This is a genomic window from Lactococcus ileimucosae (assembly GCF_943193185.1).
Lineage (GTDB): Bacteria > Bacillota > Bacilli > Lactobacillales > Streptococcaceae > Lactococcus > Lactococcus ileimucosae.
Window position 1 is genome coordinate 1 of the sequence record NZ_CALPDE010000009.1, and the last position, 57,671, is coordinate 57,671.

General features: G+C 40.4%; 52 protein-coding genes, 1 tRNA gene and 1 pseudogene (1 of these 54 running past the window's edge). 10 read left to right on the forward strand and 44 right to left on the reverse strand.

The window, feature by feature from the left end; genetic code table 11:
• Positions 1–150: 150 nt before the first annotated feature.
• Genes NFR51_RS05225 through NFR51_RS05240 form a run of 4 tightly spaced genes read right to left on the reverse strand, consistent with a single transcriptional unit; the run spans position 151 to position 3,152 of the window.
• Positions 151–921: an ABC transporter permease gene (locus tag NFR51_RS05225; protein ID WP_251712666.1), complete on the reverse strand. Its 771-nt coding sequence runs from the start codon at positions 919–921 to the stop codon at positions 151–153.
• Positions 914–1,840, reverse strand: coding sequence for an ABC transporter ATP-binding protein (locus tag NFR51_RS05230; RefSeq protein WP_251712668.1), 927 nt, complete (start codon positions 1,838–1,840; stop codon positions 914–916). The genes NFR51_RS05225 and NFR51_RS05230 overlap by 8 nt, the downstream gene beginning before the upstream one ends.
• Complete coding sequence (gene rnmV / locus NFR51_RS05235) at positions 1,837–2,388, reverse strand: ribonuclease M5 (RefSeq protein ID WP_202231558.1); 552 nt, start codon at positions 2,386–2,388, stop codon at positions 1,837–1,839. Before rnmV ends, NFR51_RS05230 begins: the two co-directional genes overlap by 4 nt.
• Positions 2,382–3,152, reverse strand: a complete 771-nt coding sequence (locus NFR51_RS05240; RefSeq protein WP_251712670.1) for a TatD family hydrolase — start codon at positions 3,150–3,152, stop codon at positions 2,382–2,384. The genes rnmV and NFR51_RS05240 overlap by 7 nt, the downstream gene beginning before the upstream one ends.
• Positions 3,153–3,474: 322 nt before the next feature.
• Here NFR51_RS05240 and NFR51_RS05245 point away from each other — a divergent pair, with 322 nt between their 5' ends.
• The 5 genes from NFR51_RS05245 (at position 3,475) to NFR51_RS05265 (ending at position 7,850) form a co-directional block, all read left to right on the forward strand.
• A complete protein-coding gene (locus NFR51_RS05245) occupies positions 3,475–4,017 on the forward strand; it encodes a hypothetical protein (protein WP_251712671.1) in 543 nt (180 codons plus the stop codon).
• Between the two features lie 584 nt (positions 4,018–4,601).
• Positions 4,602–5,201: a hypothetical protein gene (locus NFR51_RS05250; protein ID WP_251712673.1), complete on the forward strand. Its 600-nt coding sequence runs from the start codon at positions 4,602–4,604 to the stop codon at positions 5,199–5,201.
• A 640-nt stretch (positions 5,202–5,841) separates the two neighbouring features.
• A complete protein-coding gene (locus NFR51_RS05255) occupies positions 5,842–6,393 on the forward strand; it encodes a hypothetical protein (protein WP_251712675.1) in 552 nt (183 codons plus the stop codon).
• Between the two features lie 105 nt (positions 6,394–6,498).
• Positions 6,499–7,062 carry a hypothetical protein gene (locus tag NFR51_RS05260; RefSeq protein WP_251712676.1) on the forward strand — a complete coding sequence of 188 codons (564 nt, stop codon included), beginning with the start codon at positions 6,499–6,501 and terminating at the stop codon, positions 7,060–7,062.
• 230 nt (positions 7,063–7,292) lie between these two features.
• The gene (locus NFR51_RS05265) at positions 7,293–7,850 is read left to right on the forward strand and encodes a hypothetical protein (RefSeq protein ID WP_251712678.1); all 558 of its coding nucleotides are present in this window, start codon (positions 7,293–7,295) and stop codon (positions 7,848–7,850) included.
• A gap of 111 nt (positions 7,851–7,961) precedes the next feature.
• Here the strand turns inward: NFR51_RS05265 and spx (NFR51_RS05270) are convergent, their stop codons facing one another.
• From spx (NFR51_RS05270) to NFR51_RS05280, 3 genes are all read right to left on the reverse strand, one after another.
• Complete coding sequence (spx, locus tag NFR51_RS05270) at positions 7,962–8,360, reverse strand: transcriptional regulator Spx (RefSeq protein ID WP_003134024.1); 399 nt, start codon at positions 8,358–8,360, stop codon at positions 7,962–7,964.
• 175 nt (positions 8,361–8,535) lie between these two features.
• Positions 8,536–9,066: a hypothetical protein gene (locus NFR51_RS05275; protein WP_202231699.1), complete on the reverse strand. Its 531-nt coding sequence runs from the start codon at positions 9,064–9,066 to the stop codon at positions 8,536–8,538.
• Between the two features lie 60 nt (positions 9,067–9,126).
• Positions 9,127–9,504 (reverse strand): VOC family protein, encoded by a 378-nt coding sequence (locus tag NFR51_RS05280; RefSeq protein ID WP_251712761.1) that lies wholly within the window; start codon positions 9,502–9,504, stop codon positions 9,127–9,129.
• 189 nt (positions 9,505–9,693) lie between these two features.
• Between NFR51_RS05280 and NFR51_RS05285 the strand changes: the two genes are divergently transcribed.
• Positions 9,694–10,293: an ATP-dependent Clp protease proteolytic subunit gene (locus tag NFR51_RS05285; protein WP_251712680.1), complete on the forward strand. Its 600-nt coding sequence runs from the start codon at positions 9,694–9,696 to the stop codon at positions 10,291–10,293.
• Between the two features lie 69 nt (positions 10,294–10,362).
• Here NFR51_RS05285 and NFR51_RS05290 read toward each other — a convergent pair whose 3' ends face one another.
• The 8 genes from NFR51_RS05290 to NFR51_RS05325 all read right to left on the reverse strand — a co-directional run bounded on the left by NFR51_RS05290 (position 10,363) and on the right by NFR51_RS05325 (position 20,831).
• Positions 10,363–11,997, reverse strand: a complete 1,635-nt coding sequence (locus NFR51_RS05290; RefSeq protein WP_251712682.1) for a hypothetical protein — start codon at positions 11,995–11,997, stop codon at positions 10,363–10,365.
• A gap of 257 nt (positions 11,998–12,254) precedes the next feature.
• On the reverse strand, positions 12,255–13,856 hold the full coding sequence (yjeM, locus tag NFR51_RS05295) for a glutamate/gamma-aminobutyrate family transporter YjeM (protein ID WP_251712684.1): 1,602 nt from the start codon (positions 13,854–13,856) through the stop codon (positions 12,255–12,257).
• Between the two features lie 321 nt (positions 13,857–14,177).
• The gene (gene pepT, locus NFR51_RS05300; protein WP_251712686.1) at positions 14,178–15,425 is read right to left on the reverse strand and encodes a peptidase T; all 1,248 of its coding nucleotides are present in this window, start codon (positions 15,423–15,425) and stop codon (positions 14,178–14,180) included.
• A gap of 2 nt (positions 15,426–15,427) precedes the next feature.
• Positions 15,428–16,192: a DUF1803 domain-containing protein gene (locus NFR51_RS05305; RefSeq protein WP_251712687.1), complete on the reverse strand. Its 765-nt coding sequence runs from the start codon at positions 16,190–16,192 to the stop codon at positions 15,428–15,430.
• Entirely contained in the window at positions 16,192–17,136 is a 945-nt protein-coding gene (locus NFR51_RS05310; protein WP_251712689.1) for a manganese-dependent inorganic pyrophosphatase, read from the reverse strand. Before NFR51_RS05310 ends, NFR51_RS05305 begins: the two co-directional genes overlap by 1 nt.
• 141 nt (positions 17,137–17,277) lie before the next feature.
• On the reverse strand, positions 17,278–18,072 hold the full coding sequence (gene pflA, locus NFR51_RS05315; RefSeq protein ID WP_251712691.1) for a pyruvate formate-lyase-activating protein: 795 nt from the start codon (positions 18,070–18,072) through the stop codon (positions 17,278–17,280).
• Between the two features lie 263 nt (positions 18,073–18,335).
• Positions 18,336–19,664, reverse strand: coding sequence for a hemolysin family protein (locus NFR51_RS05320; RefSeq protein ID WP_202231374.1), 1,329 nt, complete (start codon positions 19,662–19,664; stop codon positions 18,336–18,338).
• Positions 19,665–19,712: 48 nt separating this feature from the next.
• On the reverse strand, positions 19,713–20,831 hold the full coding sequence (locus NFR51_RS05325) for an AI-2E family transporter (RefSeq protein WP_251712693.1): 1,119 nt from the start codon (positions 20,829–20,831) through the stop codon (positions 19,713–19,715).
• A 107-nt stretch (positions 20,832–20,938) separates the two neighbouring features.
• On the opposite strand from NFR51_RS05325, the gene NFR51_RS05330 reads away from it, so the two are divergent.
• Positions 20,939–21,391 carry a GNAT family N-acetyltransferase gene (locus NFR51_RS05330; RefSeq protein WP_251712695.1) on the forward strand — a complete coding sequence of 151 codons (453 nt, stop codon included), beginning with the start codon at positions 20,939–20,941 and terminating at the stop codon, positions 21,389–21,391.
• A 73-nt stretch (positions 21,392–21,464) separates the two neighbouring features.
• Here the strand turns inward: NFR51_RS05330 and NFR51_RS05335 are convergent, their stop codons facing one another.
• From NFR51_RS05335 to NFR51_RS05475, 29 genes and pseudogenes are all read right to left on the reverse strand, one after another.
• Complete coding sequence (locus NFR51_RS05335; protein WP_251712697.1) at positions 21,465–22,049, reverse strand: uracil-DNA glycosylase family protein; 585 nt, start codon at positions 22,047–22,049, stop codon at positions 21,465–21,467.
• A gap of 4 nt (positions 22,050–22,053) precedes the next feature.
• Positions 22,054–22,941 carry a 16S rRNA (adenine(1518)-N(6)/adenine(1519)-N(6))-dimethyltransferase RsmA gene (gene rsmA / locus NFR51_RS05340; protein ID WP_251712699.1) on the reverse strand — a complete coding sequence of 296 codons (888 nt, stop codon included), beginning with the start codon at positions 22,939–22,941 and terminating at the stop codon, positions 22,054–22,056.
• A 244-nt stretch (positions 22,942–23,185) separates the two neighbouring features.
• On the reverse strand, positions 23,186–24,862 hold the full coding sequence (locus tag NFR51_RS05345; RefSeq protein ID WP_251712701.1) for a hypothetical protein: 1,677 nt from the start codon (positions 24,860–24,862) through the stop codon (positions 23,186–23,188).
• Positions 24,863–25,139: 277 nt separating this feature from the next.
• Positions 25,140–28,553 carry a pyruvate carboxylase gene (locus NFR51_RS05350; protein WP_251712703.1) on the reverse strand — a complete coding sequence of 1,138 codons (3,414 nt, stop codon included), beginning with the start codon at positions 28,551–28,553 and terminating at the stop codon, positions 25,140–25,142.
• 340 nt (positions 28,554–28,893) lie between these two features.
• The gene (locus NFR51_RS05355) at positions 28,894–30,117 is read right to left on the reverse strand and encodes an FtsW/RodA/SpoVE family cell cycle protein (protein WP_251712704.1); all 1,224 of its coding nucleotides are present in this window, start codon (positions 30,115–30,117) and stop codon (positions 28,894–28,896) included.
• A 120-nt stretch (positions 30,118–30,237) separates the two neighbouring features.
• The gene (gene rpmG / locus NFR51_RS05360) at positions 30,238–30,384 is read right to left on the reverse strand and encodes a 50S ribosomal protein L33 (protein WP_251712706.1); all 147 of its coding nucleotides are present in this window, start codon (positions 30,382–30,384) and stop codon (positions 30,238–30,240) included.
• Positions 30,381–31,565 carry a multidrug efflux MFS transporter gene (locus NFR51_RS05365; RefSeq protein ID WP_277613154.1) on the reverse strand — a complete coding sequence of 395 codons (1,185 nt, stop codon included), beginning with the start codon at positions 31,563–31,565 and terminating at the stop codon, positions 30,381–30,383. The genes rpmG and NFR51_RS05365 overlap by 4 nt, the downstream gene beginning before the upstream one ends.
• Before the next feature lie 52 nt (positions 31,566–31,617).
• Positions 31,618–32,229, reverse strand: coding sequence for a dephospho-CoA kinase (gene coaE / locus NFR51_RS05370; protein WP_251712708.1), 612 nt, complete (start codon positions 32,227–32,229; stop codon positions 31,618–31,620).
• Positions 32,230–32,937: 708 nt separating this feature from the next.
• Positions 32,938–35,271, reverse strand: coding sequence for a formate C-acetyltransferase (gene pflB, locus NFR51_RS05375; protein WP_251712710.1), 2,334 nt, complete (start codon positions 35,269–35,271; stop codon positions 32,938–32,940).
• Positions 35,272–35,514: 243 nt separating this feature from the next.
• Entirely contained in the window at positions 35,515–36,072 is a 558-nt protein-coding gene (gene hpf, locus NFR51_RS05380; RefSeq protein ID WP_251712712.1) for a ribosome hibernation-promoting factor, HPF/YfiA family, read from the reverse strand.
• 123 nt (positions 36,073–36,195) lie between these two features.
• Positions 36,196–38,646: an ATP-dependent Clp protease ATP-binding subunit gene (locus tag NFR51_RS05385; RefSeq protein ID WP_439108855.1), complete on the reverse strand. Its 2,451-nt coding sequence runs from the start codon at positions 38,644–38,646 to the stop codon at positions 36,196–36,198.
• Positions 38,633–39,088 (reverse strand): CtsR family transcriptional regulator, encoded by a 456-nt coding sequence (locus tag NFR51_RS05390; RefSeq protein WP_251712716.1) that lies wholly within the window; start codon positions 39,086–39,088, stop codon positions 38,633–38,635. The genes NFR51_RS05385 and NFR51_RS05390 overlap by 14 nt, the downstream gene beginning before the upstream one ends.
• 245 nt (positions 39,089–39,333) lie before the next feature.
• Positions 39,334–39,807 carry a transcription elongation factor GreA gene (gene greA / locus NFR51_RS05395; protein WP_202230724.1) on the reverse strand — a complete coding sequence of 158 codons (474 nt, stop codon included), beginning with the start codon at positions 39,805–39,807 and terminating at the stop codon, positions 39,334–39,336.
• A 23-nt stretch (positions 39,808–39,830) separates the two neighbouring features.
• On the reverse strand, positions 39,831–41,921 hold the full coding sequence (mltG, locus tag NFR51_RS05400) for an endolytic transglycosylase MltG (protein WP_251712718.1): 2,091 nt from the start codon (positions 41,919–41,921) through the stop codon (positions 39,831–39,833).
• Between the two features lie 105 nt (positions 41,922–42,026).
• On the reverse strand, positions 42,027–42,587 hold the full coding sequence (gene rpoE, locus NFR51_RS05405) for a DNA-directed RNA polymerase subunit delta (protein ID WP_251712720.1): 561 nt from the start codon (positions 42,585–42,587) through the stop codon (positions 42,027–42,029).
• Positions 42,588–42,746: 159 nt separating this feature from the next.
• Positions 42,747–43,259 carry an adenine phosphoribosyltransferase gene (locus NFR51_RS05410; protein WP_202230728.1) on the reverse strand — a complete coding sequence of 171 codons (513 nt, stop codon included), beginning with the start codon at positions 43,257–43,259 and terminating at the stop codon, positions 42,747–42,749.
• Positions 43,249–45,483 (reverse strand): single-stranded-DNA-specific exonuclease RecJ, encoded by a 2,235-nt coding sequence (gene recJ / locus NFR51_RS05415; RefSeq protein WP_251712722.1) that lies wholly within the window; start codon positions 45,481–45,483, stop codon positions 43,249–43,251. The genes NFR51_RS05410 and recJ overlap by 11 nt, the downstream gene beginning before the upstream one ends.
• A 39-nt stretch (positions 45,484–45,522) precedes the next feature.
• Positions 45,523–46,170 carry an SDR family NAD(P)-dependent oxidoreductase gene (locus NFR51_RS05420; protein ID WP_251712724.1) on the reverse strand — a complete coding sequence of 216 codons (648 nt, stop codon included), beginning with the start codon at positions 46,168–46,170 and terminating at the stop codon, positions 45,523–45,525.
• Positions 46,151–47,083: a ribonuclease Z gene (gene rnz / locus NFR51_RS05425; RefSeq protein WP_251712725.1), complete on the reverse strand. Its 933-nt coding sequence runs from the start codon at positions 47,081–47,083 to the stop codon at positions 46,151–46,153. Before rnz ends, NFR51_RS05420 begins: the two co-directional genes overlap by 20 nt.
• A 168-nt stretch (positions 47,084–47,251) precedes the next feature.
• Positions 47,252–47,323 (reverse strand) — tRNA-Arg (locus NFR51_RS05430).
• A gap of 204 nt (positions 47,324–47,527) precedes the next feature.
• A pseudogene (locus NFR51_RS05435) lies at positions 47,528–48,202 on the reverse strand (phosphopentomutase); the annotation flags it as partial.
• Positions 48,203–48,509: 307 nt separating this feature from the next.
• Entirely contained in the window at positions 48,510–49,196 is a 687-nt protein-coding gene (locus NFR51_RS05440; protein ID WP_251712727.1) for an HAD family hydrolase, read from the reverse strand.
• Positions 49,197–49,353: 157 nt separating this feature from the next.
• Positions 49,354–50,637 (reverse strand): trigger factor, encoded by a 1,284-nt coding sequence (gene tig, locus NFR51_RS05445; RefSeq protein ID WP_251712729.1) that lies wholly within the window; start codon positions 50,635–50,637, stop codon positions 49,354–49,356.
• A 149-nt stretch (positions 50,638–50,786) separates the two neighbouring features.
• Positions 50,787–50,972, reverse strand: coding sequence for a DNA-directed RNA polymerase subunit beta (locus NFR51_RS05450; RefSeq protein WP_251712731.1), 186 nt, complete (start codon positions 50,970–50,972; stop codon positions 50,787–50,789).
• Complete coding sequence (murA, locus tag NFR51_RS05455; RefSeq protein WP_251712733.1) at positions 50,965–52,248, reverse strand: UDP-N-acetylglucosamine 1-carboxyvinyltransferase; 1,284 nt, start codon at positions 52,246–52,248, stop codon at positions 50,965–50,967. Before murA ends, NFR51_RS05450 begins: the two co-directional genes overlap by 8 nt.
• Before the next feature lie 72 nt (positions 52,249–52,320).
• Positions 52,321–53,109 carry an inositol monophosphatase family protein gene (locus NFR51_RS05460; RefSeq protein ID WP_251712735.1) on the reverse strand — a complete coding sequence of 263 codons (789 nt, stop codon included), beginning with the start codon at positions 53,107–53,109 and terminating at the stop codon, positions 52,321–52,323.
• Positions 53,075–53,356: a UPF0223 family protein gene (locus tag NFR51_RS05465; protein WP_251712737.1), complete on the reverse strand. Its 282-nt coding sequence runs from the start codon at positions 53,354–53,356 to the stop codon at positions 53,075–53,077. Before NFR51_RS05465 ends, NFR51_RS05460 begins: the two co-directional genes overlap by 35 nt.
• A 25-nt stretch (positions 53,357–53,381) precedes the next feature.
• On the reverse strand, positions 53,382–53,774 hold the full coding sequence (gene spx, locus NFR51_RS05470) for a transcriptional regulator Spx (protein ID WP_251712739.1): 393 nt from the start codon (positions 53,772–53,774) through the stop codon (positions 53,382–53,384).
• Positions 53,775–53,911: 137 nt separating this feature from the next.
• A complete protein-coding gene (locus tag NFR51_RS05475; RefSeq protein WP_251712740.1) occupies positions 53,912–54,439 on the reverse strand; it encodes an SLOG family protein in 528 nt (175 codons plus the stop codon).
• A gap of 80 nt (positions 54,440–54,519) precedes the next feature.
• On the opposite strand from NFR51_RS05475, the gene recU reads away from it, so the two are divergent.
• The 3 genes from recU to NFR51_RS05490 form a co-directional block, all read left to right on the forward strand.
• Positions 54,520–55,170, forward strand: coding sequence for a Holliday junction resolvase RecU (gene recU / locus NFR51_RS05480; protein ID WP_251712742.1), 651 nt, complete (start codon positions 54,520–54,522; stop codon positions 55,168–55,170).
• Between the two features lie 79 nt (positions 55,171–55,249).
• Complete coding sequence (locus NFR51_RS05485) at positions 55,250–57,286, forward strand: transglycosylase domain-containing protein (RefSeq protein WP_251712743.1); 2,037 nt, start codon at positions 55,250–55,252, stop codon at positions 57,284–57,286.
• Positions 57,287–57,289: 3 nt separating this feature from the next.
• Positions 57,290–57,671 carry the 5' portion of an MBL fold metallo-hydrolase gene (locus NFR51_RS05490; protein ID WP_251712744.1) on the forward strand. Its footprint extends 245 nt past the window's final position, so only the first 382 of its 627 coding nucleotides appear in the window; its start codon is at positions 57,290–57,292; its stop codon lies off the right edge, out of view.

Genomic DNA, 57,671 nt, shown 5'->3' on the forward strand with positions numbered 1-57,671 from the left:
TGTTACGTTTACTTTCTGAGTCTATAGTATAAAAAAAAAAAAAAAGGTCAAATGAAATGAGTGTTTGATGAGAAAAGGGGGCTTGGTTTGGCTGTTAGACTTACAAAAAAAAAGAGACCTACCTGTCCCTTCTTTATCTAGTATCCTTTTTTATGTTCTTAAGCCACGTCCACGTTCAATAAAATAGTAACAAACAGCATAGAGAGCAACAACAAAGCCCAGCAGAACAAGAAGACTAATCCAAAGCGCCACATCTTGAAGACCCAAGAAACCATAGCGAAAACCTGAAATCATGTAAACGATGGGATTTATCTTAGAGATGTCCTGCCAAATCGGCGGCAGCATTGAGATAGCGTAGAAAACGCCTCCCAGATAGGTCAAAGGCTGCAGAACAAAGGTCGGAACAATCGAGACATCATCAAAAGAGCGGGCAAAAACTCCATTCAGCAAACCTGCCAGTGAAAAAAGGAAGGCCGTCAAGAGTAAGGTCACAAGGATGACCAGCCATGAGTTTACCACCAAAGGAACAAAAAGCAAGGAAATAATCGTAACAAGCGTTCCTACAAGTAGACCACGTAAACTTCCACCTGCCACAAAGCCTAAGATAATCACGTGGGTAGGTACGGGGGCAACAAGCAGTTCTTCAATATTCTTCTGAAACTTTTGGGAGAAGAAACTTGATGAAACATTTGCATAAGAACTGGTAATGACTGACATCATAATCAAGCCAGGAACGATGAATTGCATGTAGGAAAAGCCATTCATATCTCCGATACGCGACCCAATCATTTTCCCGAAAATGATGAAATAAAGCGTTGTTGTAATCACAGGTGGGACTAAAGTTTGCACCCAGATACGCATAAAACGTGTCACCTCTTTAATCGCAAGAGATTTACCTGCTGTCCAGTAAAGTTTAAGCATCCTTCACCTCCTCTTCGTGGGTAAGTTTAACAAAAAGTTCTTCCAAGCGGTTGGATTTATTACGCATGGAGAGGACTTGAACGCCTTGTTCTGTCAACTGCTCAAAGGCAGCATTTATCCCTTGGTTTCGCTCAATCTTAAGCTCTAATGTTTGCGGGTCAATCATGTTCATCGTATAGTCACTGAGTTTTGGAACGGCACCAGTCGCTTTGATATCTAAGACAAAGGTTTCTGACTGCAATTTTGACAAGAGGTTTTTCATGCTTGTATCTTCAATGACTTGTCCTGACTGAATAATTCCGATATTGCGGCAGAGCATTTCTGCTTCTTCCAGATAGTGCGTTGTCAGGATAATCGTTGTTCCTGATGCATTAAGCTGCGCAAGAAATTCCCACATCGAGCGACGTACATCAATGTCAACACCGGCCGTTGGCTCATCTAAGATTAAAAGTTTCGGTTCGTGCATCAAGGCACGCGCAATCATCAAACGTCGCTTCATGCCACCAGACAGTCGTCCTGCGCGGTCATTACGCTTATCCCAGAGTTCAAGTTGGGTCAGATACTTTTCCGAGCGCTTAAGTGCCTCTTTACGTGGCACACCATAATACCCCGCTTGATTAACTAAAATCTGTTGGACTCTTTCAAACTGATTGAAGTTGAACTCTTGTGGTACAAGTCCGAGCTGTTGCTTGGCCTGAACGAGATTTTTATCGATATCGTAGTCAAAGACCTTGACCGTTCCAGATGTTTTGTTCACAAGTGAGGTAATAATCCCGATAGTTGTGGATTTCCCTGCTCCGTTTGGCCCAAGTAAGGCATAAAAGTCGCCTTCTTCAACGCTTAAGTCAATGCCTTTCAAAGCCTCTGTACCCGAATCATATACTTTTTTTAAATTTTTTATTTCAAGTGCTTTCTTCATTTGTAGCCCTTCATTATTTCTTCTATTTGCTCTACACAGATGCCAAACATATTAAGTCGCTTGAGAACTTGTTTGCCGTTGGCATAGCCTATCCGGAGTTCTTCACAGAGGTATTCACGCCGCTGACGACTGTCGGGGCGAAGAATTAAGCCAAATGTAATGAGGTCTGCCTGAGTTACAGTCGGTGAAACAAGCTTGCCCCCCGTTAAATGTCCTAGAGCTTTTTGTAAATCTTCATATCTTGCATGCTCAACCCCGAGAGAGCCTTTACCTTTAGGCCGTGCTTCTTCACGCTTCAAAAAGGCGTGCTGGGCCTCAGGTATAGCTTGCATGATAATCTTGCGGATACGTTCCCCTTGAAAGTCTGGGTCTGTAAAAACAACGAGTCCGCGTCTTTCTTGAAGCACTTTCAGGCGCTCAATATCTGTAGCATCAATACTGCTGCCCCCAGTTTCGTAAGTGTCTAGCTCATAAAAACGTTTGAGATTAGTGGTGTCGTCACGCCCCTCAACAACAATGACTTTGTCAATTTTTTCTTTTGTCATGATAAGCCAAATACCTTAAGCGCATTGGCATAAGTTTGCTCTGCCACCTCTTCTAGTGTTAGGCCCCGAAGCGCAGCGATTTTTTCAGCTGTATAGCGTGTATAACCTGGCTGATTTTCCTTGCCACGATAAGGCATTGGCGAAAGATAAGGTGCATCTGTTTCGACAAGTATGCGGTCTAGAGGGAGCTTTGAGGCTGCTTCTTGAACGTCCAGCGTTTTCTTAAAGGTAACCACTCCTGAAAATGATAGCATTAACCCAAGTTCTATAAACTTTTTAGCCTCTTCATAGCCCCCAGAAAAGCTGTGCATAATACCGCCACAAGGACCAACTCCCTCTGACTTTATAATCTCATAAGTGTCTTCCAGTGCATCCCGTGTGTGGACGACAAAGGGAACATCAGCTTCCTTGGAAATTTGAATCTGACGGCGAAAAGTCTTCTCTTGAAGTTCTTTTGACTCCACCATCCAGTGATAATCTAGACCAATCTCCCCAACAGCTAACACTTTATCCTTTTTTAGATTTTCCAGCAAGTACTTTTCAGCTTCTTGATCAAAACGGCCACATTCATCAGGGTGCCAACCAATCGTTGCATAGCACTCCATAAACTCTGTAGCAAGCCGCATCGCCCAATCATTTGTTTTTCGGTCAACCCCAACGATATTCATGCGATGAACATCCAGCTCATGTGCCTGAGCGATAATCTCCTTTTCTCTACCTATAAATTCATCCGAATTGAGGTGTGTATGTGTGTCAAAAATATCCATTCTTCTATTATAACGTAAAACAAAGTAAATTTTCTCTTAGAAAATTGCCTTGTTTTTCTATCAAATTTTACTTTGCTTATGTTCTTCTTCAAATAAGGAGAACAAAAAGTTTCTCTTTCAAGTTCATTAAAATTTTTTAACTGTTTCACTCTGTGTATCTTCAAGATTATTTCTTTCTGATTTATAAATTTTTCTAAGTCCTTACAATCCTTTGTCCTCTTTACAAATTTATACTTTGTATTATACAATATAATTACGGATCCGGTTTCAAGAGTCTCTAAAATGAAAATTGCTTCACTAAAAGACATTTAGGAGGAATGTTATGTTAAAACGACTAATGCTGAGTATTGCTGTTTTGCTAGGTGTGTTCTATGCTTCTAACGCACCAAGTCATGCTTTTGCATCCACAGTGGGAGCACCACCGTCTTCCCAATCCAATGAAAATACAGACGATGCCTTACCTCTTGATACCCCGTTAGTATTCAGGGGCTTTGACTACAATAATAACTTTTTAGGCTACCTAGGATTAACCTCTAGTTTTTATTGGAATTACCTTTACATGGATACCTATGAGGAAATGTATCTAGAAGATGCTGGCCACGGTAAATATTTCCTCCGCGCTGGAAAACCGTCATGGGAGGCATATGACTATGTAACAATAAGTAGTCGAGGTTATCTGTACCTAGATACCAAAGAACATGCGGAAGCCTTTACCATCACTTCAGAAAACGATCCTGTTAACCCTGGTCACAAACTCTATGATATCTTTGACAGTAAGTTCAGAGGCGTAGGCGTGTATGGTAGATATGTCACAATTGGAGGGCGTACCGTTCCGATATTTTGGCAAATTATCCCCCAACTTTAATAGCAAGGCTATAAACAAAACACATCAAATAGCAGATAAAGGAGCAACACCTCTCATCCGGAAAGAGGAAACTGTAGCTGTTTAAGAGCAGGCAAATGAAATAGCCAAATATGCTATTTAGCCACTATCATAAAGTCAAAAGTTCATACTTTTAAGACAAGAACGTGCTTTCTATATTACGAAAAGCACGTTCTTTTGGTATTTTTTAGATTTCCAACAGCTGTTCAAACAACTCAAAGAACTACGCCAGCAATCATGTATAGCTTTTTCAAAGGAAAAAATCTATCTGCTGTGTAATTCAGTTATCCAGTATTTCCTAGAGCTCACTTTTAAACTTTAGAGACGTCAGCTCAGTTCTTTTAATTTTTTATCAATAAAAAAGTGTATATTATGTAGATTTTAAAAGCTTTAATAGCCTTTATTTTTAAATATGCAGTGATATTTCTCCCCTTTTCATGAACTTTTTCACTCGTCCAAGACCTTTACATTTTACAGCTTTGTATTTACAATACGGTTATAGGTTCGTTTTCAAGAAATACTGACTGTAAAGTCATCTCTATTAGAAAACATTTAGGAGGAATGTTATGTTAAAACGATTGATGCTGGGCTTCTTTGTACTGTTGGGCGTTGTTTATGTGGCAAACTCGCCGACCCATGTTTCGGCAAGCACATCTGTCTTGTCTGGAAATACTGCTCTAACTCCCCGAGTCAAGTCAACACCACCACAAGATTTACCCCTTAATACTCCCTTAGTATTTATGGGATTCAGTGCTAAAGAATCTTTTTTAGGCTATCTAGGATTAGCTGTCAGTTTGAATTGGGATTATCTCCACATAGAACAGGAGGCAGAAGCAGCCAAGGAGATTTATCTAGAAGATGCTGGAGATGGTAAAGTCTACATGAAATCTGGGAAGGCCGACTGGCCAGGATATGACTATGTGGCAATATCTACTCAAGGTTTCTTGTACTTAGGTCTCAAAGACTACGCAGCAACTTTCACTGTATCTGGGGTAAACGATGCTAAAAACTCCAACTATAGATTCTATGAGTTTTTCGACAAAGATTTTAGAGGTCTCGGCATGTATGGCGAATTTGCTACGATTGGCAAAGGGACCACGTTTACGGCTTGGAAGCTCGTTCCCAAGTCAAATTTAACCCAGAAACTTAATAACGGGCAATCTTGAAAAGGCAATCAGGAGAGAAAGTTAGCTTAAGTCCTGTAAGTAAAATATTACCTAGGTCTCATTTATCATTTTTAGCTTTCCTCAAGCAAGAACGTGCTTTCTTCATAGAAAGCATGTTTTTTTGCTTTCAAGTCGAGCGAAAGTGTGATAGAATCTGAATGAGTCATAGGAATCCTTAACTAAAGTGTTTGTGTCGTAACTCCATTTTAGCGAATTTCTATGGCTTTTTTCCTACAAAAAATGGCAGTAGATTTTCATCTACCACCATACAGTATACAGAACCGTTTTTTATATTTTCGTACATTTCTGCTGCTTCGGCAAACCGGTTGAAAAGTTAAATTGCTCAATATAAAGTGAAGCAATTTCACAAATTTCCTGATGTACCATTAAAAGGTTTATCGCTTTGGCTCTTGTTTGCTTTAATATTTCAGCAACAAAAAGGTTCTAATTTGCACATTTTTGTGTAGGACAGTCGTGATACTTTCTCTATCCTCTCTCTATTCTTTTCCTGTCCTTAAACTTTTTTATCTGTCTGATACCTTTACATTTCGTGTCTTTGTATTTACAATGCTGTTATGGATTCGTTTTCAAGAGTTTTTGGAAGGTTTCTCAAATTTAGAAAACAGTGAGGAGAAGATTTATGTTAAAGGGAGTGCTGTTAAGTATGACACTATTGGCAACTTGTACCTTTGGTTCACCTACACGCGCCGCTACAGCTGAATATCAGCAAAACAAGACGATTTTGCAAAACCTAAGCACAGAAGAATCTCTCCCCCTCGACACACCTTTGCTTTTTCGAGGCTACGATTACAACAACCAATTTCTTGGTTATCTGGGCTTAACTTCCTCAAAAGATTGGGACGGTCATGCTTGGGATTACCTCTACATGGATGCTTATAGGCCTCTATACTTGGAAGATGCTGGGAATAATAAAGTTTATATGAAATCTGGTAAACCAAACTGCAGCAGACATAACTATGTAGTCATTTCTTCTAGAGGCTACCTTTACCTAGGGGGGAAAGAATATGCCGAAGCCTTTATCACTTATGAGCAAAGCGATCCTATATTTCCTCAACAAAAACGCTACAGGTTTTTCGATCGTCATTATAGGCCAATAGGTATATATGGCAAATACATTACAGCAGGCTTAGGGACAACTCCAGCAACTTGGAAAATTATAAAGCAACCTTAATATAGAAGGAATTGTGTCAGCTTGCTTTATTCAAATAAAGTGTCCTGTACAGTCCATTATGCCGCCACAGTTAAAATCATACAAAAATATCTAAGGAGAAATGTTATGTTCAATCGACTAATCCTAGGAGGCGCTGTTTTATTAAGTGCGCTTTGTGTCTTTGTTTTTCCTAGGCCTACAGTTGCAGATGCAGATGTTGCTCATCGTCACACCCTGTCTTCTCAACATCTAAAAGCTGAAGGAGATTTGCCTCTCGACACCCCCTTGTTGTTTAGTGCCTTTGACTATAACCATCATTTTTTAGGCAGTTTAGGCTTAACCACCACCTTAGATTGGGACCTCTTGCCTTGGGAATTTCTCTACCTTTCTAGTTACAAGGAAGTTTATTTAGAAGAGGCGGGACAGGGTAAAGTTTATATACGTTCTGGACAAGCATACTGGAGAGAAGATGACTATGTGGTAATATCTCCTAGCGGCTATCTCTACTTAGGAAATAAAAAAGCCGCAGAAGCTTTTACTGTAATCGCAGACAGTGATCCCTCTAATCCCAATCAAAAAATTTATGAATTTTTTGACAGAAACTACAGAGGGATAGGAACCTATGGCAAATATATCACAGTAGGGACAGGGACCCAACCTACTGTCTGGAAAATCATACGAAAACTTTAAACTGTGACGGTTTCTGAGAAAAGGACTATGTCGCTCTCCAAAGAGCTCCATCTCCTGCTCAAAACAGAAAAATACTGGATTCATAATACCTCTTCCAGAACTGAGGGCAAGTCTCTCACCACGTACACTTAGAAACTGGGCCTCACTCTCATCCATAACAATGCAATATCACTATAGATTTGCTCTCAAAGGGAATCAAGTTCATGTCAAAAAATTTTAGGAGAAGAACCATGTTCAAGAAATTAATTTCAGGAGCTGCTATGTTATTAACAGTGCTCTATATCTTTACTTTATCTGCACCTCTGACTACAGCCACAGCTGATGCTCATAAAAACAGCACCGCTTCTTTAAAAACAGAAAACAGCTTGCCTCTTGATACACCTTTGTATTTTCGTCTCTTTGATTATGACAACCATTTTCTAGGTAACTTAGGCTTGGAAACATATCTAAGTTGGGATCATAACTGGGATTACGTTTCCCTCAGTAATCGTAAGGAGGTTTATTTCAAAGATGCAGGTCACGGGCGAGTTTATATAAGATTTGGACATACTTTCTCCGCCTACCGGAACTATGTCGTTATCTCCTCGAGTGGCTCCCTTTATTTAGGAGAACCAAAAGATGCAACTGCTTTTGCTGTCCTCGTGAAAAGTGACCCCTTCTACCCTAACCAAAACATCTATAAATTTTTCGACAAGAAAGCGAACGAAGTCGGAGTCTATGGTCAATTTGTCACAGTAGGAAACGGGACAAGGCCTTGCATTTGGAGAATTGTCCCATCACTGGAGTAAGATTTGCAAAATGGCTCCACTCTATGAAAATTTCCTTGGCTGCTTGTTTACTTTTTGACGTGCTGGTAAGCAAAAAACGCCTCCATGGGCGTTTATAAATAATTGCATTTTTTAGATGGCGTTGCGTAAGCGAGCGCCTCCATTTTCTAAAATACGTACTGTGCGTGGCAGAAAAGCACGAATCTCTTCTTCATTGTATCCTACATGCAGGCGTTTTTCATCCATGATAATCGGACGACGCATGATTTGTGGATTTTCAGAAATGATTTTGATGGCTGCGGAAAGCGATAGGTCTTCAAAATCAACACCCAGTGTCTTAACAAAACGATTACGACTAGAAATGAGCCCCTCAACACCATCATCACATTTTTCAAGAATGCGGCTAATTTCTTCTGCTGAAAGCGGATCGCCGATGAGATTACGCTCTTGAAATGGAATGTTGTGATAAGTCAACCAAGTCTTAGCTTTTTTACAACTCGTACAAGATGGGGCTGTATAAATAGTAAGCATCCCTCTCTCCTTCATATTACTTCTTTATATTATTATGGAAAAATCCACATCTATATTTATAATACCTAGCGGTATTAGCATTTGCTATTATAGCACAATTGACAGATAAAAAAAAGACCCTTTTCCCTTTTATTCTAAAAAAATCTATCCTATTGGACAGATTTTTAGAAAGTATTTAAATGTTGTAATGCTGGCGTTTCAGCATGGATGGGTAAATGTTTTTTGCGTTCTCTAGTTCCTTTTTCTTGGCCTCAATATCCTCTGTAATTTGAACAGAAAAGTTCTCGAAAATTGGACGAGCTTCCTTGAAAATATAGCCTCCATTTTTCAAATCTTGTTCATCTTCGAAAACAGCCAAGTGCTGAGAAAGATTCTTGAAAAAAGTACTCAAGAAATAAGCTGGAATGTACAAATTATACATAGAAGTGTAATTTTTCAAAAAATTATAGTCATAAAAAGGAACTTTTACATCACTTTGAGGATTTACGATAGCCTCGTCATCTCCAATGATTGGACGGTTTAGAATTTCAATAATCTTTTGGTTTAAAGTATTGCGGACTTCAATCTCACGTAAAAGTTTCTCAATAGCCAAGCGCTTTTTATAGCGATTTTCATCGTAGCGCTTGTAAATATACATCCCTGCAATAAAAAGCCAAGCTCCTGCAATCATAGCAACAAGCATCGAAATAATAAGTTCTGAATTCATACTATTATTATAGCAAAATGACTAATTTTTTAAAACTTATTTCTTTAAAAAATTTTAGGCTTAAGCTGTAATTTCGATTTTATTGCCCTCGGGATCACGAACTACAGCCTCATAATAACCGTCTCCTGTCCTTCTAGGACCTGATAAAATTTCATAACCATTTTCTGAAAAACGCTGAGCGAGTTGGTTAACTCCTTGTTCATTACCAACATGCATTGCAAGATGAGCAAAGCCTAGTCCTTCAGGGAGAAGCTCTTGTATGTCTGCACGGTGCATGAGTTCCACGCGGGCACCTTCTGCAAAACTCATAAAGTAGGAAGTAAATCCTGTTTTAGGATTATGGTATTTTTGTCCCGCCTTTGCTGAAAAATAAATTTCGTAAAACTCTTTCATCGTTTCCAAGTCTTTTACCCAGATACCTACATGTTCAATTTTCATCATTTTTCCTCCTGCTCTTATTATACTCTTTTACAACGGTAAGGTTTGTTATGGAATTAGAAATATTTTTCTGTTTAACATCGGTTTTATTATAGCCAGAGCTTCTTTCATATCAAGCATGCTTATTTTTTGACCTTTTTTGACCTTTACTTTATAATAGAATAAAACATTGAAAAAGGAGACTTATCTATGGGATATTTAGTACCTACTGTTATTGAGCAATCAAGTCGTGGTGAACGTGCCTATGACATTTACAGCCGTTTGCTGAAAGACCGCATCATTATGTTGACTGGACCAGTTGAGGATGGCATGGCAAACTCCATCATTGCTCAACTCCTCTTCTTGGATGCCCAAGACAGTACAAAGGATATTTACCTCTATATTAACACACCTGGTGGTTCTGTTTCTGCTGGACTTGCTATCGTTGATACTATGAACTTCATCAAGTCTGACGTGCAAACTATTGTTATGGGTATTGCTGCATCTATGGGTACAATCATCGCTTCTAGTGGTACAAAAGGCAAACGTTTCATGTTGCCACACGCCGAATATATGATTCACCAACCTATGGGCGGTACTGGTGGTGGTACACAGCAAACAGATATGGCCATCGCTGCTGAGCATTTGCTCAAAACCCGTCACACTTTGGAAAAAATCTTGGCCGAAAACTCTGGTCAATCTGTAGAAAAAGTTCACGCAGATGCAGAACGCGACAACTGGATGACTGCTCAAGAAACACTGGAATACGGCTTCATTGATGAAATCATGGAAGCTAATAGTTTGAAATAAAGGCAACTCAAAAATCCCTACCAAGTCTGGTGGGATTTTTTCTTTCTCATTTTATGGAATATTTTTTCTTTAGATTGAGGGGTTAATGATGAGGGCGGGACGGACTCCTCCGTCATTTAAGCTAGGATGTTGGGTTGACCAAGCGCCTAATCCGCCACTGGAACCTACTATCCAACGACCAGCCCCTGCGCTAGAATGAGTGCGTAGGGACCACCAGCTGGGGCCTATACCTGCACGATTTCCATTACTTGTAAAAGCGCGCCCTGGGCCGGATAGACGTACAATGTCTGCCATCGAAAGTGCGAAAGCACGAGAAGTCCCTGTTGAATCAACTGTACTAATATCTGCTGCAATATCAGGGAAAGCATCCAGATTAAGTATTTGCCATCTTGATGGATCACTCCAATCGAGATTTTCAGGTCTCACATAGGCAGTTGTAAATACATTTGCTACAGGTTGAACCATACTTTGAACTGCTGAGTCAAGACCAGCATACCAGTTTGTAAAAACTGTTTCTTGTTCTACAGGAAAATGTCCTCTCAATGAGTCATTCCGAATAATCAAATGATTCCCCCCACCTTGATTCTCCAAATAACGGTACTGCTCCCCAGCCATAGTAAAGATGGTCCCCGGTGCCATGATACTAAAGTTGATTTGGTCGGGTTGAACATTGTCATCTGGTCCCGGGTTCCCCCAGTTGTTATCGATAGAACCGTTCTGTACGGCTGTCAGGAAGTCTGACAAGTCATCATGATGCGTATAGTCTGGATCTGCAGCCAAGAAATCATTGATACGGTCAGGACTGATCAGTTGCCCGTCCACATGGATACCGTAATAATATTCGCCCGGGATGCTGTCCGCTGCTGCGGTCATCTGAGCCGCATCCAAGAGGTAAGAAGTCGTCTCTCCTGCTTGGAGTTGGTTCGCCCAGTAGGCCCAGCCTGTTTGGTGGTCAATCACCCAGAAGTTCCCGACTTTCAGGTTATTGGGGAGAGCTGCCCACTGGCTGATTGTCATTGGGGCACGCTCTTGTTGCAGGTTTTGAGCGGCATCATGAGTGACTTCTTCGCCTGGCCAAACTGGTCCGCTGTTGTCAAAGCTGTCGCCAGAGGACCAGTAGGCATCTGTACCGTCTCCCGGATGCGTGGCGCCGTCTGTGACACCGTCTGTGGCTGTACTTGTGAGCCAGTCACGGGCATGCCCTGCTGAGGCGGTCATCAGGTCTTGGTTGTCCCGATTGAAGGTGGGTATGAACCATGGGGCATCTTGACCTGAGCGGGTCCAACCAAAGGTCAGGTTGGCATAGGTGTTGAAGGCAGCTGAGTCACTTACACGGGTGTTGAGATTGGTCTCTGAGGGACGCATGACCGTCCAAGTGTTCACTTGGTCACGGATGGTGCCACCTACTATAGGGGTGAAGTCTGTATCGCCTGCTGAGCGTTTCTCCATGAACTCGGAGAGGCGGATACGGGCCATGAGGGGCACATTGCCATAGTTCTCCACGAAGACGTCCTTGTTTTCGGTGTCTCGGTTGTAGTAGTCGTGGACACGGCCACCGACATTGATGTCCACTTCATTCAGCCGGTCATTGATGGCCCGCTGGTTGAAGGCTTGGAAGGCGAAGGTCCCGCCTACCAAGAGCAATAAGAGGGACAGGAGCGCGAGGTTGCGCAGCCGCCGCTGGTTTTTCTTTTCTGGTGTCATAAACTCCTCCTTTGACGTAACCTGTACTTTTAGATTTTCATTACATATATATTTCTAATGTTACGTTTACTTTCTGAGTCTATAGTATAAAAAAAAAAGGTCAAATGAAATGAGTGTTTGATGAGAAAAGGGTGCTTGGTTTGTCTGTTTGCTTGTTCTTGTCTGCGGAGCTAGGCCTTTGCTTACAGGAAACGTGTTGGAAAGATGTTCAGACAGAAAAAAACGCTCAACTGAGCGTTTTCCTATTTTTATAGACTTTATTTTTCTTTATGAAGTTCGTCTTCAGAAAGTTCCGTCAATGCAGTGTATTCTGCAGGATAGCGTTTTTTATAACGATTCATCATGAAGAAGGCAACCAAACCAAAGATAAGAGGACCCGCAATCATCGATACTACGGTTTGAACAGTATCCCCAAGAACAGCTGGACGATCCGCTACTGGCAAAGCAAAGTAATCTGTGATCGGTTGAATAACTGTGAAAGCATTAGCAAAAGCAACGACAAGGAAGGTCACAGTTACAGCTGCCATAGCAATACCTTTAGATTTGTAAAGCGTAAATGGTTTTTCAATATCATCATTAAGTTTGAATTTTGCATAGGCAATAACAATAAAGAGGTACGGCAATGTCATCGCAACGTTGGCCATATTTGTCAAGATGGCAAAGAACTTAGCTGCTGCTTCTGCACCACCACCGAGGTTGATAAGCATGTTAAGCAAGATGATAACAAACACGATAGCAAATTGAACCATCATTGCAAATTTAGGTAAACCTGATTCTTCATCAAGCTGTCCATAACGACCAGGCCACAGTTTGTCTGGTGTACCAGAGATGATTTGTTTTACAGGGCTGTAGATCAAGGTGAAGAAAGCACCCATCAATGAAAGGAGCATTGCTAGACCCATGTAACGCGCAAGAATTGAACCGATAGCGACTGCACCTGAGTGATCTAATCCGAAAGCATCGCCTAAAGCTTCACCTAGGTATTGCATTGTGACGTAACCTGCATTACCAAGATTGATTGTTCCAGCTTTAACACCTTCGTAGAAAGCTCCGCCTGTTTGGTAGTTCATGAAGAAACCAACACAGAGAATCATTACAGAGTAACCGATAGCGATAATAAGTGCTGAGGTTACAACACCGCGAGGAAAGTTTTTCTCAGGTTTGTCTGTTTCATCAACCAAGCCTCCAACGGCTTCAACACCGCCATAGGCAAAAATTGCAAATACCATAAAGGCGATGAAACCAATTGCTGAACTATTATTGAAATTAGGGTTAAGACTTGTAACAAAAGCATCTGCAGTAATCGGTGTTGTTGGCTGTCCATTAAGAATAAGGACCAAAAGCGCACAAACTAAAAGAATGGCGTTCAATGAGAGAACGGCAATACCACCAAGTGTCGCGAATTTTTTGACCGCATCCAAACCACGCAGGGCAAAAAAGGTAATCGCAGCAATCCAAGCCATGGCGATGAGTGAAAGAATCCACGGATCTGGTACATGAAGGGAGTTACCAAAAATCATATTGGTAATAGGCACCATGATACCATTAGAAACATTGACCATCCATACGAGGTAAGAGGCATACCACATAAACGTTCCAATGAAGGCGAAAGTCGGACCAACCGCTTTCTCCATCCAAGAGTAGATACCTCCTTTTTCTTCCTTAAAGGCTGAACCAAGTTCAGTGACCATAAAGGCAAAGGGCAGGAAGAAGAAGAGTCCTCCAACGATGTACCATGGAATAGCAGCATAACCCATCATGTAAAATGCACGAGGGATGTTGTTAAATCCATAAACCGAGGTGAAAATCATCAGGCATAAGCCGACAAGGGAAAGCTTCCCTTTTGCTTTATCAGACATCAAATGTCCTCCTTTTTTATAAATCAGATTTGCTGATTAAAAATTTTTGTAAAGCAAGTAAACATTTTACTTGCATAATTACCATAATCTAGAGATATATGATGCTTTCCACCATAAAATCTAAAGTTTACTCCGTCTATAAAAGATAGAATAAAACATTCATAACTAGAATTAACTACAATTGTGCGACAATTTTAAAAATAACCTAAAACAGGTCGCCCGAAGGCGACTTGTTCTTTAATTTATAAGGAAGGTAAAAGTTCATAAAAAACAAACTTATTGGAAAGGCTTTCCTATAAGCCCTAAGACTATTTTAGCATATTATTCTTTATTTTTCAAGATATTATTAAGTTTCAGCATCTCTAAAAGAACATCTACAGCTTTTTCCATTGTTTGCAGACTTACAAACTCAAAACGCCCGTGCATGTTTTCTCCACCAGCAAAAATGTTTGGTGTTGGCAATCCCATGAAGGAAATTTTAGAACCATCTGTCCCACCACGGACAGGCTCAATTTTTGGTTCAATCCCCAAGTTCTTCATCGCTTCTTCTGCAAGGTCGATGATGGACATGTCTTTTTCAATGACTTTAGCCATATTGTAATATTGGTCTTTGATTGTTGCTTTTACACGCTCTGAACCAAGTTGAGCATTCATCTTGTCCGCAATATCTTGCATCAATGCTTTACGTGCATTAAACTTATCTTCATCATGGTCACGGATGATATACTGTGCACGTGCTTCTTCAACAGTACCGTCCAGTTTCAAAAGATGGAAGAAGCCTTCTCGTCCTTCTGTTTTTTCTGGACGATCAAAGTCCGGTAATTGTGTATGGTAATCTATTGCCAACTGCAAGGCGTTGACCATAGTATTCTTAGCTGTACCGGGATGAACATTTTTACCTTGGAACTCCAAGACAGCACCAGCAGCTGAGAATGTTTCATATTCCAACTCACCGAGTGGACCACCATCCACTGTATAAGCAAAGTCAACATTGAAGTCTTCAACGTCAAAGCGGTCAGCTCCTGTTCCGATTTCTTCATCAGGACCAAAACCGATGCGTATCTCGCCGTGTTCAAACTCAGGGTTGACATTAATCAAATAGTCTGCTAACGTCATAATTTCAGCAATACCCGCTTTGTCATCAGCACCTAACAAGGTTGTACCATCAGTATGAATGAGGGTTTGCCCCTTATAGTTTTTCAAGTTAGGAAATTCAGCTGGATCAAGTTTAAAACCAGACTCTCCTAGTTCAATAACAGACTCCCCATCGTAGTTTTCAAGGATCTGTGGATTGACACCTTCTGCATTGAAATCTGCCGTATCCATGTGGGCAATCAAACCAATTTTACGCACATTTTTATCTGTTGTTGCTGGAATAGTACCCACCACATAGCCGTTTGACTCAAGATAATGAACATCTTGAATACCGATGGCACGCATTTCATCTGCCATCTTGTGTGCAAAATCAACAAGAGCTGGAACTGACGGCACAGTTGTTGAATTTTCATCTGAGCGTGTGTTCACTTTGACATAGTCAAGGAAACGGGGTAACAATTTTTCGTATTTCATTTTTATCCTCCTATGGAAATGAAGTTATTTAATACTTTTGTCTGTTGAATTTGAGCAGCAATGAAGTCTTGAGCTTGGTTGAAACGGACTTCTTCAAGCTGAACTGCCTCATCAAACTTCAGATGAGTTTTATAGGTGTTTTCGCCCAGCGCCTCAATATATCCGTATTTCTCCAAAACTCTGATAAAAATATCTGGACGCGCTTTGACAATAGATTTACGGGTAAATTTGAGCAAAAAACTTGTCATGTACTTTAGGGCGTACTCTGGATTAACATCCCCCATAATCTGATAAACTTCGCCCTCCAGTACCGTCAATGGTAAATCATTTGCCAGTTTATAAAAATAGTTGAATAAATTATCGGTCGTCAAATCATATTGGCTAGAAAAATGTAAGCAAATCGCATTCGTCTGGTTTTTCAAACTTTGCTGGATAATTGACTGATTAAGCCTTCTTTCCAGTTGACTTCCCGCCTCTACAAAGAAAGGTTCTTTATAGGTATAAATAGCTGGTGGCATTGGTTTTAAAGTCAAATCAAAATCATCATCCCTAAAAACTTTAAAATTATTGCCATAACGCTTATCGCTACGCCAGATAAAATTGGCCGCAATAAAACTGTCCAGTTGACGATCTATGTTCTTTATTTCTTCAAAATCTTTATGGATTTGGCGCAAGGTTACATCTTCATGCAGCTCCAAATAGTTAATCAGTTTTAAGAAAAAAGGCTGACGTGTCAGCCTATTTTTATTAAAAACGTGAATAGGCATTATTTGTTGAACTCTTCTGTTAGTTGCGGCACAACTTGCTTTTTACGTGAAACAGCCCCAGCTAAGAAAGCATGGTCGTCTTCAAGTGTAAAGTGGAAAGCTGCCTCAACCTTATCTTTGTGGCTACCGATTTCGACAATTTCTGAGTTAGAATTTACGATATCTGTAATCATGAAGACAAAGTCATCATAATGTTCAACTTCCATCGCTTTCTTGATGGCAACTTTGACATCATGTAAGCGAGAAAGCACATCTTGAATTTCAACTGTATTGACTTGAGCGATACGGATACGACTGCCGTTAAGTTCAAAGGTCTTCGCATCAATATCAATGAGTTCTTCTGCTGATTTGTTATCCAAGTTTGTCCCAGCTTTGAGCATGGCCAACCCATATTCTTGGAGATCAACACCAGCAATTTTTGCCAATTCTTCTGCAACTTTGTGGTCAGTCGCATGTGTTGTTGGTGATTTCAAAAGTAATGTGTCTGAAATCAGGCCTGAAAGCAAGAGTCCAGCCACTTCACGTGGTATTTCCACACCTGCTTCAAGGAACTTGCGGTAAACGATAGATGAAGCTGATCCAACAGGTTCAATCGTCATGAACAAAGGTGAAGCTGTATTAAAGTTAGCCACACGGTGGTGATCCACAACACCAAAGATGTTTAAAGAAGCGATATCTGCGATTGATTGTTGAAATTCATTGTGATCCGTCAAGATAACTGTGTCCACACCTTCATCAGCTGCTGATGTTACCACGCGTGGTGCTTCAACACCAAAATAATCCAAAGCAAATTGTGTTTCTTCATTTGGTGTACCCAAAGCCACACACTCTGTATTCAAAGCACCGACTGGGCGGTGGTTGCTCAAGTATGAAAAACCATAAGAGGATGCAATTGCATCTGTGTCAGGTTTTTGGTGACCAAAGACGAGAATTTTATCCGACATTTCTGTACCTCATTTTTATATTTATGTTTTTCTCATTATACCAAAAAAAGAGAATTTACGCACACTTTCAAAGCATCTCACCTGCTACTTTTCTTATTTTTTGAATAAAAATAAAACTTAAAAGCTGGGCCTTTAAGTTTTTTATTTGATTCTCTGTAAGTAATCTTGATATGTTTCTGTCTTCATGAGTTCTTTGGCATTGGCTACACGCTCTTTTGTTGGTGGTTTTACTCCAGCAAGGGGGTATTTCCAACCTAATTCACGCCATTTGAACTCCCCCATCGTGTGATAAGGCAAGATTTCAAATTTGAGTACATTATCTAGAGTTTTAACAAACTCACCCAGCTTTTCCAGATCCTCATCAATATCTGTTTCTCCAGGAACAAGAACGTGACGAATCCACATGGCTTGTCCTTTATCTGAGAGGTAACGGGCGAATTCTAGAATGTTTTCGTTAGGATGTCCAGTCAAGGCTTTGTGACGTTTGGAATCGATTTCTTTTAAATCAAGCAAAACAAGGTCTGTCACTTCAAGAAGGTCATCTATCCGAGAGGTAATATACTCATCTGTCCTAAATGGACGGGCTGATGTATCTAGAGTTGTGTGAATTCCCAGACTTTTGGCGCATTGGAAAAGAGCGATAACGAAGTCAATCTGCATCATAGCCTCACCACCAGAGACGGTGATGCCTCCTTTCTCTCCCCAGAAGCCTCGGAAACGTAAAGCCTCTTCCATCACATCTTCTACTGTACGTGTGGTGGCTTTTTCGTTTTTCAAGGCCCAAGTATCAGGGTTATGACAATATTTGCAACGCATCTGACATCCTTGCATAAAAACAATAAAACGGACGCCAGGACCATCAACAGAACCAAAAGACTCTGTAGAATGAACCAAGCCTGTTACTTTTTTTGCTTCTTCAATATTTATATCTGTCATGAGTTTTTCCTCTTTTTCGGTATGCTTTTATCATACCTCAAATCTTACTTATTATCAAATGCTTTTCCATAAGACCAGCCACAATAATCAGCGACTGCCATAAATGGCACAAAAAAGCATCCGTCATGTGAGCCAAATGTTCTTTCCCCTTCATACTCTTTACTGTATCTTCTACTTTTACCTCTTGCTCATCGTTTTAAAAAAGTTCGTAAAAGCAAAAAAAGAACGGATTATCGAGTCCCGTTCTTTTTTCGTTTACAGCTTTACTCAGAGGGCTCCATATCAAACTCTACCCGAAGTTTCAATACACGATTTCCATCTACTTCAAGACTAGTCAAGGAGAAATGATCCTCATCATTGTCGATTTCACACATCACTTGCTGCCCTTTCTCAGGAATCTGCCCTGTTTCTGAAAGGAAGAAACCGGCCATCGTATCCACATCATTATTGACTAAATGTGTGCCAAACTCGTCGTTGAAGTCATTGATTGTCATTTTCCCTTGCACAACATACATGTTTTCACCAATCTTGTAAACATCTGTTTCAGCAACGTCTGTTTCATCCTCAATTTCACCAACGATTTCCTCAATCAAATCTTCCAGAGTAACGATACCTTCAACGCCACCGTATTCGTTAAGCAAAATCGCCATTTGGTTTTGCGTATTACGCATCTGCAGCATCAAGTCATCCACAAACACTGTTTCAGGGACAAACAACGGTTCTTGCAGCATTTCACGGAAATTAATGTTATCAAAGCCGTCCGCAAAGCCCCGGGCCAAGAGACGTTTTGTATGAATAATTCCTAAGATGTTGTCTTTATCGTCATCATAAACTGGGACGCGCGAGTAGGACTCGCTGAGCATTTTCTCGATATTTTCCCGTGGCTCATCATTGATATCAATCATAAAGGCATCTGTACGAGGGACCATGATTTCACGCGCCACAAGCTCGTCAAGACTGAAAACACCTGTAATCATTTCACGCTCTGAATCATCCAACGCTGTTTCATCTGTGTGAACGAGATATTCGATTTCATCACGTGTCATATCATCATCACTGCTATCAAATTTGATAGGAAAAACACGCGCCAAGCCATTGATAGTAATCGTCAAGAGCCAGATAAAGGGTTTTAAAACAACACCTATACTCATCAAGGGGCGAACCATTTTTAAAGCTGCCTTTTCCTTAAGCGCTTGCGCAATACGTTTAGGGAAAAGCTCACCAAACACGATTGTAAAGAAAGTCAAAATAACCAAGATAATGATTTTACTCAATGTTTGCGCGAAGCTTGTATCCCCAAACAATGGTGCAAGCTGTGCAGCTAGAGTATCAGCCAAACTTGCACCTGCAAAGATGTTCAAGAAAGTAATCCCAACTTGAATCGTCGACAAGAAATGTGTCGGATTATCAACTACACGCAGTAAATACTGATATTTACTGTCTCCTTCACTCGCTTTTTGTTCCACGCGTGAACGTGATAAAGAAACGAGCGCCATCTCACTTGCTGAGAAAAATGCGTTCAAAGCAGTAAGAAAAACAAGTAACAAAATCTGTAAAATTACCGAGCTACTCTCGGGGTCAGGGTGTGCCATTTTTACTCCTATTTTTTCGTAATATGAAGATTATTATACCATAATTTATTATTTTGAAATAATTTTTTTCTTTTGCTGTTCACGATGATTGTGCCATAGACCAGCAAGGAATTTCACAATCTCTTTGACCAGTGAATAAACAGGGACAGCAATAATCATACCTAGAATACCATATAAACTTCCAGATACCAGCATCAAAACCATGACTGTCACAGGATGGACTTTCACAGCATTCCCTACTATTTTTGGATAAACGAGATTGCCGTCAATCTGTTGAAGGACCAAAACATAAGTTACTGCGAGAACAGCTGTCCAAGGTTGAGTAAAGGCCAAAGTAAAGATAACAGGTATTACACCGATATAAGGTCCAGCATACGGGATGAGGTTTGTAATTGCTGAAAAACTTGCAAACAAGAAAGCATAAGGGATGCCAAAGAGCATGTAACCAACAAAGACAAAGATGAAAACCAGCAGCGAGTCTAAAGCCACGCCAGAGATATAACGAGAAATCGTTGCATTCATCTTCTCTAACAGTTCGATGATGCCGAGCGGATCTTCTCTAAAAATCGTCTCCTTTAGAGTAGGAAGCAGTTTTTCACCGTCTTTAAGCATGTAGTAAAGCAAGATTGGAACTAGGATAGCAACCATAACCACAGATGAAATGATGCTTACAATGCTCCCCAAGCTTCCTGTCAAATTCTGAAGCAGTTTGTTTAAAATATCTGTATAAGACAGATTGATATTGCTAACTATACTGTCAATGTCTAACTGACGATAAAAGGCAGAAAAACGTGGGTCACTTTGCAAGGAAGCAATCCAGTCACGGAGCTCAGGAACAGCTCTTGAGCTGGCGTTAATCAAGCTGGTCAGCTGAGAAACAACATTTGGAATGATTGAAGCAACACTCCAAATCACAATTCCCAGTAAGCTAAGCAGAACAATCAAAATTGCAAAGAAACGCTTGATTTTCCAGCGTTTCTCCATAAAAATAACCACCGGCTTGAAAATATAATAAAGAAAGCCAGCTATAATAAATGGAATGAAAAGCAAAGCTAAAAGAGTTTGGATGGGTTGGAAGAGAAAGTCCAGTTGCATAAGCATAAAAATAAGCAGCGTCACTGCTAATATCTCAACCGTCCAGAAAAATAATTTACTGTTTTTAAACATAATATCTACCTAAAGATGAAAAGAGACCCTTTCTTTCTTTTTAAAGTTATTTATATTATAATTGAAATAAGATTTTTACGCAAATTCAAGATTTTGAGAGGAAATTTATGCAAATCAAGCAAACTCGTGACACCATGTCTGAAATATACTGTGAGGCGTTACGCATCCGTAATACTGTTTTTGTTAAGGAACAGGGTGTCCCTTTTGAACTGGAGGTTGGTAGTCCCGTTGACGAAGCGCATTCGGTTCATTTTGTAGGTTATGAAGCTGGCAAGGCCTTGGCTACCGTTCGTCTTTTGGTCGATCCTAGCGATAAAACACATGCTCTGGTACAGCGCATGGCTGTTTTAAAAGAAGCACGGGGTAAAGGCTACGCGAACGCCCTCTTGCAACAGCTGCTTGAATTTTCAAAAAAATCTGGTATTACTCTTTTGACCCTTCACGCCCAACTCAGTGCAAAAGAACTCTATGAAAAATTTGGCTTTGAAGTTCAGGGTGAAATTTTTAAGGAGGCAGGTATTGACCATATCACAATGACGTATGATAAATTTGCTGAGTAGAAAAAAAGAAACCCTCGTGTGTACTTCTAAAGGGTGTCCCTTTTGCTTTTATTAAAACACTAAACTTCTCGTCCTAGGTGTCGAGGAGTTTTTTTACTCTTGTTTGCAGTTCTGGCACTACTTCTACCTCAAACCAAGGGTTCTTGCGTAACCAGATATTGTTCCGGGGGGAAGGATGGACGATCGGGAAGTAGTGTGGCAAATACTTTCTAAAATCACGAATCGCATCTGTGGCCCGCATCTTTCTTGGTAAATGCAGGTAATAAGTAATGGCATAGGAACCGATCAAAATAATAAGTTCAAGTTCAGGCATTTCGTCAATCAGTAATTTGTGCCACTTTTCAGCAAAGCCTTTGCGTGGCGGCAAATCTCCAAACTTTCCCTTACCCGGAAAATAAAAATCCATGGGTAAGATAGCCAGCTTGTCTGAACTATAAAATGTCTCATAAGAAATCCCCAGCCAGTCACGAAGACGCTCTCCTGAGTGATCGTTCCAGAAAAGATGACTTTCCTGCGCTTGTCTCCCTGGTGCTTGACCAACAATGAGAATTTTTGCCTCTGGATGAACAGAGTAAAGAGGATCAATCCCCTGCTCTGTATAGGCCGCGTTTTGTGGGTCATCTTTTATAGCTTGAAAAATATTCGATAGCTTGTCCATCAGTTTAACCTTCTTTCAGTGGGAGTAGAGCATCCGCTAAACGAGCAAATTCGGGGATTGAAAGTGCTTCTGCACGAATACTTGGAGAAATATCCGCTTGCGCGAGCAGTTCTAGAATTTGCGTTTTTTTGTCTTTGCCAAAGGCAGATTGCAGATTGTTTATTAAAGTCTTACGGCGGTGGACAAAAGCGCTATGCATTGTATTGAAAAAGAAATCCTCATCCTTAACAACAACCAGTGGTTGTGCACGTCGGGTCATTTTTAAAATGGCCGAGTCCACATTAGGAGCAGGTACAAAGACTGTTCGGGGTACTGTGAATGCCACTTTGGCTTCCATGTAATACTGCACTGCTATCGAAAGCGAACCGTAAGCTTTTGTACTTGGTCGAGCTGCAATGCGGTCAGCCACTTCCTTTTGCATCATAACTACATATTCTGTAAAGGGAACCTTCGACTCAATCAAATGCATGAGAATCGGCGTTGTGATGTAGTAAGGAAGATTAGCCACAACTTTTATAGGCAAGTTAGGATTTTTAAAGTGCTTTATGTGTTCCTGAATATCTACTTTTAAAATATCTGCGTTCACCAGTTGAAAATTATCGTAAGATGCCAGAGTTTCTTGCAAAATCGGAATCAAGCTTTTATCAATTTCAAAAGCCATGACTTCCGCCGCTTCTTCAAGCAAATACTGAGTTAGAGAGCCAATACCTGGTCCAATCTCAATCACATTCACTTGTTTAGAGAGCTCTGCCGTTGCTGTAATTTTTTCCAAAATATTATGGTCAGTCAGGAAGTTTTGACCAAATTTTTTCTTAAAATTAAAGTTATGTCGGCGCAAAATATCTTGCGTGCGTATAACATTGGAGATACGGTCTAAGTTTGAAGTTGTCATAACCTTATTATAGCAGAAAAACAGGGAAACTGTTTCTCAATACAGTCCTTCCGAACAGTAATTGCTTTCTTTTTAGCTTCACTCAATCGGAATATTTTGTCAATGAAGTCTTGTTCGGTTTAAGAAAAACGAGAGCTGTCTCGTAAAATGAAATAAACTTAAAAACAGAACAAGCAAAAAGCACTCAGACTGTCGCATGCAAAAATGCTACCTTGAGTGATTTTTTGTTTTGTATATTTATTTCTTAGTTGGAAGAGTTGATGATGAGGGCGGGACGGACACCACCATAGTCATCACTCGTTGTTCCTGGGAAAGTGCCGTGCAAGTTACCTCTAAATCCTCCCCAACGTATAGTCCAAGCAGATTCACCATGACCTGCAGTACGCAATGACCACCATGTATTATGTCCACCTACACGCCCTGCATGATGAGGAAAACCTCGCCCTTCACCTGACAACCGGATAACATCCGCAAGAGAAAGAGAGAAAGCTTGTGGTACACCCTCCGCTTGATTGACAGTAGTCACATCTGCCCGAGCCACATCCACCTCTGGATGAGGCTCATCCCAATTAGTAGGTAACCAACGGACATAAGGACCTCCTTCCGGCCAAGACACAACAGCAAACCTTAACCTAGGTACTTCATCGGCTATTGACACAGGAGCAACCATATCTTTAACAGCTTGAGTAAGAGATTGATTATAAAAGTCTTCTAAAACTGTTGCTTGCTCTACGAAGCTCGTATTGCGTATCGCCTCATTCCGGATAATCATATGATTCCCAGAACCCATGTTTTCAAGGTAGCGGTACTGCTCTCCTGCCATGGTAAAGATACGACCCGGGCGCATGGTCGAAAAGTCAAAGGCTGCTGGTGCACTGTCTTCATTAGGCAGTGGGTTCGGTCCGTCATCGTACATCACTCCGTTCTGGATACCACGGAGAAGGTCTGCCAGTTCTGCATGGTGTTGCTCCCCATCATTGAGGAACTCCTCATGCTGGTCAGGACTGACTAAGCCACTCTCAACATGAATCCCATAGTAGTAAAAGCCGTTAAAAACCTTGTCCTCAATGGCAGCTGTCATCTCCGCTGCATCAAGCAGGTAAGAGCTGGCTTGCCCACTGTTCAGTCTGTTGGCCCAGTAAGCCCAACCCGTGTTGTGGTCAACCACCCAGAAGTTGCCTATCTTGTCTTCGTTAGGTAAGTTGCTCCACTGGTTCATGGTCATTGGGGCACGGTCTTGTGGGAGGTTTTGGGCAGTTTGGTTGGTCACTTCTTCTCCCGGCCAGATTGGACCACTGTTGTCAAAGTTTTCGTTTGCTGACCAGTAAGCATCAATACCGTCTCCCGGGTGTGTCGCGCCGTCTGTGACCGCATCTGTAGCACCGTTCCCTTCAATCCAGTCCCGCGCATGTCCTGCCGCTGCTGTTCTTAAATCCAGGTTGTCATGGTTGAAGGTGGGCATATACCATGGAGCATCTTGACCTGAACGTTCCCAACCAAAGATGAGGCTGGCATACTGGTCAAAGGCGTTTGAGGCATTGCTATTTTCACGGTCATTGATATTGCCTGCACTTGGAATCCATGTGGTCCAGTTTTCTACATCGTCACGGCTGGTCCCTGCGATCAAGGGCGTGAAGTCCGTTTCGTCACGTTGTCGGGTTTCGAGGAACTCGGACAGGCGTATCCGGGCCATGATTGGCCGTTCGCCGTAGTTTTCCACGAAGACGTCCTTGTTTTCGGTGTCTCGGTTGTAGTAGTCGTGGACACGGCCACCGACATTGATGTCCACTTCATTCAGCCGGTCATTGATGGCCCGCTGGTTGAAGGCTTGGAAGGCGAAGGTGCCGCCTACCAAGAGCAATAAGAGGGACAGGAGCGCGAGGTTGCGCAGCCGCCGATGGTTTTTCTTTTCTGGTGTCATAAACTCCTCCTTTGACGTAACCTGTACTTTTATATTTTCATTACATATACATTTCTAATGTTACGTTTACTTTCTGAGTCTATAGTATAAAAAAAAAAAAAAGGTCAAATGAAATGAGTGTTTGATGAGAAAACAGGCGTTCAACTCATCTCGTCGCAATAAACGAATTCACTCATCTTCTGAAATAGTTGAGCATAAAAAAAGACCTCCATGTGATAGATTTTGAAATCTGTCCCATGAAAGTCTGGTATTTAGATGTTGCTCGGTTAAATTTTTATTAGACTAATTCGATAAGGAGGTCCTTGGTTTGTATGGCTTCGCCAGAAACGACATGGATAGCTTTGACCTTAGCATCAAACGGTGCTTCGATCGTTGTCTCCATCTTCATCGCTTCAGTAACCATAAGTGCTTGTCCCTTTTTAACTTGTTCACCTTCCTTAACCAAGATATCTAAAACAGAACCAGGCATCGTTGCACCTATCTGATGAAAGTCTGCACTATCTGCTTTACGTTTCGCTACAACTTGTGTCTTAATGGAATGATCATTGACACTAATCTCTCTTCTTTGACCGTTGAGGTTGAAGAAGAGTACACGGTTTCCAGAGATATCTGGTTCACCAATCTCATCGAGGCGGATAATCAAAGTTTTTCCTTTTTCTATCTGTACCTCAATCTGTTCACCCATACGCATACCATGCAAGAAAGTTTCGGTGTCAAGCAAGGTGACGGAGCCAAAAGCATCCTGCATTTTTTGGTAATCCAAGAAAACTTGCGGATACATGATGTAACTCAAAACCTCATGTTCTTCCGCTGGATAGCCCAACTTTTCTGACAGCTCTTGCTGGACTTGAGCAAAGTCGACCGCTGGAGCATGGAGGCCTGGACGGTCTGTCAATGCCTTTTTATTTTTCAAGATAAGAGATTGTAACTTTTCTGGGAAGCCGCCCACGGGTTGACCAATATCTCCTCGGAAGAAAGATACAACTGACTCAGGGAAACTCAGCTCCTCTCCCCTCGCATAGACATCTTCTTCAGTGAGGTCATTTTGTACCATAAAGAGCGCCATATCTCCAACAACTTTTGAACTTGGTGTAACCTTGATAATATCACCAAACATCATATTCACTGTGCTATACATAGCCTTGACTTCATCAAAACGTGCTTCAAGTCCTACAGCAGCAGCTTGTGCCTTAAGATTGGTGTATTGTCCCCCTGGCATTTCGTGCCTATAAACTTCCGTCTTAGGGCTAGTAATCCCTGCTTCAAAAGGCGCGTAGTACCGGCGTGTGTCTTCCCAATAATGGTCAATCTGTTCTGCATTAGCAATATTGAGCGCCGCATGACGTCCCCCATGTTCCAAGGCATAGTAAAGTGATTGCATGGATGGCTGGGAGGTACCACCAGCAAGTGAAGCCGTAGCCACATCCACAATATCGACACCTGCTTTAATAGCACCTGAATAGGTGATAATTCCGTTTCCTGCTGTATCATGCGTATGCAGATGAATCGGTAAATCTACTGTTTCTTTTAACTCTGATATAAGAGCATAAGCAGCTTGGGGTTTCAACACGCCAGCCATATCCTTGATTGCTAAGATATGTGCACCCGTAGCTTCCAGCTCTTTGGCCAAGTCTTTGTAATATTTTATATCATATTTGGGACGTGTCTTATCTAAGATATCACCTGTATAACAGATGGTCGCTTCCGCTATCTTTCCTGTATCTCGCACAGTTTGAATGGACTTTTCCATCTGCGGTAGCCAGTTGAGACTGTCAAAGATACGGAAAACGTCAATACCTTCTGCTGCTGCTTTGCGGATAAACTCCTGAATGACGTTATCTGGATAATTTTGATAGCCGACAGCGTTTGAACCACGGAATAACATCTGGAAAAGTGTATTGGGCATTTGTTCACGAAGTTTTCGCAGGCGATACCAAGGAGATTCATTCAAGAAACGGTAGGCTACATCAAAGGTCGCGCCGCCCCACATCTCAACAGAGAACAAGTCAGAAAGCCCTTGGTCAACAGCTGTCGCGATGCCTTTCATGTCTTGAAGGCGTAAGCGCGTTGCTAAAAGACTTTGGTGAGCGTCACGAAAAGTTGTATCTGTAAGAAGCACTTCGTCGGAAGCTTTGACAAAGTCAACCACTGCTTCAGCTCCCTCTTGATCAAGAATATGTTTAGTCGTTGGACGGTCAGACTGCTCAATTTTAGGCTGTCTTGCTTGGTCAAAATAACGCTTTTCTGTTTTATCAATTCCCGGAAAACCATTGACTGTAATATTCGAGATATACTTCAAGATTTTTGTTCCACGGTTACGTTTGTGTGAGAAGTTAAAAAGCTGAGGTGTAGTGTCAATGAAGGTTGTTGTCGCTTGACCGCTCGTAAATTGTTCATCTTCAATCACATTTTCCAAGAAAGGTATATTTGTTTTCACACCACGAATTCGGAACTCTCTTAATACACGCTGCATCTTATGTACAGCATCTTCAAAATTAGTCGCATGTGTACATACCTTTACGAGGAGACTGTCAAAATAGGGTGTCACTTCGTAGCCAGCATAAGCATTCCCCACATCTAAGCGCACACCAAAACCACCTGGTGAACGATAGGTATTGATTTTACCCGTATCTGGGAGAAAGTTATTTTCAGGGTCTTCAGTTGTAATACGACATTGAAGAGCCGCGCCTAAACATGGAATTGCTTCTTGTGCTGGGATTTTAATGTCACGGTGAATATCTTTAGCTTGTGCGATTAAGATTTGTGCTATGACAATATCAACGCCTGTAATCATCTCCGTAACCGTATGTTCAACTTGTACACGTGGATTTACTTCGATAAAGTAAAATTCCTCATCTTTTACCAAAAACTCGACTGTACCTGCGTTGACATAGCCGACTGCTTTACAAAGTTGGACAGCTGCCTGACAAATCTCCTCACGAAATTCTGGCCTTAGCCCTACTGCTGGAGCAATTTCAATAACTTTTTGATTTCGGCGTTGTACAGAACAATCTCGCTCGTGGAGGTGAACAATATTGCCATGCGTATCTCCCAAAATCTGTACTTCGATATGCTTCGGATTTTCAATATATTTTTCAACATAAATTTCTGCTGATCCAAAAGCTGTTTGGGCTTCTGACTTGGCACGCACATAACCGTCACGCATTTCTTCATCGTTGCGAGCAACACGCATTCCACGTCCGCCGCCACCGAGAGCTGCTTTTATCATGACAGGGTAACCATAGGTTTCAGCAAAGGCAAGGGCCCCATCCAAATCGACAGCGCCATCAGTCCCTGGAATACCTTGAATTTGTGCCAAATCCGCTGCTTTCTTAGCTTTAATTTTATCGCCAAAAATATCCAAGTGTTTTAAATCTGGCCCCACAAAAACCAAGCCAGCTTCACGGACTTTTGTCGCAAATTCTAAGTTTTCAGAAAGCAAACCGTATCCTGGGTGAATTGCATCCGCTCCTGCATCTAGAGCAATACGAATAATATCATCCGCATCAAGGTAAGCATCTATCGGTTTTTTACCTTGTCCGACTAAGTATGCTTCGTCTGCTTTGAAACGGTGTACAGAGTACTCATCTTCTTTTGCATAGATGGCCACAGTGGACAATCCCAGTTCATTACAGGCACGAAAAACACGGATGGCAATTTCACCACGGTTGGCAACGAGCAATTTTTTCATATAATCCCCTATCTTTAATTCCCTATATGTTGTGTTGTGTGTTGTTTAATATGGTTGATGATATTTTATAGCCTCTAAAGTACTATTTTACCCCACACGCCATGACATTACAAGTATGTTACGTCTTGCCGTAAGAAAAATGATGTATTTCTCGCTGAGGAAAGCGTAAAAATCTGGCAAATGTCTTATCGAGAAAGCTTTTGAACGCCTCGTTTCCGAACGTTACGGACATAGAGGGTTATAAAACATCAGCAACCAAATTAAGAATTTTCACAACATACAAATTTTATAAAAAAAGCTAATTTTATTAGCTTTTTTGACTTTAGCATTTCACTTAAAATTAAGTATTTCTGACATATGTACTTGAAAGTTCCCTTACCTCTCTTCGCTTCTCATCTGCTGAAATATTTAGAACAAAGGCAATTCCCAGCGACAAGACAAGGAAAGAAGAGCCACCTTGTGACAAGAAAGGAAAAGTTACTCCTGTTTCAGGAATGATTCCAAAAGCTCCACCAATATTGATAAATACTGAAATCAAAAGAGTCGAGCCAATCCCAATACAAATGAGTGAATTAAAGGCATTTTTTGCGCGGATACCGACTTGTAGGATGCGTGCAATCATAAAGAACAATACACCCAAAACGATAATCCCCCCAATCAAGCCTAACTCTTCAATGACAATAGAAAAGATAAAATCTGTATGAGCTTCTGGCAGATAACCATTTTTTTCAATCGAATTACCTAGACCTCGTCCAAACCAGCCTCCATTGCTCACAGCATAATAAGAATTAGCAAGTTGATGCCCGTAAGTGGATAAACCCGAAAAAGGGTTAACCATGGCTTTAAATCGAGCATTAACATAGTGTCCTGGTATAACATCTCCCCCAACTGCGTAGAGATAAACGATAAACGCGACTGATGCTGTTAACAGCATCTTTCCATAACCACTAAACCAGCGCCAAGAAATGCCGCTAGAAGCAACCATTACAGCAGTAATCAAAGCCATAATGGTTGCATTACCTATATCAGGCATTAAGAGCAAGATACCCAGCATTAAAAATATCCAAAAACGCCAGCCTCCAAACACCTTTTGCCAGATGGTTTTGCCCTTGAACACAGCTGAAATATCTTTTTCATAAATTTCTTCTTGTTTTTCTGAAAAAACAGAAGCCAGATACCAGACCACGAAAAACTTTGCATATTCAGCAGGCTGAATGGTACCAACTCCTGGAATCGGAATCCAGCCATGGGCTCCATTGGCATACGTTCCCGGTCCAACTCGTGCATAAATCATGGATGCAATCAGCAGGAAAAGGACCCAGCCAATCATTTTCCTACTTTTAAGCGCACGAAGCTTCATGCGATAAATAACAGCAATGGCAATAAAACTCAGGAGCATGAAAGCTCCCTGACTGATCGCCATCCTATAAGGCGAAAGTCCTCGCGCCAGCTGATAGGGAACTGTTGCTGAAAAAACCATTACAAGTCCTATGGCTGACATAATCAGATAAGGAATTAAAATAGAATAATTCAGGAAGTTTGCTTTCTTCAATCCATCTTTCATTTTAGGTTATCATTTCATTTCTATTATTTTTAACATTTTTTATTATAACATTTTTCCAGAATCATTTTTAGAGATGTGCAATTATTTTAAAAGTTAAGGGTAAAACTTGATGTCTAAAGTTTATATCTCACGGTGGAGCGTTACCATCCGCTCTTTTGGACAAAACTTCATTGTTTCTACCTTTCCTGGATGACTGCTTCTATTTTTACTGCTTATATAGTTTTTACTTTTACAGATTGTGCAAGCTAATGTTATTTTCACTCTCATTCTACTATACTCCGTTTCCTTAAGTATTTCCGGAAATTAATCAGGGACCAGAAGAAATTAAGCACGACAAAGAGGCTTGTTACGACAAAGGCCATCCGATAGGAAACCCATCCCGCAATGGCTGAACCAAGAAGCGGACCTACAACTACTCCAAAGTTAGAGAACATTTGATTGTAAGCAAAAATCCGCGAAACGCCTTCTTTTGGAGTAATCTTTGCTAAAAGTGAATTCACGGAAGGCATAAGGGCTCCTGTACCAAAGCCAAGCATGAATCGCAGCAAACCGAGCTGTAAAGGCGTCTGTACAAAAGCCATTGGTAAATACATGGCGAAGCTAAAAACTAAGCCAAGCAAGATTAAACGATGCGCGCCATACTTGTCTCCCAATTTTCCCAGAGTACTTGATGACATCATGGCTGAAAGGCCGACAGCTGAAACGATGAGCCCAGAGATGAACATCAAATTATTTGTATTTGTTGTCAATGTCTTGATATACAAGGTGACAAAGGGCTCTATAGATTGTGTTGTCACTTGAATAATAAAGCTGGTAATCAGCAAGCCAAAAAGGATATGTTTGTCCCCTACACGACTGATAATTTCTTTTGTAGAAAGCATTTCACTTTTAGCCACGGGTTCAAAGTTTTCATGAACAAAGAAAACTGTCAAAAGTGTCGCCAAAGCTAAAAGTGCACCAACGATAAGAAAGACATTGGCCATTCCAAACCACTGCGCAAGTAGACCTCCGATAGAGGGACCAATCAGAGTTCCTGTAATCATGGCAGTGGATAAAATTCCCAGAGCATAACCGGAGCGTTCTTTCGGTGCTTGTGAGGCAATCATCGCCGTTGAGTTGGGGATAAAGCCAGAGAAGAAGCCCATGAGGCTCCGCATGAGGAGAAGCCACCAATAACCGCCCATCTGATGTGAGAAAGCTATAGCAGACATTGTAAAGGTCATCGCAAAAGAAGCTCTTACCATCATCGGTTTTCGGCCATATTTATCCGCAAGTTTCCCCCACATTGGAGCTACCAGCCCGGATACCAAAGCTGTTGAAGCAAAGGCTAATCCAGAAAATAACTCCACATTGGCTCCAGTGACGCCTAAACTTTGAATATAGAGTGGTAAAAAAGGCATCACTAAAGAAAAAGATGAACCCACAATAAAACATCCAATCCATGTCACCCATAAATTTTGTTTCCAATTTACATTTTTATTTTTTGCTGACTTACTCGTGTCACTTCCTCTTTTCTATTTCTATCGTTTTTAAAAGTTCTCGAATTTTTTCATTTGTTTCTGAAATTTTTCCCGAACTGTCAATAATGCGTGTCGCATATTTTTTCTTTTCTAACAAAGGCATCTGAGCTCGAATACGGGCTTTCGCTTCTGCTTCTGTCATCTTATCTCTTGCCATTATACGTTCAATCTGGACTTCCTCAGGCACCGCTACTAGCCAGATTTCATCAAAACCATCATAACCTTGCTCAATAAGCAAAGGAATATCCATAAAAAGGGCTTTCCCTGATTTATCTTTGTGGAGTAGCGCCTTACGTCTGTCATAAATCTCTTGACGAATGATGTGATTTTGCAAATCTGCAAGTTTTGCCCGTGCTTCGTCATCTGAAAAAACTAAATCTCCTAACTTCCGACGGTTCAAAAGTCCTTTTTCATCAAAATACGTGCCACCAAACTCTTGCATGATTGCTTGATAGAGCAGCCCTCCAGGTGCCTGTAGTTCTCGCACTACTTGATCTGCATCAATAATAGGATAACCCTGAGAACGCAAAAAATCAACCACTGTTGATTTCCCAGAAGCTATTCCACCTGTCAAACCGATTACTTTATTCATAGCTTTATTATAGCAGAATTATCGTTCCGGTACTAGGTTAACCTTTCTATCTATTTATCTATTGGTTTAGTAGACAGCTTCTCCTGAATATCAGTATGTCGATAACGAGGGTTATTCAGCTGGATTTCACATCCCTCTTAATTATATTTGTCTCTCCATATAAGCTCTCAGTCATAGCTCATACAGTGTTAACCTGTGCTGCTGATTCTATGGAGAGACTTGAACCGGATAACGTCCTGTCTACTTTTCCGAAGAAAAAATCAAAATCTAAGGATAAAACCAAGAATTCCCCTAAACTCTTGGTTTTTTGTACTTTGTATATCTGTCAGTTTAGAGAATATAAAAATGCAAGCATAGATAAAACTTTATTAATAATTCTTTACTTGGTCAGTCGATATGTAGTTGTTAGATGCTCACTCCCTTTGAATTGATTTTTATTTTCATCAAGGATTTTCAAATTAACTACAGGGTGTTCAATTCCTACTTTTTTCATTTCATCTAAAAGCTTATCAGTAAAGGGCTGGGCTTTTACTTTGATTTCATCAAATGTAGATTGCTCTATAGGTCCAATTTTTAGATATTTTTAGACTCTAATTATAGCAGGAAAATCAAGGAAGCTACTTTTTAGTAAAAGCGATTTCCTACCTGCTTATTTTAGAAAGAATATAAAAAAACAACTTATCTGAAAGATAAATTGTTTTTACTGTTTTAAATATTAGAAGTGTGCATTACTTCGTTATCATCTTGTGAAAGAACTTCGTGGAAGACACGTTCAGTCAATTCTTGTTTTTGTTCTGGTGTAAGGTATTTAGTGTTTACACAGTAACCAGAGATACGGACAATAACGTCTTCACCAGCCATAATCTTGCTGTAGACATCTTTGAGGTCCATAACGTTAAGGTTAACGTGTTGACCACCTTGAGTAAAGTAGCCATCAAGAATTTGAACCAGATTCTCTACTTGTTCGTCACGTGTTTTACCAAGAGCGCGTGGTGAAACTTGAGTTGTCAATGAGATACCGTCGTTTGCATGTGCAAAGTCAAGCTTAGACAGTGAGTTCAAGTTTTGGAGCCATCCCCCACGTGATTTGTTTGATGGGTTAGCACCTGGTGAGAAGAATTCTACTTTAGACTTATTCACTGAACCATCTTCGTTGAGGAATACACCTTTATGAACGGGTGAGTTACCTGTTTGTTTAGAGTAAGCAACGTTTGAAGTAATGGTCAAGAGTGAAACTGTAGCTTCAGCATTTTTGTAAAGCTTGTGTGAAGCTAATTTTTCGTAGTACATCTTCATCAAAAGTTTAGCGATATCATCTACACGGTCATCGTCTTCACCGTAACGTGGGAAGTCGCCTTCAACTTCGTAGTCGTAGATATAGCCGTTTTCATCACGAATTGTTTTAACTTTAGCATATTTGATTGCGGAAAGTGAGTCAACTGTATTGGCGAAACCGCAGATACCGAAGCCCATGTTGGCGCGAACGCGCGTTGGCAAGAAGGCCATTTGAACGGCTTCATAGTTGTACTTATCCGTCATATAGTGAATGATGTTCATCGCATCCACATAAGTATCTGTCAACCAAGTCAATGATTTGTCAAAGTTTTCCATAACTGTATCGTAGTCAAGGATTTCGTCAGTTACAGGTTCGATGTCGAACACTTTGTAGTCTTTATGAACATCGTCATATCCACCGTTCAAACCAGTAAGCATTGCTTTCAGAACGTTAACACGCGCTCCGAAGTATTGGAGGTTGTGACGTTCGTTTTCGTTTTCTGGATCAAGTGGTGATACACAGCATGAGATACATGACATTTCGCCGTATCCTTCTTTAGCCATTGTTTCTACACCTTCATATTGGATAGAAGAGTGTTTATGAGACATTGACATTGCATAGCGTTTGAAGGCATGTGGCAATTTGTCAGACCAAAGAACAGTCAAGTTTGGTTCTGGAGCGTTACCGATAGTATCCAATGTGTTAAGGAAACGGTAGTCCATTTTTGTAACACGGTGACGACCGTCATTACCCATACCAGCCATAGATGTTGTGATGAATGTTGGGTCACCAGAGTAAAGTTCATCGTAGGCAGCAGCACGCGCGAATTTCATTGTACGAAGTTTCAACACGAAATCATCAACGAATTCTTGAATTTCTTTTTCTGTGAATGTACCACGTTCAAGGTCACGTTCAGCAAAGATATCAAGAACGATTGGCACACGGCCAAGTGAAGTTGCCGCACCGTTGATTACACGACATACAGCCATGTAAGCAATATTGATCCATTGGATAGCTTCTTTCGTGTTCAAGGCTGGACGACGAACGTCAAGTCCGTAAAGATCACCAAACTTAGCCACTTGGTCAAGTGCTTGGTATTGCATGTTGATTTCTTCTTTAAGACGAATGTTTTCGTCGTTGATTTCAGTGATTGCATCCCACTCGCGTGCTTTTTCTTTCATCAAGTAGTCTGCACCATAAAGCGCAAGACGTGCGTAAACACCGATGATACGTCCACGTGAATAGGCATCTGGCAAACCAGTTACTGTATGTGCATGACGCGCTTTACGAATAGCTGATGTATAAGCGCGGAAGATACCATCATTTACAGAAGTCATTGTTGTATCCAAAATATCATGCAATTCAGGATCAACACTGAGTCCATGTTCTGTCAAGATTTTTTCTGCTACACGAAGACCACCTTTTGGCATGAAGTTGAGGCGGAAAAGCTCACTGTTTTGCATACCATAAATTAACTCAAGGTCTTTATTTTCAGGGTCTACATAACCTGCAGGGATTTTGTGAATAGAAGAAACACGATCTGTATCAAATGGGAAGCCCACTTCTTCATAATGCGCTTTTGTAGTTTCAATGATATCTTTTACTTTAAGCGTACGTTCTGTTGGACCCTCGAGGAAACTCTCGTCCCCATCATAAGGTTTATAGTTGGCTTGAACGAAACGTGTAACGCTCGCTTTATCGCGCCAGTCGGAGCCTTTAAAACCTTCCCAGGCTTGCTCAAAGATTTCTTTAGTTTCTGTTTTCATATCGAAAATCTCCTTTGGTCTTTCTGTTTCAGATTACTCTTTCATTATATCATACAGTTTACTAAATTCAAGCGATATACGCGGATGATTGCACTTTCTTTACTAGTACAGTTTGCTTTTTGTGACAATCTGTATTAGTTTTTATATGAAAAAAATTCATTTTATCATATAAGGCCGCCAATATACAAAAAGCCAAGCCTGAGGCTTGACTTTTAACTCGATACAGTCTCTGCACTTCTAAGATTAGTTTGTTTCAATCAAACCAATATTTCCATCTGCACGACGGTAAACGACACTCGTGCTGTCTGTGTCAGCATCTGTAAAGATATAGAAATCATGTCCTAACATGTCCATTTGCAAAACCGCTTCTTCTGAATCCATAGGTTTGAGGGAAACATGCTTTGTACGTACAATCTTTACTTGTTCTTCGTTCACTTCTTCAATTTCTTCAAGTGGAGCAAACTCATCACCAAAAGCTTGACCTGTAGGAACATTGATTTTAGACTTGCGATTTACACGTGTCTTGTATTTACGAATTTGACGTTCTAATTTTTCCTCAACAAAGTCAATAGCTGCATACATATCAGTTGCTGTATCTTCTGCACGTAGAGTTACATTTTTAGCTGGAACAGTAACTTCTGCTTTATAACGTTTATCTGAGTATACTTTGAGGTTTACATAGGCTGTCACTTCATGACCATCGTTGAAATATTTTTCAAGTTTCCCAACCTTATCTTCAACATATGAGCGGATTGAATCTGTTAATTCAAAATTTTCACCACGGATATTATATTTGATCATAGAGTTTACCTTAACGGTTCTTTTGCTGAATCTTCACTGTTTTTGCATTTGCGGGACAGTCAAGTCTTAAGAACCGTCCTTTCTTTATTTCTAATTTAATTATAATATATAATCGCTTTCAAGTCAATCGATAACCTGTATTCTAATTTTTTTATTAGAAGAACCTATAGACACTGTGTTCCCCGGCTGAATTTCTCCGGTGAGTAGTTGCTCACTCAGAAGGTCTTCAACTTCTCGTTGAAGAGCCTTACGCAGTGGGCGTGCACCATATTCAGGATCAAAGCCTTTGTCTGCAATAACTTTTAAGGCAGCTGGTGTAAACCTCACCTTAATATCTTGCTCTTTTAAGCGTGAAACAAGTGACTTACTCATGATTTTCACAACTTGTTCAATTTCTTTCTCCGTGAGAGAATGGAAAACAATAGTTTCATCTATACGATTTAAGAATTCAGGGCGATAGTGTTTCTTTAGTTCTTCCATAATTCTAGCCTTCATAGCTGTATAATCTTTTACGATTGCTTTCGCACCAAAACCAACTGTTTTATCATCACGAAGTGCTGTTGCTCCAAGATTGGAGGTCATGATAATAATTGTATTACGAAAATCAACCTTGCGCCCTTTGGTATCTGTAACAAAACCATCATCCAAAATTTGTAGCATAATGTTGAAAATATCTGGATGGGCTTTTTCGATTTCATCAAGTAAAATAACCGAGTAAGGTTTATTACGCACCTGCTCTGTGAGCTGTCCTCCTTCATCGTATCCCACATATCCTGGAGGAGCTCCAATCAAACGTGAAGTGGAAAATTTTTCCATAAATTCACTCATGTCCACACGAATCATGTTTTCTTCACTGCCAAAGACACTCTCAGCCAAGGCCTTGGCAAGCTCTGTTTTACCGACACCTGTAGGACCGAGGAACATAAATGACCCCAGAGGACGTCTCGTATCAGCAATACCTGATCGTGCCCGCCGAATCGCGCGAGATACCGCTGTTATGGCTTCTTCTTGTCCCACAACCCGCTTGTGTAACTCTTTTTCAAGATTAATCAAACGCTCACTCTCTGTTTTCGTCATTTGTTGTAGAGGAATTCCTGTAAGATTTGAAACAACAGCATAAACATCGCTTTCTTGAACGCGGGGAATATCTTCTTCTGATAGCGGAAAATTATCAATCTTGCTGACTAATTTCTGAGTGTTTTTTTCAATTTTTTGTGCTTCGAGGATATCAAGAGACACAACCGCAGCTTGTAACTTGCTTTCTTCTTTTTTCAGCTCCGCTTTTAATTCATCTAATTTATTATGCTTTGTCTTACGCGTTATCTTGACTTTCGCCGCAGCTTCATCAAGAAGATCAATGGCTTTGTCTGGCAAACGACGACTTGGCATGTACCGATTACTCAGACTTACTGCCCGCTCTAATGCTCCGTCTTCAAACTTGACTGTATGATAAACTTCAAATTTTTCTTTCAGCCCCTGTAAGATGGCAATCGTCTCGTCTTCTGACGGTTCTTCAACATTTATACGCGCAAAGCGGCGTTCCAGAGCTTCGTCTTTTTCAATATATTTCTGGTATTCCTGATAAGTCGTTGCTCCAATAAGTTGAAATTCTCCGCGCGCGAGTGCGGGTTTCAGAATATTCGAAGCATCATTTACTGAGTCCATCCCCCCACCAGCTCCGATGATTGTATGGAGTTCATCAATAAATACAATAACATTCTTATCATGGGTCACTTCATCCACAATAGCTGTTAAACGGTCTTCAAATTCACCGCGGAACTTTGTACCAGCAACAACCATAGCCATATTTAAAGCCATAATTCGACTGCCACGTAGGTCTGCAGGCACATCCCCCTGCACCACACGTGTTGCAAAGCCTTCAATAATCGCAGATTTACCTACACCTGGCTCTCCGACTAAGACAGGGTTATTTTTAGTGCGGCGACTCAAAATATGGATAAGGCGCTCCACTTCACGCGTTCTTCCTATCATGGGATCAAGCTTTCCTTCACGAGCAGCTTTGGTCAAATCTGTGGATACCGTATCCAATGTAGGCGTTGTCGTAGTCTCTGAAACTTTCCCTGAGAGATTTCTCTTTGAGGCCGGTGTTACAGCTTTCCGACGTTCTGGAACACGTAAATATGCTTTCTGTTCTAGTTTTTTTCGGAGATTTGCAGTATTGATATTTTGTTCCCGTAAAAGTTGCGCCGCAAAGCTCGCTTCGTTAGCCAGTACCATGTACAAAAGATGTTCTGTTCCTACACGATTTTTATCGTTGTTTTGCGCTAAAACTTTTGCTTGCTCAATAATATTTTCCACTCTTGGGCTGAATTTTATTTCTGATTTTTTTGTCTTGACTTGACTTGAGAAGTCCTCAATGTCAATTAACATTTCTTCTAAATCAAGTTGCTCAGAATTTAGCAGGGTAAATGCCAATGAAGAGGGAACTTCAGCCAATGCTGCCAAGAGGTGCGAACTTTCCACCCAGGCATAGTTAAACTTATACGCATAGTCAATAGACTTCTGAAGTACACGCAAGACTTGCGGTGTAAAGTCCTTTTCATTCAATTTCATCATCTCGATCCAATCTCTGTAGTATTTTTATCATCATTTTTGCTCTGCAACTGTTAGAAATATCACTATCAACCAGAAGCAATAGGAGAAGATTTCCTTCTCGTTCAGTCAAAATATTTTCATCAAATAAGAGTTGCAAGACATCTTGAGCCATACTCTCTGTCAAATTGTCTGGCAACTTCTGAATCAAATCAAGCAGAAACTCGTGTTTTGCTGAATAATGATATTTAAATATTTTTATATATCCACCGCCACCCCGTTTTGACTCTACATCAAAACCTTTTGACGGTGTGAAGCGGGTTTTAATAACATAGTTAATTTGCGAAGGCACCACATCAAATTGGCTGGCTAAATCTGCACGCTTAATCTCAATCTCACGTGCTTCTTCCAGCAGCTTTCGCAAATAAGCTTCGATAATATCTGAAGTATTTTGAGCAGACATAGAACCTCCAATCTTTGACCTTTATTGACTATTATACCGAATTTTTTACTTTTTTACCAAAAATAGTGGTTGGAGCTTCCTTAATAAAACAAAAGTATCCTCAAAGGACTGATGAAAAAGTCGAGAAAATCATCTTTCTCGACTTTTTATACAAAATATAAGCATCCTTCACTTACGCTCAAACAGCTTATTGCATTTAAGAAAAGCTGTAAAATATTTTTCAGCTTCCCTGTAGAGATAAGTTTTTATTTTACATCCACAATCTTGACTTCAATTTCACCCATAGGCAGTGGAATGTTTACAACATCGCCTACTTTACGGCCAATTAAAGCTTGAGCGATTGGTGACTCATTTGAAATTTTTCCTGCAAACGGGTCTGCTTCAGCAGTACCAACAATTTGATATTCTTCCTCTTCGTCATCACCTACTTCTTGGAAAACGACAGCCTTACCGAGTGCAACTTCATTTTTATCGATATTGGCGTTGTCTACGATTTCAGCGTAACGAATCATTGTTTCCACTGTAGAAATACGTCCCTCAATAAATGCTTGCTCATCTTTTGCTGCTTCATATTCTGAATTTTCTGAGAGGTCTCCATAGCTGCGCGCGACTTTGATACGCTCAACAACTTCTGGACGTTTTACCAATTTAAGATTATCTAATTCTTGTTCGAGTTTTTCCAGACCTTCTTTGGTCATAGGGAAAGTTTTTTCTACCATTTTTTTATCCTTTTTTAAGTTAATTAGTTACCCGCTGCAATCGCGTCATTGACATACTTTTGAACATTTATATTTTGCTCTTCAAGTGTTTGAGCAAAATAAATCTTCCCTTCTGTATCTGCAACAAAATAGAGATAGTCATTTGCAGTCGGGTTTAATACTGCTTTGATTGCCGACAAGCTTGGACTGACGATTGGTCCAGGACCAAAGCCAGGGTACAAGTATGTATTAAATGGCGAATCTAATTGTGTATTAATCGCAGCTTGTTGATCAAGTGATGTATCCTTACCAAGTTTTCCTTCAGCATAGAAGATACCTGTATTGGAATCTAAGGTCATTCCCAAATCTCTGCGGTTAAAGAAGACTTGCGCCACATTGCGACGGTCATCATCACTCCTTGCTTCCTTTTCAACGATAGCTGCTAAACTCAGTGTTTCATTAACCGAAAGACCAGCAGCTTCCATTTTATCATAAAGTGGTTCAAGTTGAGTATTCATTGATGAAAGCATTGTCTGAATCAGACTTTCAACAGTTGTTTTCTTCGTATATTCATAAGTCGCTGGGAAGAGATAACCTTCGAGCTGATATTTCACACCACTGTCTTTTGCTGGTAAGCTGGCAAGAAGTTTCGGAAACTCTTTTTTCATTTTTTCGATGAAAGCTTGATCTTGAACCACCTTCATGAAGTCCTCTTTGCTAAAAGGAGTTTTCTCATCTTTGCTGTCTGAATTGACAGTAACAGCTTGTGCAATTTGCTCCAATGTATAACCTTCTGGAATCAAGATTTTCCCCAAAGTTGGTTCAACAGGATGTTCCGTCCCACCTTGTTCTAGAAGACTGGCGATTTCGGATAAACTCATACTTGGCGAAAGATTGTAATAGCCACTCTTGAAACCGCTGAAATTTTTAAACTTCGTATAATACTGGAAAATCATTCCATTTTTAATAATGCCTTCTTTTTGTAAGATGTCACCAATTTGTTTGCTGCTCGCTCCCGCAGGAATATTAACAGGTCGCTTCGTTGTCTCTGCTGCATTCAGAGGTTGCACCCCTTCTTTGATAAAGTTATACCCATAAAAGCCTGTTCCCGCAGCCGCTAAAACTAAAACTGCTACGATGATTGCAATAATCTTACCAGAAGAAACTTTCTTCGGAGTTTTTGATTGCTTCGACTTTTTGGTTGCTCTCTCGGAACTCTCTGCTTTGGCTCGGCGACTTCTTCGCTTGCTTTGCATCTCCTCTATCGGCGCTCCCACTCCTGACTCTTCTGACGAAGCAGCACCTGTCCCTTTTGGCTGACTGTCACGTTCTGAATAACTTTGCCCATTTATTGACTGAGGCATCTGTGCTCGAACTGTTGCAAAGTCAGAGCTCACTCCCGATACAGGATTTTCAGAAGCTATGCTCTCCGATGCTTCGGAAACTTTTGACTTCTCTACCTTATCTTTTATTTCATGCACAGCAAGTCCTTCAGATATTTCAGATAAAGAACCTCCATATCTAGGTACCTTTACCTGACCTTCAGACTCTGAATGCATGGACTGAAGCATCTGTGCTCGAACTGTCTCAAAGTTAGGTTCTGCTCCTGATACAGTTTTTTCAGAAACTCTACTTTCAGATGACTCTGGAGTTTTTGGAAGCTTTGGGCTATCTTTTGTTTCGTTAGAAACAATGCCTTCAGCTGGCTCAGATGAGGGACTATCATATCCAGCCCCCTTAGCTTGAGGCTCAAGTTCTGGAGAAGCTTGCGCACGCATGGACTGAAGCATCTGTGCTCGAACCGTTGCAAAGTCAGGTTCCTCTCTTGATACAGCACTTTCAGAAACTGTATTGTCAGGTCCTTCTAAAACTTCCGAAGTTTCTCTCTTACTGTTTGGTTGACGATTATCAAGTTCTTCCGTTAGCTTAAATGTCGTTGGACGTTTAAAATTTGAAAAGTCAGTCAGTTCTCGCCGAGAACGTCTACTATGAGATGAAGAAAGCTCTTTGTTAGATTTACGCGCATAGTTTTCAAAGGTTCCATCCGTATTTGCTCGATTTCCTTCTTCAAGTTCACGCAAGATTTTTTCTTTGAAACTCTCTCGCGAAAACTTCTCCGTGTCTTTATCTACCAAGGTTAATCCTCCTTATCACGCTTGTTCTGTCAAAGATAAGATAAAGCGCAAGTTTGTTAGGTAATATTTACAAAAGCGAGGTCGGGGACCTCACTCTTTTAGATTTTAGCTCTCTTCTGAGTCACTGTCGTCGTCATCGTCGTCCTCTTCATCGAGTTCAACGTCTTCATCCACATTGTCCAGTTCCACTTCCGCAAGCTCAGCATCATAGGCATGAACTTCGTCTTTTTCGTCGTCTGGATTTTCATCGTCATAAGTTAGGTCATCCGTCTCGTTGCCCTTATCAATGTGTTCGTCTTCAGGATCCACTTCGTCTTCGATACCAAATGCATTGACTTTTGTCCGTTTTTTCGTTGTTTTTTCTTCTTCGTCCTCGATTTCATCAAGAGCAATTACTTCCTCATCGATTTCATCGATAGCATACCATGAGCGAAGGCCCCAAACATTATTTCCTAGTGGAATGAAACTTCCATCTGTATTCATTTCTGTATAAAAGCGTGCAATCGTGGCTTTAATTTCATCATCAGACTTCTTCAAGTAATCTTGAACTGTATTCAAAATTTCAGCAAAAGCCATTTCTTCACCGTTTTGTTCCAAAATTGCATGAGCAACTTCAATCATTGAAAGTTCTTCAATTTTTTGTCCTTCTAATGCTTCAATTTTCAAACTTTTTGTGCTCTCTTTCAGATTTTCTTTTTCTATATTATATTAAATTCGCTCCATTGTCAATATGTAAACGGATTTAACGCGGTTCATCATGTGCAGGTTTTAGTCAACATTAAAATAGCATTGAAAGTATAGCCAAAACCGTCTTTAAGTAACTTTTTAGTAATGCATCAAAACTTTGTAATCATAATCACCAAGTTTTTCACGTCCTTTGAGTGCATCCAGTTCGATAAAGAAAGCACAGCCTACAACGATACCTCCAAGACGTTCAACCATCTCAATAGTTGCTTTTACCGTCCCACCTGTTGCCAGTAGATCATCAACAATCAAAACACGTTGCCCTGGCTTAATAGAGTCTGCGTGCATCGTCAAAGTATCTGTCCCATATTCTTTTTCATAATCTGCTGAGATAACCTCGCGCGGTAACTTTCCTGGTTTACGAACAGGAGCAAATCCTACACCAAGTGCGAAAGCAACTGGGCAGCCAACGATAAAACCACGCGCTTCTGGTCCAACAATCACGTCGATTTCTTTATCACGTGCATACTGTACAATTTCTGTCACTGCATAGTTGTAGGCATTGCCATCAGCCATAAGTGGTGAGATATCGCGAAAAATGATACCTTCAGTTGGATAATTTTCAATCGTTGCAATGTAATCTTTAAGTTGCATCTGCATTTTCCTCTTTTAATTTTTTATAGATTTCTTTGACCGGCGATAAGGCAAAAAGCTCTTGAAATTTCACAATTTCTTGAAGTTCTTGATAAATGCCACTCTCAGATATATCCCGTTTTTCCGCTGCTTTGTTCACAGTCATCAGACCGTCTTCAATCGTTACAAAGTTCAATTCTTCAAAGATTTGAATCATTTTTACTAACAAGATTTCTGGTATTTTTAAATAGTTCGCCAAGTTTTTCAATTTAAAGCGCACATCAAATTCCGGATACTGATAAATTGTTTTGTAGAAGCGGGCAAACTGTTCACGGGTCCCTGCTCCTGTCAAATAATAATTTTTCTTGATGTTATTTTTAAAATAAATCAATGCAAAATCCTGCTCATGTATTAATTTAGCCAAAACAGATAAGGCAAGCTTGTTCGTTGGGGCTTCCTCAATAATAAGCACTTCTTCCATTGTACCATTTTTCACTTCATTATGGACAAAACGTACTGTATTTTGAGGCAATTCAATTTGTCGGCTTCGTATATCTAGAAGCTCTATACCATTCACTCTAGCATCTTCAACCATGAGCTGAACCGCTGTTGTGCCATTCCAGGTATTGCTTGACAAGCTCGCCACAAGTTCTGTATCACTTTGTTCAAACTCCAAACTTTCAGAACCGTGCCCAAAATAAACAGCATCTAACATCTGCCCGTTTTGGTTTAACTTTAGCTTCAAATGACTGTTGTCTTTACCCATGCTGCGCGCTTGCTCAACTTTATAGTTCTCAATAAGAAAATAAGGTTTCGGGTTGTCCATACCATAGGGAGCGAGCTTAGACAAGCTATGAATCGTTTCCAAACTTATTTGTTCAAACTGAAGTTTCCCCTGAACTCCAAGTGTGCTCTTCCTTGACATATCAATATCGTTTTCCTCAATAAAATCAAGCATCACTTGCTTAATCGCCTCAAGATTCTCTAGAGAAAAAGTCATGCCAGCTGCTTGTTTATGCCCTCCAAAAGCAATAAATAAGTCTCGATGCGCATCTAAAGCCTCAAAAATATTATAATTTTCAGTAGAGCGCGCAGAACCTCGAAGGATGCCCTCTTCTTCAGCTAAAAGAAGCACTGGTTTGTGAAATTGGTTAAGAAGACGTCCAGCAACAATGCCCAGCACTCCCTTGTGCCAATCCTTATGATAAAGAATTTGTACAGGCTCGTCTGTCATCATGGTTATCGCTTGATTGAAAATATTCTCAACAATGGCTTTACGTTCCTTGTTTTTCTCATCAATCATCTGCGCAATATCTGCTGCCATTTCTTCATCCCACCCTGTCAGCAATTCAATCGCTGGATTGGGATCAGCCAGTCGTCCAAGCGTGTTAAGACGAGGCGCAATTTGAAAGCCAATTGTTTCCTCATTTATCTGTTCAAAGTCTGTTTCTGAAAGCTTCATCAGCTCCAGTAATCCCGCACGTTCTGTATTTGCTAATACCTTAAGTCCTTGGCTGACTAAAATTCTATTCTCATCTGTAAGACTGACCATGTCAGCAATAGTTCCTATAGCCACTAAATCCAACATATCCGCTGGGATATAGTCTAGGAGAGCTGTCGCTATCTTAAAAGCCACACCAACACCCGCTAAATGCTTAAAAGGATATTCTGATTCAGGATGCTCTGGGTGTACAATAGCGTAAGCGGCAGGTAATTCTTCTGGCATACTGTGGTGATCTGTCACGATGACATCTATCCCTTGACTTTGCGCATAAGAAATAGCTTCATGTCCGGCGACACCATTATCCACAGTGATAATCAAATCAATGCCTTCGTTTTGGATAAAATACTTATAAACATCAATGTTCGGACCATAACCATCTGTGAAACGATTAGGTAAATAAACTTGAACTTCCGCGCCTAATTCATCCAAGGCTGTCTTCATCACGGCACTGGCTGTCATACCATCCGCATCATAATCTCCATAGACTAAGATATTCTGACCGCTTTCAATGGCCATAAGTATTCTCTTTACCGCCTTATCCATGTCATGCAATAAGAAAGGGTCATGCAAGTCTTGAAGGTCTGGGTTCAAAAAGGATTTGACTTCCTTTTCTTCTTTTATGCCCCGTTGCCATAAGATTTGTGCTGCCAGCCTGTCTAATTTATACTTTTTACTTAACTTAAGAAACGCATCCGGCAGCTCCGACTCAGTGATATGCCATATATATTTTGATTTAATCAAGTTTCCTCCACTTCATCTGCAACTATTTTTTTTAGAAACTTATTTGTAATTGAAAAATTTTCTACCTACATAGTCAATAACCTCTGGAAAAAGCGCACGTAGCTTTGCAACGGCAGCAAGCTGAACAGGGAGATTTATTTCCCTTTTTCTTTTACCAAGTGTCTTTTCAATTTTAGAAGCAACATATGTCGGACTGATTGCATTTTTGCCTACCTTTTCAAGATAAGCCCTATTGTCCTTATGAAACTTTGTCCGGACTGGTCCAGTATTAACTGTTGTAACAATCAATTCTGGCTTCTCTAAGCGTAAGGCATCTGAAAAAGCCAGAACTGCTGCTTTTGAGGCCGCATATACCGTCGCCTTAGCTGTAGGTAACTTTCCCGCCATCGAAGCAATATTGATGACTTGTGTTTGGGGCTGCAAGTCACGTGTCAGTTTAATCAAGTCCAGTGTATTGACCTTAAACATCTCCTCAATCTGCTCATCCGAAAGATTTTCCAGTTCTTCAAACTCACCAAAACCCGCATTGTTGATAAGAATATCTACTCTTTCAGGGATTTCTGGGTAAGGAAGGGAACGGCTCATCAAGATAAGATTATCATCCTGTAAACGTCGAATGAGCTCTTGGGCAATATCTCCGCTAGCTCCAGTGATGACGATATTTCTTCTAGTCAATTTTTTCTTCATAAAAATCTTTTGCCACATAGGAATTTTCGTGAACAGCTCTGGCCTCTTGCGCAAGCTGCGCAACCAAGGGACCAACATAACGCGCACTGATATGTGTTAATATCAAGCGATTGACGCCTGCCTCTCTTGCAACATCAGCTGCCTGTTTTGCTGTAGAGTGTCCATGGCGTCGCGCCATTTTTGCCTCTTTTGCTTCATAAGTCGCCTCGTGAACTAAGAGATCTGCACCAGCAGCAAGTCTCACTGCACTTGGGGTACGCCGTGTGTCCCCCAGTATCGTCACTATTTTTCCACGTTTATCTGCTCCGATATAATCCTCTGGTCGAAACAGCTTTCCTTCGTGCTCCACCGTTTCACCCTTCTTAATTTTGCCAAAGAGCGGGCCAAAAGGCAAGCCGTCTGCTTTCAAAGCTTCAGCATCAAGCTCCCCTACACGGTCTTTTTCCACTACACGATAACCTAAACAAAAAATCGTATGGTCCAAAATATCTGCATAAACTTCAAAAGTATCATCTTCGAAGATTTTCCCTGCCTCATCAAGCTCATAAAAATTTATCCTATAGCCAAGACGTGTACCAGATACGCGCAAAGCGGTCATCACAAAGTCCTTCAAGCCTTTCGGACCATATAAATCTAAATGCGTATGCTCCTCATCCTTACTTGATCCTTGAAAAGAACGACTGGAGAGAAATCCAGGTAAACCAAAAATATGATCCCCATGCAAATGAGTAATAAATATTTTTGTAATTTTCCTCGGTCTTATTGATGTTTCTAAGATCTGGTGTTGCGTAGCTTCTCCACAGTCAAAAAGCCATATTTCATTTCGCTCATCCAGCATTTTCAAAGCAATAGCTTGGGTTTTTCTGGTTCTTGAAGGCTGACCTGCACCTGTCCCTAAGAATTGAATTTCCATATTTCCCTCAATCTTCTATTTGTAGTCTATGTTTTTCACTGATGCATCAGATAAAAAATATTTTCTATCTTGAAATTTACACCGTTCTTCTATGACAAAAAGAAGAACGTAATGTAAAAAACATTGTGCCCCTCACAATGTTTTACAGTGCTTAACATAAAAAATTTATCCGTCTGGAGGGAATCGAACCCCCATCGCAAGAACCGGAATCTTGCGTGATATCCATTACACTACAGACGGCACTGACAACTCTATCATTTTACAGGAAAAGCAAGGAAATTTCAAGTCTCTTTACTTACAAAAAATCACTCAAAACCTTTCATCACTCCACTTAATAGAGTTGCTCGTCTAAGCTTACTTCGCTTTTTACTCTGTGCCCTTTAGGGCTTCTTAACCTTGAATTCTAATCAAGAAAAGAAATTTTTCCAATATAAGGTTGTTCCCTTATCCAAAAATTTCATTTAGGAAAGATTTCCCATTTTGAGGCGAATCAACGCCAAAATAAGCTGCGACTGTCGCTCCAACATCAGCCATTGTCTTTCTTTCTCCGATATTCTTGCCGTAAATGCCTGGGCTATGAATGAGTAAAGGAACACGTTCACGTGTATGATTAGAATGTCCAATCGTTGGATCATTACCATGATCTGCCATAACTATGCGTACATCTCCTTCATTTATCAAAGGAAGGAGTTCCTCAAGCCGCTTATCACTAAGTTCTAAACGGTCAGAATAGCGCATCACATCTTCTGCATGTCCAGCAAGGTCAGTTTCTTGGATATTCAATGCGACAAATCCATTGTCTATATCTTTAACTTCACTCATCAGGTCGTCAAACAGTATGTCTGAATCGACACCAGGAAAAAGTCGGGCACTGCTCGTTTGGATAATGTCCGCTACTTTGCCTAAAAACGAAACTGTAATTCCTTTCTTATCCAAAATAGTCGGTGTCTGCACATTTTTATCAATCCCATAACCAAGATGAACAACTTGATAACCATTATTATAAACGCCTGACTCCGGTGCATCAACACCTGCGATTTCATTGTTTTTCACTTTCATTGCAGAAAGCAGATCATCAAGCGTAATCTTTTTACCACCAAAAGTAATGACGCGAGAAAGAGGATTTTAAAAAGTCCTGTCGTTACTTGCTCAAGCATAAGACTGCTATCCAAAGAGGCATTGTTTCCCCTTATTCCCATGGGCCTCTAGAAGGCTCAACAACCTTTGGAAGCTCATTAAGCGCATTGCCTTTTGGCTTTGGGCGTTTTGACCACCTTAGAAAACAGACTTTACTCCAACAAATACTTGTCAAACACAACTAAAAAAGCTGTCAGACCGACAACTTTCTTATAGTCACTGTGACCCATTTTTAGCCATTACCCCCGAAGACTTGACTGAACCAAAATATTTTCTAAAACGCAAACGTTTACAAAAAGTCTTCAAGAAAAGTTTCAATATTTTCGTAATTTTTATCTGCAACTGTATTTTTTTCATGACCGATATAAGCTGTAGCCAAGCCTAGTTTCTGGGCTGGTATGATATCATGTTCCAATAAATCTCCCACCATAAGAGTCCGCTCAGGCTCAAAAGCTTCTTTTTCAAGAAGGTGACAAAAGGCTGCAGAATCTGGCTTACTAAAACCTGTTTCAGCGGAAATGTAGACTGGAAACATATTTTCAAAACCAAAACGTCGAATTTTTTCTCTCTGTTCCCAGCTTTCACCATTGCTCAAAATCGCGATACGATAGTTCTCTGATAACTCTTTCATCTTGGCGAGAAGAGTAGAATCACTCTCTATTTCTTCAAGCAGGACCGTAAGAAAAATATCAAAAAAAAGTCGAATGAAATTTTCTTTATAATTGATAGCATAGTGATCCAGCACCATACGAACACGTTCTTCACGCAATTGCTCAATTGTCATTTTTCCTTCATGCACCTGCGGCCACAACTGCGCATCAATTTCATGGTATTTCAACATAAAATCATCTATTGAAAAACCACTATCAAAAGTAATTAAATCTAAAAAAACCTTGCGATGTGCTCTTTCCCAATATTTTTTAAAAGGGAAAAGAGTATTGTCCCAGTCAAAAATAATATTTTTTATCCCACTCATGGTTGAAAATCTCCTCCCCCACTTTATTAAAAGTCTATCATTTTACCTTTTTTATATCAAATTAATTAAGCCTACGTCCCTCTGACGCAATCCCCCGGAGAATAAAAAAGCATATCAATGATGGTTCTAACGCCTCATTGATATACTTTTATGATTTCTACTTCACTTTAGCTGAACTTGTAATTGCTTCAACAGCTTTCTTCATTGCAATATCATGTTGGAGCATGTCAACTGGAAGGAGTTTTTCAACTTGTTCCACTGGCATGTTGTATTGTTCAGCCAACTCTGCAATCTCAGCTTTAACTTCTTCATCTGTAGTTTCAAAGTTTTCAGCTTTCGCGATAGCTTCAATAACAAGATTTGTACGCACGCGTTTACCAGCATCAGCTTGATACTGTTCATGCAATTGTTCTTCAGTTGTACCTGTGATTTGGAAGTACATTTCTGGAGAAATACCTTGTTGTTGCATACCACCAAGAAATTCATTCATCGCACGGTGAACTTCTTCGTGAATCATCTCTTCAGGAATTTCTTTGATTTCAGCATTAGCTACAGCTGTTTCGATAGCCGCTGTTTCAACAGCATCATTGTAAGCTTCTTCCTTAGCAGTTTCAAGTTCTTTACGGAATTTAGCCTTAAGCTCATCTAAAGTTTCAACTTCTTCATCGATGTCTTTAGCCAACTCGTCATCAAGTTCTGGAACTTCTTTCGCTTTTACTTCATTAACTTTAGTTACAAAGACTGCTTCTTTACCTGCAAGTTCTGTGGCTTGGTAGTCTTCTGGGAAAGTTACTTTGACATCAATTTCGTCACCTGCTGAAGCACCTACAAGTTGTTCTTCAAAGCCTGGGATAAATTGACCTGAGCCAAGTTCTAGACTATGGTTCGCACCTTTTCCACCTTCAAATTCAACACCATCAATTGAACCTACAAAATCAATAACAACAGTGTCTCCATTTTCAGCTTTACCTTCCTTAACAGTCAACTCAGCAAGATTATTTTGTTCTTGAGTCAAACGTGCTTCTACTTCTTCGTCAGAAACTTCTTTCGTTGCATCGACTGAAACTTCTAAGTTTTTGTAGTCGCCAAGCTGAACTTCAGGTTTAACTGTTACTTCCGCTGTTAACTCCCAGTCCGAACCTTTTTCCATTTTAGTGACATCAATTTTTGGTTGTGCAACCGGCTCGATACCTGCTTCTTTTACAGCTGCATCATAAGCAGCTGGCAATACAGCGTTCAAAGCTTCTTCAAAAAGTGCTTCCTCACCATACATGCGGTTAAACATTTGACGGCTGACTTTACCTTTACGAAAACCTGGAACTGAGATATTACCTTTTACTTTATTGAAAGCTTTGTCAAGACCCTGTTTGATTGTTTCTTGATCGATTGAAAATGAGAGTGTACCAGTGTTAACACCAGTTTTTTCAAAACTTGCAGTCATTAATTATTTCTCCTTATTTATGAGCCCTGAGCTCAGAAATTTCATACCTCACTAGAATAGCATAAAAACTGACTTAATTCAACTTTTTGAGCAAGTCATTCCACAGAATCTGCTTTGTTTAAAAATAAAAAAAGAGCTGAAAACTCTTTTTACGGATTTAAACGTTGGAGTACCTCTCGCCATAAGTTTCCACTGAAAACACGAGTTGCTTGCCCTCCTCCAAGCACACCATAACCTAGCATTAAGCCTGTCGCTACTGCTACAACTATAAGAACAAGGACTAAAAGGAGCAAAGAAAGGCGAATTCCTAAGACTTTAATCGTTTTTTTAATCATCTATTTCCTCAAGTTCCGGAACGCGTTCAATATCTGCTCCAAGTGATTTTAATTTTTCATGAAATCGATAGTAGCCACGATCAAGGTGATTTAATTTACGAACAGTCGTTTGCCCTTGGGCGACCATCCCTAACAAAATCAAGGCTGCACTCGCGCGTAAATCTGTTGACTTAACTTGCGCACCTTGCAATCGACGTGTCCCTTGGATGATGGCTGTGTTTCGTGTAATATCAACAGTCAAGCCCATGCGGCGCATTTCTTCCAAATGCTGGAAACGGTTTTCAAAGACTGTTTCAATCATCGTTGATTCGCCATTTGCAATCGCTTGTACAGCAGTCATTTGTGATTGCATATCTGTTGGAAAGCCTGGGTGCGGTAAAGTTTTAACATTGGTTGGTTTTAAAACTTTAGGACCAATAACACGGAGCCCTTCAGCTTCTTGGACGAACTCCACACCCATCTCAATCAATTTTGAAATCAGCGGTCGGTTATGCTCACGAACAGCATCCTTGATGAGGACATCACCTTGAGTCATAGCTGCCGCGACCATAAAGGTACCCGCTTCAATACGGTCTTGGACTACTGCGTGATTGGCACCATGCATTTTTTCAACACCTTTGATGATAATTGTATCCGTTCCCGCACCTTTGACATTTGCTCCCATTTTATTGAGCCAGTTAGCCAAATCAACAATCTCAGGTTCACGTGCAGCGTTTTCCAAAGTTGTTGTGCCCTCTGCCAAAGTTGCTGCCATCATCAAGTTTTGCGTCGCACCAACTGATGGAAAATCGAGATAAATGTAAGCGCCACGAAGTTTCTCAGCCTTGGCCTCAATATAGCCAGCTTCTTGAGTAATTTCAGCGCCCATCAATTCAAAGCCTCGTAAGTGTAAATCAATGGGACGTGACCCGATGGAGCATCCCCCCGGCATTGAAACACGAGCATGACCATTGCGCGCAAGGATGGGCCCCATTACGACAATGGAGGCACGCATCTTACTTACAAATTCATAAGGTGCCTTTATTTTTACCTTAGCAGCTGCCTGAGCTTTAACTGCTTTGTTTTCTTCTGAAAACTCCAAATCCACTCCAAGATGATCCACTAAGTTGTTCATCATATAAACATCACTCAGAATAGGAACATTCCGAAGAACAATTTCTCCCTCACTTGGCAAAAGCGTTGCTGCAAGTAAAGGCAGAACGGCATTTTTTGCACCTTCAATTTCTACAGTTCCTTTAAGGCGTGTATTCCCGCCCTTGACAATTATTTTATCCATTTCTTCATTCCTATAATTTCTTTGTTCTGAAAGACACCCTAAATTATAGCACAATGAATCATTTCGTCAACTTTACAAGATGACGTCCGTCTCTTCTACCAGCTGTCCCACTAAATGTTGCGGTAAGCTGTAAACATACTGACAATCTGTAAGATTCGGTTTTTCTCCCTTAAAAGTCTTGGTCACAAAACCAAGTTTTCCAGCCAAAATGCCTCCCGCAGCATAGTCCCATGGCTGTAAACGGCTAAAATAGCCTACAATTTTCCCTTCAAGCAAGTCTGCATAAGCCATTCCAGCACTTCCCAACATCCTCACACCTAAAGTTTTCAAACTAAAGTCTGTCAGTTTATAAAAATTTTTACGGTAAATCATCGAATTTATAGCCAGTAAACTTTCTGATAACTCTTTAGGCTTATAGACCAGCTCCCTGTTGTTACAAAACACATGGTGCGCATTGTTCCAGTAAAGCTTATCTTCCATTACGTTAAGTATCAAGCCAAATTGTGCTTGTCCTTGCTCATAATATGCCAGCATCACAGCGAAGTTGTCTTGCTGTACAACGAAGTTAATGGTTCCATCAATCGGATCTAAAATCCAAAAATTCTCTTGAGAACGGTCAAAGGATACCAGATTCTTTCCTGACTCTTCCGCCAAAATTTTATCTTCAGGATAGGCTTTGAGAATTTCTTCAATAATAATTTCTTGGACTTTTTTATCAAAATTTGTCACTAAATCACTAAAGTTGCTTTTTTGAGAAATTTCCAGCCTCTGATGAATATTATCTCGAAGAAAAATGCCCGCTTCTCTAACCCAAACTTTCGCTTGCTCAAGCTTTTTCAGAGCGAACGTATTGTCTCTCACTTGCTTGTACCTCCTTTAGGGCACGATAAAGCGAATAACCACTGTTCTCTTCAAATTCTCGCCCCAGTTGCTTCTCTTGCATCTTTGAAGGAACAATGCGCTTAAACTCTTTATATTTTTCTAAAAATTCTTCTCGATTGACTTTGCTTTCATAAAATTTTTCAACCTGATTGAAAAAAGAGAGCACTGCAGTCATTTCAGCAGTACTCCAACTCAAATCAAGTGGATATTGATAATTTGTTTTCATAATTTTCCACTCTCCTTTATCTCATTTAAAATTCGTTCACAGCTTGTTTCATCTCTGCACGGCGATAATTACGAGGCAAAAAGGCACGTATCTCATCTTCATTAAAACCAATTTGTAACAAACGATCATCCGTAATAATCGGACGACGCAAAAGATTTGGATACTTTGTCACAAGATCTATTAACTCATTAATTGTTAACTCATCAAGGTCCAAATCAAGCTTTTGAAATATTTTTGACCGAATCGAGATAATGTCTTCCGTACCATTTTCCGTTTTTGACAAAATTTTACGCAAGTCGTTGCTCGTCATCGGCTGTGTCAAAATATTGTGCTCCTTATAAGGAACACCGTGTTTATCCAACCATGCACGCGCCTTACGACAACTTGTACATGACGGAGACAAGTATAAATCAACCACTTTCTTTCCTCATTCTATCTAGGCTGTGAACAATTCTAAAACTCGAGCAGCGCTATCATTTCGCTCCTCATTATAACAAAATTTAGGACTTAAGAAAAGCGTGTTTTTTTACTATTGTGTGAGAATTTATGTCGCTGTTACATATTGTTCATCTCCTCACAAATTTCTTGCAAATCTTCAAATCTAATCCATTCCATGTTATAGTTTGGTGTCTTTTGCATCTTGTTTGTAATATAACGCAGTTTTGTTTCATTTTCTTCATCATACAAAACTAGCGCCCCATCTGAATTTTCAAGCAAGAAGTCGTTATACTGACGAAATTGACTGGGATTTTCATAGCTTTCATAAGCGTACTTTACATAATCGACATTTTTAAATTCCTGCAATTTAGCCTGATTGGCTTGATTCCAGTTTTTTCCATGCGTTTCAAAGGGAAAGATACTGGCAATGAAAAAATCATAATCCTTCTGCAACTCTTTAGAAACCTGTAAAGCCCAATATTCAAAACCCAAACTTCCAGTAAAAATAACCCAATTAAGACCATTGTCCAAATAAGCTTCCAAACGCAATTTTAGAGCCTTTTTGATAATGCTTATTTTGATATCCTTTTCATCAAAAATCCCTAAGTCAAAAGCTGTGTAACCTGTGATAAGTAAAGTTTTCATAACTGACACTTCCCTGTAAAAAATATGCTATAATTACATTATACAATAGAGGTGACAATTTAATAAACGGAAAAATACTTATGTTGAAATATCCCCAAGGTTTAAACAAACAAGGAAAAACTTTTTCAGAGAAAACATCTGAGAAAAAAATAGTGCATAACGCTGCGAAAAGTTCCCTGAATATGATAAAATCTAAACCGGCAGTAAAATTTGGAAAGCGTGGGATGAACTTTGAAGCCGAGATTAATGCCACCAATGATTACTATCTGGCACACGATATCGCTGTCATTCATAAAAAACCCACACCCATCCAAATCGTAAAAGTCGACTACCCTAAACGTAGCCGGGCAAAAATCACTGAAGCTTACTTTAGGCAAGCTTCTACCACTGATTATTCCGGAGTCTATCAGGGAAGATATATCGACTTTGAGGCTAAAGAAACGCATCAGAAAACAAGTTTCCCTCTGAAAAATTTCCATGAACATCAAATTGTTCATATGAAAAAAGTGATTGAGCAAAAAGGTATCGCTTTTGTTCTTTTACATTTTGCTTCTTTAGACGAAACCTACTACTTGCCTTCTGAGAATTTGATTCACTTTTATCATGAGAAGAACGGACTGAAGTCCATTCCACTTGATTATATTAAAAAGCATGCTTACCCGCTTTCATCTAATCAAATTCCTAGAATTCCCTATTTGGAAATCGTTAATAAACTTTGTGAGGTGAATTAAAATTTCTACGAACAAACGAAAAAAATCAAAAGCGAGTCAAAAGAAAAATACGGTTGTTAAAAGATCTCTCATTTCTACATTGAAATGGGCTTTAATTCTGATTTTTTCAGCTGTTATCTTCACTTTTGTTGCTGCAGGTGCACTTTTTATATACTATGCAAAAGATGCTCCTAAATTAGATATGAGCAAGCTTGAGTCCCCTCCTTCAACAGTTGTTTACGACAAAGATGAAAACATTATTGCAACACTTGGGGCAGAGCAGCGCGATCTGGTACAAACAGACAATATCCCTGTTATGCTTGTCAATGCTGTTACCTCAATTGAAGACCACCGCTTTTTTAATACACGGGGCGTTGATCCGATTCGTATTGTCGGCTCTTTATTAAATAACTTGCGTGGTGGACACATTCAGGGTGGTTCTACCCTGGACATGCAATTGATTAAGCTCTCTTTTTATTCCACAGACTCTTCCGATCAAACGATGCGTGTAAAGATTCAAGAAGCTTGGCTTGCTTTACAACTTGATCAAAAATGGTCTAAAGAGCAAATTTTTACTGCTTATGTAAACAAAGTCAACATGGCAAACGGCTATTATGGTATGGGAACTGCTTCCAAAGCTTACTATAACAAGCCGCTAACCCAGTTGTCCATTGCACAACTTGCACTACTGGCAGGGATGCCTCAAGCGCCAAATACTTACAACCCTTATAAAAATCCAGAAGCTGCGAAGTATCGCCGTGATCTGGTTATCAATTCTATGTATCGCTTTGGTAAAATCACTGAAAAGCAAAGAGATGAAGCGCTTAACACGCCTATTGATAACGGTCTTCAGCCATTAAAAGGCGGCGCAAATATTCCTGAGTATGCTAATGACTTCATTACAGAGGCCATCAAGCAAGCCAATAAAGAAACGGGGACAGATGCTCCAAATGCTGGCTTAAAGATATATACAACACTTGACAGCAAAGCTCAAAAGGACCTCTTCAACATTGTCAATACCAATGATTCTGTTCCTTTCACAGACGACGAGCTCCAAGTCGCTTCAACCTTGATCGATACACAAACAGGCGGTGTAGCTGCTCAAATCGGTAGCCGTAAACGCGAAATCACTCCTTTTGGTTTCAATCAGGCGACCGCGGTAGACCGCGACTGGGGCTCAACAGTAAAACCTTTGATTGACTATGCACCAGCTTTTGATAACGGAATCTACACAAGTACTGCTCAAACCATCTCCGACTCTGGTCCTTACTTTTATCCAGATTCCCCAAATATTCAGTTGAACAACTGGGACAATCGCTACCTCGGTAATATTACTGTACGACAGGCTTTAGCCCTTTCACGTAACATTCCAGCCATCAAAACATTAAATGCAGTTGGTCTTGACAAAGCTACCGAGTTTGCGAATAAGCTAGGCTTTAAATATGCAGTAGAAACAGGGACAAATGCCGATGGTGAAGCAACTTTTGAACCAGGGACGATGACATACTCAAACGGTATTTCAAGTAATTCAAGAAGTAGGGATCCTCAATATGGTGCCAGTTCTGAACGCATGGCTGCTGCCTATGCTGCCTTAGCTAATGATGGTATTTATACCAAGCCTTACTATGTCTCAAAAATCATCATGCCTGATGGTTCGACAAAAACTTACGAACCTGAACGTACACGTGCCATGAAGCCTTCTACAGCCTATATTATTACTGACATTCTCAAGGGAGTAATCAAAGGGAATGACGGAACAATCCCGGCACTTTCTACAGGTCTTTATGCCCAAACCCCTGGACTCCCAGAAGCTGGAAAAACTGGAACTTCAAATTATGATACCAATGAATATCAACAAGCGTTACAAACTGCTGGTATTACCCAAGCACAACTTCAAGGTGGCTCTATGGCCCCTGATGAAAACTTTGTCGGGTATACACCTCAGTATGCAATGGCTGTATGGACAGGTTATAAAAACAAACTCCAGCCTATCTATGGCGAGAACATGTACATTGCTGCCAAAGTTTTCAAAGCAATGATGAATGATCTTTATCCAGATCCAACATCTGTTGAAGACTGGCAGATGCCGACTGATGTTATAAAACAAGGCTCTGAACTCACTGCAACAGGAAATTAGTCTATGAAAATCGATAAAATCGTCAATGAAATTGCTCAGGAAAATACTTATATCCTGAGTAATTCTACTTTTAGCTTACTTATTGACCCAGGCAGCCAGCCTGATAAAATTATTGAGAAGCTCAAAGAAATCAATAAACCTCTGGCTGCTATTTTACTTACTCATGCTCATTTTGACCATATCATGGGACTGGATACTATAAAGGAATCTCATCCTCAAGCTTTGGTTCTTCTGCATGAAAGCGAAAAAGATTGGCTTACCCATCCCGAGCTTAACGCTTCTACTTTGATGATGGGTGAACCCGTAACTTGTAAAACAACCGTGGATGAATATTATACCTGCAACACGCCTTATAATTTTTCAGGACTAGAATTCTCTGTTCGGC

What these genes read in the sequence shown, in the direction of transcription:
- NFR51_RS05225 (WP_251712666.1), bottom strand. Translation starts at nt 921, where the DNA reads ATGCTTAAACTTTACTGGACAGCAGGTAAATCTCTTGCGATTAAAGAG.
- NFR51_RS05230 (WP_251712668.1), bottom strand. Translation starts at nt 1,840, where the DNA reads ATGAAGAAAGCACTTGAAATAAAAAATTTAAAAAAAGTATATGATTCG.
- NFR51_RS05240 (WP_251712670.1), bottom strand. Translation starts at nt 3,152, where the DNA reads ATGGATATTTTTGACACACATACACACCTCAATTCGGATGAATTTATA.
- NFR51_RS05245 (WP_251712671.1), top strand. Translation starts at nt 3,475, where the DNA reads ATGTTAAAACGACTAATGCTGAGTATTGCTGTTTTGCTAGGTGTGTTC.
- NFR51_RS05250 (WP_251712673.1), top strand. Translation starts at nt 4,602, where the DNA reads ATGTTAAAACGATTGATGCTGGGCTTCTTTGTACTGTTGGGCGTTGTT.
- NFR51_RS05255 (WP_251712675.1), top strand. Translation starts at nt 5,842, where the DNA reads ATGTTAAAGGGAGTGCTGTTAAGTATGACACTATTGGCAACTTGTACC.
- NFR51_RS05260 (WP_251712676.1), top strand. Translation starts at nt 6,499, where the DNA reads ATGTTCAATCGACTAATCCTAGGAGGCGCTGTTTTATTAAGTGCGCTT.
- NFR51_RS05265 (WP_251712678.1), top strand. Translation starts at nt 7,293, where the DNA reads ATGTTCAAGAAATTAATTTCAGGAGCTGCTATGTTATTAACAGTGCTC.
- spx (WP_003134024.1), bottom strand. Translation starts at nt 8,360, where the DNA reads ATGCTTACTATTTATACAGCCCCATCTTGTACGAGTTGTAAAAAAGCT.
- NFR51_RS05275 (WP_202231699.1), bottom strand. Translation starts at nt 9,066, where the DNA reads ATGAATTCAGAACTTATTATTTCGATGCTTGTTGCTATGATTGCAGGA.
- NFR51_RS05280 (WP_251712761.1), bottom strand. Translation starts at nt 9,504, where the DNA reads ATGAAAATTGAACATGTAGGTATCTGGGTAAAAGACTTGGAAACGATG.
- NFR51_RS05285 (WP_251712680.1), top strand. Translation starts at nt 9,694, where the DNA reads ATGGGATATTTAGTACCTACTGTTATTGAGCAATCAAGTCGTGGTGAA.
- NFR51_RS05290 (WP_251712682.1), bottom strand. Translation starts at nt 11,997, where the DNA reads ATGACACCAGAAAAGAAAAACCAGCGGCGGCTGCGCAACCTCGCGCTC.
- yjeM (WP_251712684.1), bottom strand. Translation starts at nt 13,856, where the DNA reads ATGTCTGATAAAGCAAAAGGGAAGCTTTCCCTTGTCGGCTTATGCCTG.
- pepT (WP_251712686.1), bottom strand. Translation starts at nt 15,425, where the DNA reads ATGAAATACGAAAAATTGTTACCCCGTTTCCTTGACTATGTCAAAGTG.
- NFR51_RS05305 (WP_251712687.1), bottom strand. Translation starts at nt 16,192, where the DNA reads ATGCCTATTCACGTTTTTAATAAAAATAGGCTGACACGTCAGCCTTTT.
- NFR51_RS05310 (WP_251712689.1), bottom strand. Translation starts at nt 17,136, where the DNA reads ATGTCGGATAAAATTCTCGTCTTTGGTCACCAAAAACCTGACACAGAT.
- pflA (WP_251712691.1), bottom strand. Translation starts at nt 18,072, where the DNA reads ATGACAGATATAAATATTGAAGAAGCAAAAAAAGTAACAGGCTTGGTT.
- NFR51_RS05320 (WP_202231374.1), bottom strand. Translation starts at nt 19,664, where the DNA reads ATGGCACACCCTGACCCCGAGAGTAGCTCGGTAATTTTACAGATTTTG.
- NFR51_RS05325 (WP_251712693.1), bottom strand. Translation starts at nt 20,831, where the DNA reads ATGTTTAAAAACAGTAAATTATTTTTCTGGACGGTTGAGATATTAGCA.
- NFR51_RS05330 (WP_251712695.1), top strand. Translation starts at nt 20,939, where the DNA reads ATGCAAATCAAGCAAACTCGTGACACCATGTCTGAAATATACTGTGAG.
- NFR51_RS05335 (WP_251712697.1), bottom strand. Translation starts at nt 22,049, where the DNA reads ATGGACAAGCTATCGAATATTTTTCAAGCTATAAAAGATGACCCACAA.
- rsmA (WP_251712699.1), bottom strand. Translation starts at nt 22,941, where the DNA reads ATGACAACTTCAAACTTAGACCGTATCTCCAATGTTATACGCACGCAA.
- NFR51_RS05345 (WP_251712701.1), bottom strand. Translation starts at nt 24,862, where the DNA reads ATGACACCAGAAAAGAAAAACCATCGGCGGCTGCGCAACCTCGCGCTC.
- NFR51_RS05350 (WP_251712703.1), bottom strand. Translation starts at nt 28,553, where the DNA reads ATGAAAAAATTGCTCGTTGCCAACCGTGGTGAAATTGCCATCCGTGTT.
- NFR51_RS05355 (WP_251712704.1), bottom strand. Translation starts at nt 30,117, where the DNA reads ATGAAAGATGGATTGAAGAAAGCAAACTTCCTGAATTATTCTATTTTA.
- rpmG (WP_251712706.1), bottom strand. Translation starts at nt 30,384, where the DNA reads ATGAGAGTGAAAATAACATTAGCTTGCACAATCTGTAAAAGTAAAAAC.
- coaE (WP_251712708.1), bottom strand. Translation starts at nt 32,229, where the DNA reads ATGAATAAAGTAATCGGTTTGACAGGTGGAATAGCTTCTGGGAAATCA.
- pflB (WP_251712710.1), bottom strand. Translation starts at nt 35,271, where the DNA reads ATGAAAACAGAAACTAAAGAAATCTTTGAGCAAGCCTGGGAAGGTTTT.
- hpf (WP_251712712.1), bottom strand. Translation starts at nt 36,072, where the DNA reads ATGATCAAATATAATATCCGTGGTGAAAATTTTGAATTAACAGATTCA.
- NFR51_RS05385 (WP_439108855.1), bottom strand. Translation starts at nt 38,646, where the DNA reads ATGAAATTGAATGAAAAGGACTTTACACCGCAAGTCTTGCGTGTACTT.
- NFR51_RS05390 (WP_251712716.1), bottom strand. Translation starts at nt 39,088, where the DNA reads ATGTCTGCTCAAAATACTTCAGATATTATCGAAGCTTATTTGCGAAAG.
- greA (WP_202230724.1), bottom strand. Translation starts at nt 39,807, where the DNA reads ATGGTAGAAAAAACTTTCCCTATGACCAAAGAAGGTCTGGAAAAACTC.
- NFR51_RS05410 (WP_202230728.1), bottom strand. Translation starts at nt 43,259, where the DNA reads ATGCAACTTAAAGATTACATTGCAACGATTGAAAATTATCCAACTGAA.
- NFR51_RS05420 (WP_251712724.1), bottom strand. Translation starts at nt 46,170, where the DNA reads ATGAAGAAAAAATTGACTAGAAGAAATATCGTCATCACTGGAGCTAGC.
- rnz (WP_251712725.1), bottom strand. Translation starts at nt 47,083, where the DNA reads ATGGAAATTCAATTCTTAGGGACAGGTGCAGGTCAGCCTTCAAGAACC.
- NFR51_RS05440 (WP_251712727.1), bottom strand. Translation starts at nt 49,196, where the DNA reads ATGAGTGGGATAAAAAATATTATTTTTGACTGGGACAATACTCTTTTC.
- tig (WP_251712729.1), bottom strand. Translation starts at nt 50,637, where the DNA reads ATGACTGCAAGTTTTGAAAAAACTGGTGTTAACACTGGTACACTCTCA.
- NFR51_RS05450 (WP_251712731.1), bottom strand. Translation starts at nt 50,972, where the DNA reads ATGATTAAAAAAACGATTAAAGTCTTAGGAATTCGCCTTTCTTTGCTC.
- murA (WP_251712733.1), bottom strand. Translation starts at nt 52,248, where the DNA reads ATGGATAAAATAATTGTCAAGGGCGGGAATACACGCCTTAAAGGAACT.
- NFR51_RS05465 (WP_251712737.1), bottom strand. Translation starts at nt 53,356, where the DNA reads ATGAAAACAAATTATCAATATCCACTTGATTTGAGTTGGAGTACTGCT.
- NFR51_RS05475 (WP_251712740.1), bottom strand. Translation starts at nt 54,439, where the DNA reads ATGAAAACTTTACTTATCACAGGTTACACAGCTTTTGACTTAGGGATT.
- recU (WP_251712742.1), top strand. Translation starts at nt 54,520, where the DNA reads ATGTTGAAATATCCCCAAGGTTTAAACAAACAAGGAAAAACTTTTTCA.